Genomic DNA, 50,952 nt, shown 5'->3' on the forward strand with positions numbered 1-50,952 from the left:
GACTGGATGACGTTAAACGTTTAACGTTAAACGTGCAACGTGTATTGTTGCGGACGTGGTGGAACTGGCAGACACGCGTGCTTGTGGGGCACGTGCCGCAAGGCATGGAGGTTCAAATCCTCTCGTCCGCATCTTCTCAACGGCGATATCAGATATGAAATGGCCATTTCATATCTGATATCAAACTGGCAATCCATATCAGATATCAAAACGCCATTTCATATCTGATATCGTTTTGGGATTGACAAGTTACGTCAGACTTGTTACTGTGAGCAAAGCAGTGGTCGGGTCATACAGTTTCTCGCGCACCGCGTGACACAACATATTCGGCAGACAATTCGGATGGTCAGTGATCCCCCTCCAGATGGGTTGAGGGGGATTTTTCTTTGCAAAGGAGGGCCAGCGCCGTGAAGAGGTGGTATCGAACTGTGCTCTGGGCACTAGCGCTTGTGGCGGCAGCCGCCTTAACCGCTGAAGATCACTTTCGCCGGCTGAACGCGGAACAGTATCGCCAGGCCGTTGAACGGCGCGTGGCCCTGGAGCAGCGGGTGGCGCACATCGTCAAGACGCACGACCGATTGCAAGAGACGCTGCAGCGGGAGCAACAGCGCTCGCAGGAGCTCACCGCAGCCCTGGCCAAGACGCAAGCGCAGTTGGAGCAGGTGGTGGGGCGGTTGAATGAAGAGAACCAAAACGTCCAGACGCTGAAACTGCGGCTGTCGAATGTCCATCAACAGGTGGATAAATTGCAAGTGGAGCTAGCCATGGCGCTGCAGCTGCGCCAGGGTGCCACGGCGGGGGCAGCGGGCGCTGCGGGTCCTCTCCAGCTTCAGCGGGTGATCGTCAGCAGCGCTGAATCGCCGGGACTGCAAGGGCATATCCTGTCGGTGCATCCGGATTGGGATTTTGTCGTCGTCGATTTCGGATGGAACACGGTCAACGTGGGCGACATCATCTCCATCACCCGCGATAAGACACTCCTCGCCAAGGCCCGCGTGGAGCGCGTCCAGGAAGCGGTGTGCGCGGCCACCATCCTGCCTGAGTGGAAGACAACGGAGATTCGGGTCCATGATCTTGCGAAACTCCTCTAAGTGGTCAGTGGTTCTCGGCCTCGCCCTCCTTGGCGGGAGCGGATGGCCTCTCCTGCCGCAGGCCCTCGCGGCTCAGACGAATGATCCCTCGGCGAGCAGCACGACGGTCATTGTCTTGACGGTGGCCGCTGGCGATCAGATCCGTTGGCAGAGCAGCTTTACCGAACACCCTCCCACGATCAGCATCCGGTTTCCCAAACAGCATGTGATCAGCTCGCTTCCGGAGCGTACGGCGGTGGGCCGGGGCGTGGTGCAGAGCCTGACGGCCCGCTACGACGCCGCGGCCGGAAGCCGGGGCGCTCGATTTCTTGACGCCGTGGACATCGCGCTCAGCGGGCCCTATGCCTATCGGGTCCGCTCGCAGAACGGGCGGGTGATTGTCGAAATTGATCATCCGGCTTCGGTGGGAAGTGCGGCGATGGAAATCGGCCTGACGGACGGCGCCATCTCCAGCCCGCTCATCACGGCTCGCGTGAGCGAGCGGTTTCGGGCCATGCAGGAAGCGCTCGCGAGGGCCACGCCGACACCCTGGACGTTTCAGGTCAACCAGCCGGCTGCTCCTGGAGCCTTCGGTGTGGCTGCGCTGGCTCAGGCACGAAGCGCGAAGGCCGCGCCGCGGCCCCTCGGAGCTCCATGGACTCCCCGCTCCGCGCCGCGGACGGCGCTGGCCATGTGGATCGGCCTCATCAGCCTGGCTGGATGGTGGCTGTTGCGCCGCGCCCTGCCTGGAGGGTGGCCGCGGAAGCGCGCGGGCGATCTGGCCGCATCCTCCGGTGTAAAGATGCTCGATGAACTCGCGTGGAAAACGTTTGAGCGGCAAGGGTATGAGGTGGTCTCGAGCGCTGAGCTGACGAAACCGCTCGCCGGCTCGTTTCGCGTGATTGCGAAGCAGGGCGAGTCATCCGCGTGGTTCGTGGCCGGCCACGGCGCGTTTTATGATAAACAGACGGTGCAACGATTTCTGTCAGCGATGCAATCGGCGCGCGTGGCCCGGGGATTTTTGATCGCTCCAGGCTCCTTCACCGTCCCGGCGCAGCGCTTTGCCAGCGAACATCAGATTCAGCTGATCGGGCGGGAACAGCTGACGGAGTTGCTGAGCCTGGGGGCGCAGAGCGAAACCGCCTCGAAGCAGGTCGAGACGTTGCGCGCGCAGCTCGAGGAGATCAACGCGACGCTGGCTCGCTGCGCGCAGGAGCTCGATGACCTGCGGCGCCAGCGCAACGAGGCCAGCTGGTTTCTCGGGGAAGAGCGGACGCGCTCCGCCAGCCTTGAGGCCCAGCTGCAGGAGCTCTCCGATGCGCGGGTCCATGACGCTGCCGCGCGCCAGCAGGCCGAGACGGATGCGATGAAGTGGCACAAGCAATGGGAAGAGAGCCAGTGGTATTTAGGGGAATCGCGCACGCGCGTCGCTCACCTGGAGGATCAGCTGGCCATTCTCCAAGACCTGTCGTCGCGGCTTGAAACCGCCGAGCGCGAAGCGCGGGAAGCGAGCTGGTTTCTTGGCGAGGAGCGCGTGCGGACCGAAGCGCTGGAGGCGCAAGTCGCCACCCTGCAACGAGCGCTCGATGAGGCGCAACAGGGCCGGAGCGAATTGCAAGCGATGATGGCGCGCCTCACGAAGGAGCTGACGATCTTGCGCACCGTCGGCGAGCGGCGAGCGTCGGAGCGCGTCACGGTTCCGGCGATGGCCGTCGAGCTTCGCCTGAACGGCGGCGAGTCGATCGTCTCGGGCGCGTGCCGCAATATGAGCGGCGGCGGGATCAGCCTTGAGGCCGACCGCGCTCTGCCGACGGACACCTCGTGCCGCTTGCGGTTGTCCCTGCCGGGCCAGGAACCCTTCGACTCCACGGCCAAGATCAAATGGCAGCGGACGCTTGACACGCAGCCCGTCCGCTATCAAAGCGGCTTTCAATTCACGGGGCTGAATCCTTCGAAGCGCCAGTGGTTGAAGCAATTGCTCGCTGCCGCCAGCCAGCCGGCGTCCAAGTAGTCATTCCGGATGCAGGAACGACGCACCACCGTCCGGGTTCCTCACCGAGGACGCACCCACTACTGTCCTGCGGATGAGGCTCCCAAAGACGGGCAACTCATCAACCTCAGCGAGCGCGGGGCCGGCGTCTTAACGCGCGAACCGCGCCAGGCGGGAGAGCGGATCGCGATCCATGTCTCCCTTCCTAGCATCTCTCAACCCCTCACAGCCGGCGGTGTGGTGCGATGGTCCGATCCCGAGCCAAGAGAGCTTGGGTGGTATCCCGCCGGGATTGAGTGGCTGCCCTTGGAGGAAACCGCGCAGCAAGGCCTGCATCAGTTTCTGCGCGCGGCGGAGCATGCTCCGGCAGCATGGCTGTGGGTGCTTGCGGCGAAACGCTTCGCGTTCCTCGCAGGACTGGTGGGGCTGGCGATGCTGATGGCGCTGCTCATGGCTTGGGGGGCCCTCGCGCACCGGCGCAATCTGCGTTTGCGCGCCGTGTTCTCTGAGCAGGCGAAGGCGATGGACCAATTGGAAATTGCCAAAGCGAGCTTGGAGCAGGCCTTGACCGCGGCCACGACGAGCTTGGCCGACACGGTACAGACGGTGGAGCAGCTCGGGACGCAAGCGCAAACGCTGGAGCAGACGGTGGAGCAGCTGCGGAGCCATGTGTCAGAGGTTCGGCAGTCCTACGATCAGGTGCGAGGCGAGCGCGACCAATTTATCCAGCGCGTCGTCAATCTTGAGCGAGAGCGCGTGGATCGGATTCCGGTGCGCGAGCTGCAGCTGGCGATTCGCGAAGCCATTGAGCGCCGACAGCTGAATCTGTTCTCCAGCGTGCCTGTGCTGTCAGTGCTCAAGCGGCGGACCGAGGCGCCGCGGCCGCCGCCGACCCCCCGCCAGCCGCCGAAGCCAGCACCTCCGCTTGTCGGCAATCAGGGGTATGTGATGCTCAACGGCAAACCCACCATGCCGGCGACGCCGCAGCGCGTTCGCGTCTACGATCCGCAGCTTGCTCCCTCCGACTGAACTACGAAGGAGTTTGTCGTCGCTCTTTCACGTAGGAGCTGCCAGGGTCCCGCTTGGCCAGGGCTTTGAGTTCAGCGCCGATTTGCGCCACATGCCCGGCCGTCTTCAGCGGGCGGACTTCATTCGAGACGAGCGCAATCGAGATGGAGAGCAGGGGAATGCTCGCCTCACGCCCGTCGTGGTCCGCGTGCAGGAGGTGGCCGCGGGCGCGATCCTCGGCGTCATGGAGGGGGAGAGCCATCCCGTCGAATTCACGGACCACGGACTGGCAGATCTGTTCGGCGCGATCCGGGGTCGTGATGAGAATGAAGTCATCGCCGCCGATGTGCCCCACGAAGTCGTCCCGTCCGCCAAGCTGCTTGGAGACCCGCAAGAGGAGTTGAGCGGTCTGTTGGATGAGGCCATCGCCTCGCTGAAATCCGTAGTGGTCATTGAACGCCTTAAACCGGTTCAGATCGATATAGCACGCGGCGAATTGCCAGCCTGAGGCGATGCGGCGTTCCAGCTCCTGCTGGATGGAAAGATTGCCCGGGAGTTTCGTCAGCGGGTTCGCCTCCAGGTCCATGGAGGTGCGCCGCAGCACCATCTGCACCCGCGCGAGCAATTCCTGCGGCTCAAACGGCTTGACCAGGTAATCATCCGCGCCCGCGGAAATCCCCTGGACTTTATCCTGCACCTCGCTTTTTCCCGTCAGCATGATGATCGGCAGGTGGCGCAGGAGCACGTCCTGTTTGAGCTGCTCGCACACCTGCAGTCCGGTCAGCTCGGGCATCATGTAATCCAGGATGATCAAATCCGGCGGATGCTCGCGCACCGCCTGTAAGGCCCGCTGGCCGTTTTCCGCTTCTCCGACGATAAAGCCGGCCGACTCTAAGATCGAATGCAGGATATCCCGCAAGTCCGGATCATCATCCGCGATCAAGATGGTCTTCCGTAATTCGGTCATCGGGGCAGCTCCACGAAGAACGTGCTCCCTTTCCCTTTGACGGATTCCGCCCAGATGCGTCCATGATGGGCCTCGACAATGCGTTTCACCAGGGCCAACCCCAGGCCGGTGCCGCGGATCTGCTGGTTGACGGGATCGTTGGCGCGGTAGAATTCCTGGAACAGTTTCGGCAGCTCCTCCGAGGGGATGCCGCAGCCGGTGTCCGCCACGGACGACACCACGGCCCCGCGCTCCTGTTCCATGCTGAGCCGGATGGACCCGCCCTCCGGCGTGTATTTGATCGCGTTGGAGAGCAGGTTGACGAACACCCGCTGCAAATGCTGCGCGTCTCCGAGCAGGTGCGTAATGCCGTCCGGATCCGCCTGATACGCGATGCGCTTGGCCTCCATCTGCGGCAGCACCACATCATGGACGCTGGTGAGGAGTTCTTGAACGGGAATCTCTTTCTGATCCATCGTGACCCGGCCTGATTCGATCCGCGCGATATCCAAGAGGTTGTTGATAAATTGCGCCAGCAAATCCGCATGCTTCTCGATTTTCGCGATCCGCTCCTGTTGCGGCGGGGCCAGCGCGCCGAATTGCCCGCTGCCCAGCAGCGACGCATAGCCTTTGATGGCGGCTAACGGTGTTCGCAATTCATGCGAGACCGCCGAGACAAAGTCGCTTTTGGATTTATTCAGCTGCTTCAGCTGCGCGTTCGCCGCGGCCAGCTCCTTGGTGCGTTGCTGGACGTTGCGTTCAAGCTCTTGCTGAGAGACCCAAGATTTTTCGTACAAGGCGGAGTTTTCGATGGCCGTCGAGAGTTGATTCGTCAAAATGGAGACCAGCTCCTCATCGGCCTTTGTCGTGGAGGAGGAGCTCGCCGCCCGCCCCAGCACGATGCACCCGGAGGGGCCCTCGTGGGGGCTGATGCGGGCGATCACCGCCGAGGGCACCCCCAGCAGTTTGAGCAAGGTGGACGCGGCCTCATCGTTTAGAGCGCTGGTTTCGGACATCAGGGTCAACGGGGTCGGCTGCTTCAGGATGCGTGCGAGCAAACCGCTCTGCAGCACATGCGCGGCGACGTGTTCCGCCGCCGCCGGCGTGACACCGATCAGCGCGCCCCAACGAAGGCTCGCGGGGCTCACGCATCGCCCCAGCAGCGCGTTGGAAAATCCGAAGTTGGTGACGGTGGCGGCATCCAACTTCTGGAAGACTTCTTCAGGCCGCAGACTCACGCGCAGGTGTTGGCCCAGCTGATGGAGCGCCATCAGCGACGCCAGCCGCCGATCGAGCTCTTCCTGCGCGCGGTGCAGCTCCAAGTCGGTTCGGATGATGAGCTTGGCCTGCTGATCCAGCTGCTCATACGCGGTTTGCAGCCGCTTGAACTCGGTGAATCGCTTGAAGAATGCGAAGAGCGTGTCCATGAGCGCTTAGGTTCCGATGGCGATCACCAGCACCGATCCGGTTTGCATCGAGATGCGGTCGGCGGTCATGCGCGCGGTGACAGGGGCTTGCTCGCCGTACGTGTAGCAGCCGGCCATCGGGGTCGCCGTCCCGATGACGTCCCGGATCCGGTCGATTTCCACGGCCGCATACCGGGATCCCAGCAAGATCTGCCGGATCACGGAGTCAAACACCAGGACGCAACTGATGCGGTTCATGCCGCGCACGGCGGCTTGCGCGGCCTGCTGGGCGGCGTCAAGGGCTCGCTGGCGGCTGCCGATCATCAGCTGCAGCCACGCGCCCTCGCGGACTTCGCTGCTGCACAGGAGGCTGCCGTCGCTGCCGAACGACACCACATTGCGCAGCAGCCAAGGATCCGTGGCCTCCTGCTGGATGCCGAGCGGATACGCGATCGTCTGCCTCGTCATGCCCTCATGCCTGAGCCGTTCCATGACGTCGGCCCCGAAGTATTCTTCGTAGACCGACGCCGCCGGCCGCTGATCCAATTCATAGAGGATGTTGGCGGAGGCTTTCGTGATCCGCCGCGGTTTGCTGATCGGCGCAAACCCATGACCGCTGCCCACGCCGATCTTGACCGCGCCGGCGAAGAGGACGCCGGCCACAGCGCCCGTGGCGACGTGATCGTTGCAGTATTGATACGTCTGCGCGAATCGCCGATCATCGCCGGCAATGCCGCCGGCAATCATGGTGCCCGTCCCAAGCACCTCTTGCAATCCGCGGATGACCTCGGCGTAGCTCGTCATCAGGCCGTCGCCCAGCAGGAGAAATCCTGCTCGGGGCAGCCCATCACACCCTTGTGTTGCGGCAAACGCCAGCTGCTGGCCGGCGTCTCGCGGGGCGCGGTCGACCGAGAGGCTCATCCCGACCTGGCAGACCATCCCCTTGCCGAAGAACAGGACAAGGACGCAGCGATGGCTGGCTGGTCCCTGCGGCGTGATCTCGCCGGCGGTGCTTTCCCCGAGGAGGGGAGTCGTCGGCAAGACCGCGCGAATGCCGGCCAGGAGCTCTTCTTGCTGCAGCCATGATGAGCCGAAGACGAGGGCGAGTTTCGGCGCGAGTTTGGGGATCTGTCCCAAGGCTCGCCGAGCCGCTTCGCTGCCGGCGGTTCCGGCATCAGGGAGATCGCTCCACCCGACTGAGGAGAGGATGTCGTCAACCATTGGATTCGTCATGACAAGTATATCCGATGCCAATCATTGCCGTGATGTTGTATGCAGGCGGCGCTTCCATTCGTAGAGCGATTGGTCCGCGGCCTGCAGGCTCTCCTGCGCCGTCGCATGATCGGCCTCGGCCCGCGCCATCCCGACGCTGAGGGTGACGCTGGAGAGGCCGCGGCGCCGGCCGTTGGGCACCGCCACCGAGATCTGCCGGAGTTTTTCCGCGACGGCGGCGGCCTGCGGCTCGGTGGTTTCCGGCAGGGCGACCACGAATTCATCGCCGCCGAACCGTGCGAGCAGATCCGATTGCCGCAGCATCATGCGCAGCTCGCGAGCCACCTGCTGGAGCACGACATCGCCGGCGGCATGGCCGAGCCGGTCATTGACCTGCTTGAAGCCGTTGACGTCGATCATCAAGCACGCCAGCGGGCGGTTGTACCGTTTGGCGCGCGCATATTCCAGCTCCCATCGGTCCAGGAAGAACCGCCGGTTGTTCAATCCGGTGAGCTCATCGGTGGTGGCCATCAGCCGCAGCCGCTGGGAGGTGCGGCGCAGGGCGGCCGTGCGTCGCAGCACGGCCCGCTGCAGCACCCACGTGCGCGCCGCGAGGATCCACACCAGGGCGATCACGCCCGCGGCCACCATGACCCCGAGGCCTATGGCGGTCATCGTGAGCGTTGAGAGGGTTCGGACGGCGGGCGTGCGCTCCGGCTGCATCTGCAGCAGCCAGCGCGCGCCGGCAAACACGAACGCGTGCTCCACGGTCATCGGCGCAGCAGGCGATCCGTCAGCGATCCATTGTGGCGAGCGATACAGCACGGCCTGATCCTGCAGGAATTGCGCCGGGGCATCCGGCGAGGCCTGGGCGGCGAACACATCATCGGCCAAGGCCTTCACGTCGAAGACGCCGCAGACGGCGGCGGACCCGTGCGAGGATGCGCGCAGCGGCTCCAGGAAGATCAGCCAGGTCCGTGTTGAGCGCGCCCTCGCCACGAAGGCCGAAGGGCTCCGCCAGGTTGCGGCGTTCTGGCTGCGTGCGCGCAGAAGGCGATTCAGCTGCGCGGCATCCGCCGCGGAGAGCGACGGCGGGGTCGACCACCAGGCGATGCCGTCCGTGGCGTTCAGCAGCCCGATGCCCACGAGATACCGCGTGTGCGCCACCGCGCTGATTCCCATCGCCTTGAGGGACGCTGCGGGCAGCTGCGGCTGGCGATTCATGGTATCGCGCAGCAACGTGACGGTGCCGCGCCGGCTTTTGAGGGTGCTCAGCAGTTGGCTGCTGAGGTCGGCGATGCTGTTGCGCGCATCGCGCTGGATCGCCTGATGGCCGCGCCATTGGAGGAGGCCGATCGATACTAACAGCACCACGCTGATGGCCAACGTCACAAAGGACGCGATGAGGATTCGTCGGTAGCGACGAGCGGTCAGGCGAATGAATGCTGAACGTAGCTGCGCACCCCCCATGACGTCATTGTAACGTTGATAGCAAGGCGGGACAAGCTGGAGGAACAATCTTGGAAAATACAACGATTGCTTCAAGTTTAATGTTTCAGGTTTCAAGTTGTTACGCTAACTTGGAACTTTAAACCCGAAACTTGAAACAAGAAGTGAGATTAGAATCCCGGGGCGGAAGTACAACCGGTAGGCGGTTTACTCGTCTTGACTTTGGCGAGAAGAACTTCGGCTTCTTTCAGGGCTTTGGTTTCGGCTTCTTGCTTCGTGGTTCCTTGCGCCTTAACCACCCAAGCACCTGGATCCGTGTTGTCGATCGTGGTGTGGTAGACGGCGCCGAGTTTGTACGTCACCACATTCGCCGGCCAACCGGCCAATTGAATCTTGCGTTCGGAATACTCTTCAGGTTTCGCCATTACTCAAGGCGATATCAGATATCAAATGGCCATTTGATATCTGATATCGATCTGGGGTTAGGGTTTCTCAATCGGCGCGGCCACAAGATTGCCCCACTCGGTCCAGCTGCCGTCGTAGTTCTTGACGTTCTTGTAGCCCAGCAAGTGCTTGAGGACAAACCACGTGTGGCTTGATCGCTCGCCGATGCGGCAGTACGCGATCACCGGCTTCTCGCCGGTAATGCCGACCACTCCATAGAGCGCTTTCAATTCCTCGAGGCTCTTAAAGGTGCCGTCGTCGTTGCAGGCCCTGCTCCAGGGGATGCTCGCCGCCCCTGGGATGTGGCCGCCGCGCTGGCAGGTTTCCGGCAGTCCGGGGGGAGCCAGAATCTCTCCCTTGTATTCTTGCGGGCTGCGGACATCGATCAGGTGCGCCGATTTCTTGGCCGAGGCCTCCATCACCTCAGGCAGCAATGCGCGAATGGAGTGATCCGGCTCCTGGGCCTGGTACGAGGCCGCCGTGACCTTCGGCGCCTCCGTGGTCAATTCACGGCCTTCGGCGATCCACTTTTTGCGGCCGCCGTTCATCAGGCGGACATCATGATGGCCGTAGACCTTCAACTGCCACAGCGCCCAGGCGGCGAACCAGTTGTTGTTATCCCCGTAGAGGATGATCGTTGTGGCGTTGCCAATACCGGACTCCCCCAGCAGCCGCTCAAACTTCGCCTTCGGGATGATGTCGCGGCGCAGGGTGTCGCACAGTTGCGTATCCCACGCCCAACCCAGGGCATTAGGCACATGGCCTTCCGAGTAGGCGGTGGTGTCGACGTCCACCTCAACGAGCCGGAGGGAGCGGTCGGTGAGGTGCTGGGCGACCCACTCCGTTGAGACGAGGACGGTTGACTCCGCTGTTGCGGCTGACGCGGCGTGCACGACCATCTGAAACCTCCCTGTTATCTTACCACTTACTATGATTTATCGCATAGTTCCCGTCAAGCGAAAACCGTCGACGAGACGTTCCTTGCCAGGCACCGTCGGAATTGGGTATACTCATATGGTATATCCTTCGCGGACCTACCGCAGAATCGGCAACAGATGCAGGACCGTTGATGAAAATTGCCAGCATCGCCTACGCGCTTCCCAGCAAAAAAGTCACCAATGACATGGTGATTCGAGATATTCTCCGCCACCATCAGTGGAAGGCGGCGTTCATGTTTGCCAAGGGCATGGTGGCAAGTCGGTTGCGGCAAGGCTTCGTGCGCGCCGGAACGCTCATTCGGTACCACCGCAACCAGGGCGAGCGGGCGATTGACCTCACCCTCAAAGCCGGCACTGAAGCCCTGCGAAAAGCCGGGATCGCCCCGGAGCAGATCGACTTGCTGATTTACACCGGGGTGGGACGCGCGTGGCTTGAGCCGGCGATGGCGAATCTGTTTCAAAGCGAACTCGGCCTGACCAACGCCACCTGTTTTGATGTGACCGATGCCTGTGCCAGCTGGTTGCGCAGCCTGTTTATTGCCAAGAGCTTCGTGGATCAAGGAACGTACAAGACCGTCATGATCATTAATTCGGAATTTATGTGTTTGGAGGCGTGCGTGGAACCGCGCCTCAGACGGCTTGAAGATTTGTACCTACGGTTTGCCGGCTACACCGTCGGGGAAGTGGCGGTGGCAACGATTGTCACCGCCGGAGGCGACCCCAACAATTTTTACTTCAGTTTCAAGAACTGGAGCAATACGTACCACCTGTGCCAAATCCCGATGCCGAATGCCCACGAATACATCCCGAGCCGAGCCCTGGTCGCCGTGGGAGCATCAGGAAAGCCAGCCAACGGCCACAACATACAGTATCAAACGATGGCCCTCAACACCCTGGCGAAAGATTTGCTCTTTACGGTCGTTGAGAAGCTGACTGAGCACTACAAGAGCGACCCGGCACTCTCACGCGAGCCGCATGATATCATCTTCTGCCATGACGTCAGTGATGTCTCAACACAGATGGGTATTGCGCATATGGGGCCGGAGTACGCCTCCCGGGTGTTCCGCACGCATGCCCGATTCGGCAACACCGTCTCAGCGTCCATTCCGCTGGGTATAGCGCTCGCCCTTGAAGAGGGGAAACTCAAGCCGGGCATGAGCACGCTGATCGTCTGCGGCGCATCCGGCGTCACCACGGGGTTCTGCAAGTTCCGGTACGAATAACAGACGGAGGGAAGGCATGCCCTCCTCGCACACAGATTGCGATGTCATCATCGTCGGAGGAGGGCCGGCAGGTTCCACGGCCGCGTTCAACCTCGCCCGCCGCGGCCGAAAGGTCCTCGTCCTCGATAAGGCAGTATTTCCCCGCATTAAACCTTGCACAGGGTGGATTACCCCGCCGGTCTTTGAGCTGCTCGAATTAGCACCCGCCGACTACCCCCATACCCTCCAACGTTTCACCGCGTCGTCCTTTGTCGTGGGCACGACCTACTATGAAACGCGGGAGGCGAAAACCGCAAGTTTCTGCATCATCCGCCGCGAATTCGACCATTTCCTCCTAGAACGCGCTGCCGCCAATGGTGCTGAGATTCGAGAAGGTATTGCAATTATGGACATCGAGCGACCCGAAGAGGGCGGGGTAGTGATCACAGCGCAGGGGGGGAATGTCTGGCGCGCAAAGCTGATCATCGGTGCCGGCGGCACGAATTGTCCCGTATCGCGCCGTTTCGGCAACCACGTTGAGAAGGAGCGGATTATCGTCGCCACCGAATCTGAGACGTATTTGGGCGAGGAAGTTCTGCGGAAACTGACACCTCATTACGGGACGGCGGAGCTCTTCTTTGAGGACGATTACTTCGGCTATGGCTGGTATGTCACCAAAGGGGGGTGGCTCAACGTCGGAGTGGGACGTTTTCAGCACAAGACCCGGAATCTCAATGAGGCGCGCGAGCGGTTCATGAAACGCCTTGAGGCGCTGGGTCGTTTGGAGGGGGTTAAAGATCGGCTGACGCCGTTTCTCGGCCATCCGTACAAATATTATGATGCCACACCGCGCAGACTCGCCGGCGACCGGTTTTTGTTAGCAGGCGATGCGGGTGGGTTTGCCACGCGGTGGGCCGGCGAGGGCATCCGCCCTGCGATTCATTCGGCGAAATTAGCGGCTGAGGTTGCGGAGGAAGCGCTTTGCCGCAATGACTTCAGCGAAGCGTTCCTCTCCCGGTATGTCCGCCGCACCGAGCAGGTGTTCGGCCCTCGGTGGCTGCAGGCTCCGATGAGCTTGTTTTATTTTCATTCCCCGGGTTGGCTGAGACGTTTCATTGGCAACCAGCTCTGCCGCCGATCACTGCTTCGCAGAAAGATTCTCTTCGAGTATGTGTTCGCGTGCGTACCTGTGGATTGTTGATGAGATGAGCGGAGCCGCCAGATGACATCAGCGTATCGAGGCGCATCGCCTCGCGCGATTCAGCGTCACTATGATGTCGGCAACGACTTCTACGCCCTCTGGCTCGATACCAAGACGTTCTGCTATTCCTGCGCCATGTGGGAACCCGGAGACACGCTCGAGGCCGCCCAGCTGAGAAAATACGAGTGGCATATTGCTCAGGCCAGGGCGCATGAGGCGTCCCATGTCCTCGACATCGGCTGCGGGTGGGGCGGGTTGTCGCGGCTGCTTGTGGATGAGCACCGCGTCGGACACGTCGTCAGCTTGACCCTCAGCAACGCGCAAGTTGAGTACATTCAAGCCCTCCACCATCCGAGAATTGAGGCCCGGTTAGAGGGGTGGGCCGAGCATCGCCCCGCTGCCCCGTATGATGCGATTCTCGCGGTGGGCGTTCTGGAACACGCGGCGCGGTCCGGATTATCCAGTCGAGAGAAAATCAACGCGTATCGCACGTTCTTCCAGCACTGTCATCGGATGCTCAAGCCGGGACGGTGGATATCAGGCCAGACGATTACGTATGAAACGATTGGATGTGTGGAGCGCGTGATGGGACCGACGTTGTGGCGGTGGTGGCCGGGCGGCACCGTGTCCATCGTCTCCTTGGGCCGCCGATCGGTGGTGTTCCGTCGTGCGCTCTCGCGGCTGATGAAGTCCCTGGGGGGATTTCATGACGGTTTAGATCCCTTTGACGCGCTCTCGCTCCTGGATGTGTTTGCCGAATCCACGCTGCCTCGTCTTGCCGAGTTGTCCGAGGCGACCGAGGGGCTGTTCGAGATTGAGATGATTCGCAATGACCGCGAGGATTATCGGAAAACGACGCAGGAGTGGCACGAACGATTGCAGGCCAGGCGAACCGAGGCCATCGCTCTGGTGGGCGAGGCGGTGACGGCCTACTATGAGCGCTATTTGTCCACGTGCGTCCGCGTCTTCGAGTCGAAGGCGTGCGGCCTGGTGCGCTTTGTCCTTCGTCGGCTGTGATTCCTGTCAGCGCGACGAGCATCCATATGGCCCGGCGCAACGCCGATCGCTTCGCTCCTTGAAGCATCCGATGCGAATCAGGTACACTTATCAGGTTACCCACATCGTCATTGTGTTTTCTCTGTCCAGGGAGATGGAGGGGGCTTCATGAAAATCGCCGGCATGGCCTACGCTTTGCCCAGCAGGCAAGTCACCAATGAGATGGTGATTGAGGAGTTTCGGAGGCAAAACCGGAAGTTTTTCTTCGTGCGAAATATGCTGGCCAAGAAGCTCCGCGAGGCTTTGGAGCACTCCGGGACGCGCATTCGATATCACCGAGCCCCTGGGGAGACCGCCGTTGATTTTGCGCTCCAGGCTGGAAGAGAGGCGCTCGAGCGCGCTGAGATCGCCCCGGAGGCTGTCGACTTGGTGATCTACACCGGGGTGGGGCGGGCGTGGCTTGAGCCGGCGATGGCGCACCTCTTCAAGAGCCTCCTTGGCCTACGCGCGGCAACGTGCTTCGACGTGACCGACGCGTGCGCGAGTTGGGTGCGCAGCCTATCGGTGGCGAAAAGTTTTCTGGACCAAGGGACCTACAAAACTGCGTTGATCATCAACGCGGAATTCAATTGCCAGGAATGCGGGGGGCTCGCCCCGGGGAGGAAGGACCCGAAGGCGCTCTATTACAAAACACCCTTGCGGCGTCCCCAGGATCTCTACTATCGAGTCGCAGGCTACACGATTGGGGAGGCCGCCACGGCGACCGTGCTGGTGGCTGATGGGCAGCCGGATAATTTCCATGTGTCCTTGAAGAGCTGGGAGCAGTCGTATGACCTGTGTCAGATCACCCTTCCCAACGCCGAGCAGTTCCTCGGCCATGGCGGAAGTCGCAGCCGCCAAGGTCCGCTGGAATTCTACGCGGCACCGAAAGAATTACTCGCCTTTGTCGTGGAGAAGTTAACGGAACACTATCAGTCCGACGCGCAGCTCTCGAAGGATCCTCACGATATTATCTTTTGCCATGATGTGAGCGATGTCTCGACCTCCGCGGGGATCAAGCAGTTTGTGCCGGAGTATGCGGACCGCGTGTACCGGACGTACGCGCGGTTCGGCAATACTGTCTCCGCCTCCATCCCGCTTGGCATGGCGATGGCGCTAAAGGAAGGCAAGCTCCAGCCGGGGATGCGCGTGCTCATCGTCTGTGGAAGTGCTGGCGTGACGACAGGATTCTGCAAGTTTACCTACGTGCCGGCGCATCGGCATCGCGAGGAACCAGTGTCTGCCGCCGTCGGCATCAAATCGCAAGGATGATGAAGCTGGAAGATGACATCAACCTATCTCGGGGCGTCGCCTCGCGCCATTCAACGCCACTACGATGTCGGTAACGACTTCTACGCCCTCTGGCTCGACGCCAAGACCTTCTGCTATTCCTGCGCCATGTGGGAGCCCGGAGACACGCTCGAGGCCGCCCAGCTCAGAAAATATGAATGGCACATCGCCCAGGCCAGGGCGCACGAGGCGTCCCAGGTCCTCGACATCGGCTGCGGGTGGGGCGGCTTGTCGCGGATGCTTGTGGATGAGCATGGCGTTGGACACGTCGTCAGTTTAACTCTCAGCAAGGCGCAGGCTGATTACATTCGCGCGCTCAACCATCCGAAGATCGACGCCCGCTTGGAAGGGTGGGCCGATCATCAACCCACGGGCTCCTACGACGCCATCTTGGCCGTGGGGGTCTTAGAGCATGCGGCGCGACTAGGATTATCCAGCCATCAAAAAATCAACGCCTACCGCACGTTCTTTCAGCGATGCCATCGGATGCTGAAGCCAGGACGGTGGATGTCAGGTCAGACGATTATCTTTGAAAATGTTGGGCGAATGGAGCGCATCTTGGGGCCGACGCTGTGGCGGTGGTGGCCAGGAGGGGCCCAAGCACTCCTGTCGTTCAGTCGACGAGTTCCTTTGGTCCGCACGCAACTCGCAGGGTTGATGAGACGGGTTGGAGAACTCCAGAATGGTTTTGATCCCTATGATGTGTTTGAAATTGTCGAGGTGTTTGAGGAATCCACGCTGCCCCGCATTGCGGAGTTTTCCGAAGCGGTTGAGGGATTCTTCGAAATCGAAATCATTCGAAACGATCGTGAACAGTATCGCCAGACCACCCAGGCATGGTACGATCGCTTACAAGCGCGACGCAAAGAGGCTGTCGCCATCGTGGGAGAAGCCACCACGGCGCATTACGAGCATTATCTGCTGGCCTGCACTCGCATCTTTGAGGCAAAAGCATGTGGGCTCATGCGTTTTGTCCTGCGTCGACTCTGATTCCACTCCACCTTGCGATGGATTGATTGAACGTGCTACCATGCAAGGTGAGCATGGCAGTGCTATCCAAGAAGCTATATCCCTTCGCCTCCCACGATCTTGAGCTTCCCGGCGGATTGAAGTATCATTACCTCAACGAGGGCCAAGGTGAACCGCTCGTCATGCTCCATGGGAACCCCACCTGGTCCTTCTACTACCGGCATCTGATTACGGCGTTCCGCGACCGCTACCGAGTCATCGTGCCGGATCATATCGGCATGGGGCTCTCGGATAAACCCCAGCACTACCCCTATCGCCTCGCGCAACACATCGCCAATCTCGAGCTCCTCATCGAACACTTGCACTTAAAGCGTATCACCCTGGTCATGCATGACTGGGGCGGCATGATTGGGATGGGCTATGCGGTGCGCCATCCACAGACGGTTTCCCGTTTCGTGGTGTTTAATACGACAGCGTTCGTCGATCCATCCGTGTTGCCGTTTCGATTGCGGCTCTGTCGCATCCCACTGATCAGCGAAGTGCTCATCCGGCGCTTCAATCTCTTTGCGCGGATTGCCCTGCGGACCGCGTGCTCCCATCAGGAACGTTTGACGCCAGACGTCAAGGCAGGATATCTCGCGCCCTATGACTCGTATGCCAACCGGATCGCCACCGCGCGGTTTGTTGAGGATATCCCCATGCCGGCGACCCATCCCACCTATCCGGTCTTGCACGCCATTGATCAGCAGCTTGAGCAGTTCCAGCGCCATCCCATGCTCATCGTCTGGGGGATGCAGGATCCCGTGTTTAGCCCGGCCTTCCTCCGCGCGTGGGAACGGCGGTTTCCACACGCACAGGTGAAACGCGTTGAGGATGCGGGACACTACGTGGTGGAAGACGCCTCTGAGCGGATCATCTCCTGGATGCACGAATTTCTCGCGAGCCATCCGGAGGGCTGATGGACGCCTCAGCGAACCTGGCGTTGCTCGTGACGGAGATCGCGCGCCGCGATCCATCTCGCATCGCGCTCATCTATCCACGCGGCCGTCGCATACAAGGTACGGTAGCGTATGCCCAGGTGACGTTTCAGCGGCTCAATGAGGAGAGCGATCGATACGCGCATGGCCTCAGCGCGTTTGGGATTCGGCCCGGGGATCGCGTGCTGCTGCTGGTTCCCATCGGTGTTGAGTTGCTGACGATCGCGATAGCACTTCTAAAAATCGGGGCCACGCTCATTCTCATCGATCCTGGCATGGGCAAACGCAACCTGCTGCACTGCATTCAAGAGGTGGAGCCCCGAGGGCTCATTGCCGTGCCGCTCGTGCATCTCTTGAAGGCCATCTCGGGAAAATATTTTCGCCAAATCACCCATGCCGTCACCGTCGGGAAGAAGTGGTGGTGGAGCGGGCGGACGCATACCGAACTGCGCGACGCCACCTGGCGGCCGTTTCCCGTGGCTGCAGTCAGCCCGAATGACCTGGCCGCCGTCGCATTTACCACCGGCAGCACCGGGATCCCGAAGGGCGTGCACTATTCCCACGGCGTCTTCGCCGCTCAGATTCGTCTGATGCGCGAGCACTACCTTCAAGACGATCGCATCGGGCTCGCGGCGTTTCCGACCTTTGCGCTCTATTATCTGATGATGGGCATTCCCTGTGTCCTGCCGCCGATGAATCCCAGCAAACCAGCCCAGGCGGATCCGCGCGCGATCATCGATCTGATTCAACGATTCTCCGTGACCAGCTCCTGCGGTTCCCCCATGTTTTGGAATCGTGTCAGCCCATATGCGGCCCAGCGGAGACTTCGCTTGCCCTCGCTCACGAAGGTGGTCATGTTCGGCGCTCCCGTGGCCGCGTCGATCCTTGAACAGCTCACCCATATTCTGCCTGAAGGGGCAGAAACATACACGCCCTATGGGGCCACGGAGGCCTTACCGCTGACGTCGATGACGGGCACAGAAATTCTCCAGGACACCTGGGCATTGACTCAGCAGGGACGCGGCGTGTGTGTCGGACGCGCGTTGCCTGAGATCACACTCAACGTGATTCGGCTCACCGATGAGCGGATTGCGGCGTGGGATGAGCAGCTGGTGCTGCCCCCAGGACAGATTGGGGAAATTGTGGTGAAAGGGCCGGTCGTGACCAAGCGGTATGACCATCGAGAGCGTGAAACCGCGATGGCGAAAATTGAGGAGGGTGCGGCGATTTGGCACCGCATGGGCGATGTCGGCTATCTGGATGAGCAGCAGCGGCTATGGTTCTGCGGTCGGAAAAACCACCGCGTGGTCATGGGTGATCGCACCTTCTACCCGGTGCCTTGCGAATCGATTTTCAATCAACACCCCGATGTCTTTCGCTCAGCGCTGGTCGGCGTCGGACCGCGACCGCATCAGCGGCCGATCATTCTCATTGAGCCAAAGCCGGGGAAGATGCCACGATCCCGTCGGGCCATCGCGCGGTTCAGTCGTGAATTGCTTGAGCTCGGACGCCAGCACGAGGTGACCCGCTCCATTGCGCATGTCTTGTTTTACCCGCGCTTTCCAGTGGATTTCCGCCACAATGCGAAGATTATTCGGGAAGCACTTGCGGTCTGGGCGGAACGCCATCTTCAGCGAGAAATTCGATGAGAGCGTTGGTGACGGGAGGGGGAGGATTCGTCGGGCGCTACATTGTTGAACGGCTCTTGAGTCGCGGCGACTCAGTGCGCGTGCTCGCACGGGGTCGCTATCCGGAACTTGAGCAGCTCGGTGTTGAGATGGTCTCCGGCGACCTGCGCGATGAAGCGGCTGTGGCGCGCGCCTGTGCGGAGCAAGAGGCGGTGTTTCATACCGCAGCCCGCGTCGGCCTCTGGGGGCCGTGGGAAGAGTTTTATGACATCAACGTGCGCGGAACCCAGCATGTGCTGGCGGGTTGCCGCGCGCACGGCGTGGCCCGCCTGATCTACACGAGCACGCCCAGCGTCGTGTTCGACGGGCGCGATCAGCGCAACGCGAACGAGGCGATGCCGTATCCGTCCCGCTACAGCAGCTATTACCCGGCGACCAAAGCCATCGCCGAGCGAGCCGTCATCGCGGCCAATGGCGCCAACAGGCTGCTGACCACGGCGCTGCGCCCCCACTTGATTTGGGGGCCGCGCGATACGCACATCATTCCTCAACTGCTCGCGCGGGCGAAGACGGGAAGGCTCGTGATGGTGGGAGACGGCCGGAATCTCGTTGACATGACCTACGTGGAAAATTGCGCCGATGCCCATCTCCTCGCAGCCGATCGTCTCGTCCCAGGATCACCGGTAGCCGGGCAGGTCTATTTTCTCAGCAATGGCGAGCCGGTGCGGCTGTGGGGGTTTATCAACCAAGTACTCGCCCGGCTTGGAGTGCCCACGGCAACGAGGCGTGTCCCCGCCCGGTTGGCGCGGATGGTGGGTGCTGGGCTTGAAGTGCTCTATCGCGCGGGACACCTGCCGGGCGAACCGTTCATTACGCGGTTTCTCGCCTCGGAGCTGTCCACCTCGCATTACTACGACATCTCAAAAGCCAAGCGGGATTTCGGCTACGTGCCGAAGATTTCCATGCAGGAAGGATTGGATCGGCTCGCCGCCTCGTGTGGCTGCTAGCGCCGTTCCAAAACATGTTGGAACGGCGCTAGGAATTCTGGGGCGTGGCGCTCATGTCAAACGCGTGCCACACCGCGAGCATGAGATTGAGCTCCGCCAGGAGCATCCAGCGAAGGGGGATGGCGGTCGCCAGCCCGATCAGAAGATTGGCGGCAGCCCACATGCCGTACGCCAGTCCGAGGATCGCCAACGGCTTGCGGATCGACGGCACGGGGATCTTCCCGCCCAGCATCGCGCACGCGCTCGCCAAGCCCAAACCCACCGCGCCCTGAACCAGCATGGCCAGGGGGATCCGCCAGCACGTCACGAGATCCAGCGCGATCAGCGGCGCGCACCATCGCAGGAGTTTCTGAGGAGTCATCGCCGGATGCCGAATCAGCTGATCCATGGCGAAGATGCCGGGTAGTGTGACGCCGATCGCGCCGGTGAGGCGGACGAATGGGGCGCTCCACCGTCCCATCGGAGGAGCGACCGGATCGGGGAGTCCGAGCATGAGGTATCGGATGATCAACAGACACCCGGCGGCGACAAGCAACAGCTTCAGCCAGAGGGGGGAGAGCCGACGGAACGAGGTGATGGGCAGCAAGACAACGCCGCTGGCGAGTCCCACCAAATAGATGTCGGCCGGGTTCAACAGTGGCGTCTTTCGCTATCCTCGGATCGGAGACGGCGTGCGCGCGGTCGCCAGCGCATAGCCGCCGAAGAACGCGGCCGAGTAGAGCGCATCGCCGATGGCCATCGCGCGGAAGAAGGGAATGCCCGCCACGTAACACTGCCAGAGCCCGGCCGCACTCATCGGGTAGAGCTCGCCTTGAAGCCACACGCCGAAATTCGTGATGAGAAAAAAGAGGCATGACCCGGCGAGCGTCCCGGTGGCGATGCGCGCGATGGTCGGCGATGGCCGCACCCACCATGCCAGCGCGCCGGTCAGCGCGAAGGCGCCCCAGGTAAAGGGAATCGTGTTGTGCCAGCCGAGCCACATGTCGCTGATGATCACGGCGGCGAGGGGAATGACGAGGCTCCAGCGTCGGGAGAGATACGTGCCGCTAAAGAGCGCCAGGGTCGTGATCGGTGTGGCGTTCCACGGATGCGGCACGAGCCGCGCGATGATGCCCAGAAGAATGAACCCAAGTGCGAGGCCTGATGTGGCCTGCAGTCGTTCACGTGTGGACATGACAGCTCCTTTACGGTCTCGTCTTGCCAGTTGACAGCTATCCTATTATAATACCTTTACGCGCGCGGCTCAACGGGCTTCCCGGTCCCGAGGGTTCGCGAGGAACACATGGCGCATGGCCTATCAACCGGGAATCGCTGTCCTCGTAAGCCTCATCGCTGTCTGGTACGCCGCGCCGTCATTGTGCGCCGAACCGCCTGCCTCCTCCGATGATCGGCAGCGCGTGATCGAAGAAACCCTCAACAGCCTCACCGCCTCTTCCGCCAGCCCGCCGCCGTTTGCTCCGACACCCCATATGCGGGACCTCATGATGGAGGAGGCGATGCGGCAGGCCCCCCCGCACCGCACGGGTGCGGGGCAGGCTCAGCCGCACGTCGCTGCGCCGCCAACAACGCCACGGTCAGTTGCCGCACAGCCGCCTCCTCCGTCGACCACGCCGTCGGTTGTCTCAGCAACGAAGAAGAGCTGGTCGATGTCCGGCTATGTGAAGACGCTGAATCTGTGGACGCGGGCCACCGGCAACAATCCTGACGTCGCCGACAATCCGTTGGCGGCCACGGAAGGCGGTGAAGATCTGTTGGCCAGTGTCAATCGCACGCGACTCAAGTTCCGCTGGCGTCCTGAGGATTTCTTCACGGCAGCGGTGGATTATGATCAAGAAGTTTGGCTCGGCAGTTTTGCCGGCCGGGGCGACGCCAAGCTGCTGCGGCGGCACGCCGAGCAGCGGCAATTTTTAGATCTGAGCCAGACGTTTGTCGATGACGGCGGCGCGTTCTACGAACACTCGCTGCATCGGGCGTACGCGTCCTTGCGCTCCGAGATGGTCAATGTCGACATCGGCCGGCAGCAAATTCCTTGGGGTGTGGGGCGGTTTGCCACGCCGACCGACGTCTTTAACCCCTTCGACACCACCCGGATCGAGCTGGAGGAGCGCGACGGGGTGGATGCGGTCAATACCCGCTTCATGTTTCCTCAGGTCGGGGAGCTGAACGTCGTCTACACCCCTCGAGGGGAGCGGCTGCATCCCAATCGATGGATGGTTCGAGGCTCCAAAGATATCCTTGGCTACGAGGCCGGGCTGCTGGGCGGCCGCGTGGGACGCGCCGGAGCCCTCGGAGGAGACCTCGCCGGCAATATCCGGCAAGCGGCGCTGCGGGGCGAGTTCTTGTTTGAAAACCCGGCCGGCGAAAAGCATTTCTTCCAGTACACGCTGAATACCGACTACAACTTTTCCAACGGGATCTACGCCTTGCTCGAGTACCATTATAACGGCCGCGGGAAAACCGACGCCAAGGCCTACGAGCTGGCTCGCGCCCTGCGCGGGGATCTCCAATTGCTGGCTCGGCACTACCTTGGGCTTGAGCTGGGGTACGACGTCACACCGCTCATCCGGATTGAGAACCGCTCCCTCGTGAATCTCACCGACGGCAGCTTCCTCAGCCGGTTTGAGCTGAAAGATTCGCTGAAAGACAACCTCGTGCTGAAAGTGGTCGCCGACACCGTATGGGGCAGCACGACGGATGAGTTTGGCGCCAAAGAGAGTCTCTATTTTCTTGAGCTGCAGTACTTTTTTTAAGCTCCCCTGATCAGGTATACTTCAAAGGTATGCGGTCTCAACAACGCTTATCAACCGTTACGCAGGGCTAAGCAGGCGGCGCGTCATGAGTCGTTATGGAGCCATAGGTCTGATCGTGGGTCTGGCCGTCGTCATGGCGGCAGCGTCGAGCGCCGAGGACGCCGCGCCCATCAACGCCACCGAGTGGATCACCCGCGCCGATTCGCATTTGCGCGGCGACGCCAATCAGATGGACGCGAGCCTCGACGTTGTGACGCCGAAATGGGAGCGGACCTATCAATTGCGTTCTTGGATGTTGGGGACTGACAAGACGTTTGTCCGGGTGCTCGATCCCCCCAAGGCCAAAGGGCAAGGGTTTCTGAAGCTTGCGTCCCGTCTCTGGCAGTACCTTCCGGCGGCGGAGAGAACCGTGCTGATCCCCCCCTCGCTCATGCTCGAAGATTTTCTGGGCAGCGATTTTAGCAATGATGACTTTGTGAAGCAAAGCTACCTCCCGAGAGATTATACGCATCAATTCATCGGGCAGGAATCGGTTGACGGCGCTCCCGCCTATCTGATTGAGTTGACGCCGAAACCCGATGCCCCGGTCGTGTATGGCAAATTACGCGCCTGGCTGCGTACGACGGATGCGGCGTTTGTGAAACTCGAATTTTATAACGAGAAACTGGTGCACATACGGACACTCACCTACACCAACTTTCAACCCCTGAATGATCGCGACTACCCCATGACGTGGCACATGGTCAACCACCTCGAGGCCGGGCATGAGACCACGGTCACGGTGCGCTCCGCGCAGTTCAATCTCCCCGTGGCCGAGGCGATCTTTACGCGGGAATACCTTGAGCGCAGCGAATGAAACTGCCGACGGATATTTTTCTGAAAATGGCGTTCGTCAACATCTGGCGCAACGCCCGCCGTTCCCTCATTACGATCCTGGCGATTGAGGTGGGGCTCGGCGGCCTGATTTTTTTGTGGGGCTATAAGGATGGAGCCGCCGCCGGCATGTTGGAAAACGCCACCAGCCTCTTTACCGGGCACGTCCAAGTTCATGCGCTCGGGTTTGACAAGACGATGTCTCCGGGACTGACCATCACCGATCCGGTCCGGCTCATCCAGGACATTCAAGGGCACCCGGAGGTGATCGGCATTGCGCGTCGCGTGAAATGCGGGGTGATGATCGGCACGAGCGAGCACTCCAAAGGCGCCATGCTGCTGGGGATCGATCCGCAGCAAGAAGTCAATGTGACACGGGTCAAAAGCCTGATCACGCGAGGCGTGTTTCTTTCTGATGGCGCCAAGAAAGAGATTCTTCTCGGCGATCGATTGGCCGAGAAGCTCAATGTGGCCGTCGGGGATAAAGTGGTCGTGATGGTGCACTCGGTCGATGGGCTCCTCACAGGGTTTGCCTACCACGTCACAGGGATCTTTCACGCCGGCACGAGAATCCTGGATGAAGAAGTCGTGTACGCAGATATCGCCTCGGCCCAAGAGCTCTTAGGTATTGGCTCCGATGTGTCGGAGATTGTCGTGCGGCTCAACGATCTGAGGGCGATGTCGTCGTTTCTTCCCTTCGTGAATCACGCCGTCGATACCGCCAAGTATGAAGTGCTCACGTGGGATCAAGCCGAGCCTGAGGCCAAATCGCTGGCGGATTGGGGGGAGGGGATCGTGCGCGTGATCGTCGTGGCCATGACGATCGTGATCGCCATCGGCATCATGAATACGGTGATCATGTCGGTGCTGGAGCGGACCAAGGAGTTTGGCGTCATGCTGGCTATCGGGGTGAAGCCCCGACAGCTCATTCGTCTCGTGCTGTTGGAGTCGTTTCTCCTCCAATGCGTGGGGATCGGGGTGGGCGTCTTCTTCGGCTACAGCCTGGTGACCTACTTTGGGTACGTGGGGATTCCCCTCTGGTATGCCGCGGACACGTTTTCGGCGGGGTATGTCAGTCCGGTGATTTACACGCGCGTCTATCCAGAGCACGTGGTCTTGTCGGTGCTGATCCTGATCGTGGTGACGTCAGTCGTCTCGCTCTATCCCGCGGTGAGGGCCGGGCGGCTGAATCCCGTCGCCGCGATTTATCGCTCATGAGCGCATTGCTTGAACTTCGCCATCTCTGGAAGATTGTGAAGGACGGGCTTGAAGAGATCGCCATCCTCAAGGATGTGTCCTGCGCCATCCACCGCGGCGAATGCGTCACGCTGACCGGCCCGTCGGGATCCGGCAAGACCACCCTGTTGACCCTGCTGGGGTGTCTTGATATCCCCTCGAAAGGGAGCGTGACGATTGATGGCCGCAATACCGCCATGTTATCCCGCGTCCAGTTGGCGGATCAACGACTCCACGGGATCGGCTTCGTGTTTCAGGATTACAACCTGATTCCGACCCTCACCGCCCTTGAGAACGTGGAATACGTCCTGTGGGTCCAGGGCAAATCCAGCCGGGAGCAGCGGATCGAAGCCACCCGCGTGCTGACCCGCGTCGGTCTTGGCGACTTCCTCCATCGGCGGCCCAACCGGCTCAGCCGGGGCCAGCAGCAGCGTGTGGCGGTCTCGCGAGCCATCGTGCACCGCCCCCAGCTGATTTTGGGCGATGAAGTCACCGCCAACCTCGACCGCGCGACGGGGATGTCGCTGATGGATTTTTTGAAACAACTTAATCGAGAAGACGGGATCACGTTTGTGTACGCCACGCACGATCCGGCGATGATGGGACGGGCCGAGCGCGTGCTGCACCTGCTCGACGGCAAGCTGGTGCGGGACTCCGGCTACATCCCGCACGACCGGCGCGCCTATGGCCTGCTGAAAGATCCGGCGGCTCCGACGACGCCTCCCGCGACGGATCAACCCTAACGCCCGTCCTGCGCTTGTTTTGCCGCTCCCTCATCAGGCATACTTCTTAGTAGAACAGCTCTCGAGAAATGGCAAACTCACGGTAACGTGAGGGCGCAAAGCTACGGGTCCTCTGAGTGGATCGCCGGGCTGCCGACAGAGCGCAGCTCGACGCATGAGGATTGCCGGGCTACCGAAAGAGCGGTAGTCCGGCATGTGTCTTTTCAGGGGCCTCATGCGACAAGCGATCCTGGCACTCATCGGCAGTCTGCTGGCGGCGACGGTGTTAACCGCAAGCCTCCTCGAAGCCGAGTCTCCTGCAGCCGATCCGTCGGTCCAACAGGCCGGCGGCGGCGTGCTCTCCCCGCCGGTGGTGGGCCCGCCCGTGATCGTCAGCGCCGATCCTCCAGGCACGACGTATCCTTCCCAAAAACGCGTGTTTGCCGATCCTCAAACCGGTCAAACCGTCTGGCGTCTGACGAGCGACGGAGCGGCGAAGGGGATTGCCCATCGGCTCTCAGGGATTGGGGCTGGGCGCGGCGTGTTTTCCCCGGACTCCACGGCCATCGTCTATGCGGCGTTCGGCCAACCGACGCTCAGGCCGGATGGGGTGTATCTGATGGAGCTGGCCTCCGGCGCGGAGACCTTTTTGGCTCCCGCCCCGCCGTATGCCGCCCCGGTGTTTGCGAACGATGGCTCCGGCGAGGTCTACTATTTCGCTAACACCGGCCAGATTCGCGCCGTCAATACGGCGACGTTCGCCAGCCGGCTGATCCTCGCCGTGGCCGATGCGCAAGCCGTCTCAGTCATCGGCGTCAACGCGGATGGCCGGCGCCTGCTGGCGACGATCAAGCGCGGCGGGGATTGGCACGTGGTGGTCGTCACACCCGCAGGCGAGCTGCATCCGCAATGGACGATCGGCGTCTCCGTCTCCGCCGATGATCAAGCCTCATGGAGCCCGACGGATCCCGCGCTCATCTGCGCCGTGCGCACCGGAGCGTGGGAGGATCAGCACATCCAGCGCATCGATACGCTTGAGGTCTTGAGCCCGTGCGTGACATCCTACGGGTCATGGCATCCCAACGGCCGCTGGTTTTTTTCGCCAACCCGCCTGACCGAGATCGCTACAGGGGCTGAGGTGACTCCCGGAGCGAATGAGCCGGGGGTCCCGATCGACATCAATCCTGCGGAAGCCTCGCTCGACGTGAACGCGCATGTGGTGCATGAGGGTTCACCGGCCGCTCGCGCCTACACCGGCCCGCGCCTCTATGTGCCCAGCCTGCAGGATATGATCGCGGCGGCTCGAGGCGGCGATGGCCTCGTGCCCTCGGCGTTTGCGGCGTCGCATTACCACGCCGCCGAGGCGGACGGCCTGCCGCTGTCAGCCCGCTGGTCGCCGGATGGGCAGCGCATCGTGTGGCAAAGCAATATCAGCGATCTGCGCGACGGGGCACCCCCGGGCGGCACCCATGGGGTGGATCTCTTCGTCCTTCCCGTGACACTCAACACTCCGGTGCTGCATGTCGAGCCGACGCAACTCGCCTTCAGCACCATGCAGGGAGCTGGGGCTGTGGACACGCAAAGCCTGCTGGTGACCAACACCGGAGGCGGGAGTTTTAGCACGGTGACGGCCACGGATGATGCCGCGTGGTTGACGGTCGAGCGTCTTGCGCTGCCCGGCGGCGGTGGTGGTGATGCGCGGACGTATGTGGCCCGCATCGATCAGCGAAATCTGATGCCAGGCGCCTATACGGCGACGATCACGGTGACGGCGGCCGGCGCGTTGGGCAGTCCCTTGAAGATCCCGGTGACGCTCACGATCGCCGCGGCAGCGCCGCTCCTGAGAGTCGCGCCCGTCTCGCTTGCGTTTTCAGCGGTGATCGCTTCGCCGGAGCCGCCAGCGCAACAGATCACGGTCAGCAATAGCGGCGGCGGCGCCATGCCGTTTCAGGTCGGCGATGACGCGGATTGGCTGATGGCGCTGCCGGGTTCAGGGCTCAATCACGCGACGCTGGTCGTCAATATCAATCATCTGAATCTGCAGCCGGGGACGTATCAGGGTGTCATCACCGTGACGGCGCCGGCAGCCGCCAACAGCCCGGCGGCGATTCCTGTGACGCTGACGGTGAGGAGCCCCGCACCTGTCCTCCAGGTGCATCCTGCGAGCCTGCAGTTTAGCGCTATCCAAGGCGCAGGCGCCGCCGCCTCCCAGCCGCTGACTGTGAGCAACACCGCCCATGAGCCGATGGCCTGGAGCATCGCCGATGATGCGCTCTGGCTGTCGGTGTCGCCTGCCTCCGGCGCTGCCGATGCCCAAGTGGCGGTCAGTGTCTCGGGGTTTAATCTTCCCGTCGGGACGTTCTCCGCGACGATCACGGTCACGGCTCCAGCAGCGGTGGGCAGCCCGTTGGCGATTCCGGTCAACTTTCGAGTCGAGGCCGCAACAGATCTGACTCCGCCAACCATCTTCCTGGTGGCCCCGGAGCGAGAGACCATCATCTACGGTGGAAGCCCAGCGACCCTGACGGTTGAGGCGCGCGATCAAGTCGGAGTTGCCGGGGTGCAGTTTTATGTTGACGGGGCTCCTGTGGGTCCAGAGGTGATGCGCGGCGAGCAGCATCGTTTTTCCATCATGTGGCAGACGGCCGGTGCGGTCGAAGGATCGCACGTGGTCACGGCCGTCGCGCGCGATGCGGCGAACAATCGGCAGGCGACGGTGCTGGGCGTGCCGGTGACGGTGCGGCATCAGCCGGTGGCCACGCTGTCCATCTCACCGGCTTCCTTGTCGTTTACGATGGAGCTTGGGCTCCCGGAGCCTGCGACGCAAGCGCTTCAGGTGGCGGTGGTGGGTGCCGAGCCTTCTCGATGGCACCTCTCCGACCATCTCGGAGACTGGATGTCGCTCTCACCAATGGATGGCATACGACAGACCGCTGTTGCCGTGGATGTGATCCGAGCCAGCGGCCGCGCTCCCGGGACCTATGCCGGCTCTGTCACATTCACGCTTGCCGGCCCGATCATTCCCCAGGTCGCCTACGAGGTGCCGATGACGCTCACCGTGGCTCCTCCAACGCCGCAGCCAGGACCCCCGTCCAAGGATACGGCGCCTCCGACCATCCCGAGGCTCGTTCGCGCGATCGCGCTTGAGGCGGGCATGAAGGTCTCGTGGGAAGCGTCGCGGGATGATGGCGCCGTCGCCGGCTACCGCGTCAAGAAAAACCATGCGCCGCTCACAACGACCCAGGCGACGGAATATCTCGACCCTGAGGTGATCACGGATGCCGTGTATCGCTATCAGGTGGCTGCCATTGATGCGGCAGGGAACCAGTCAGATTTTTCGCTGCCGGAGGAAGCCAGATATCATCTCGACCTTTCAGGCTCCGGCGATTTTGACCTGCGCCAATTCGATCAGGCGGAACAGCGGGATCGATCCGTGCAGCAGCGGGGGGAAGACGAGCCGGTGATCACCACGACAAGCGATCAGAGCGCGCCGCCATCAGATCGACCCCAGCCGCAACGCGCCCCGCAGCCGACGACGACGCAACAGCCCCACCTCCTCGGCGGATCGACCGTCAGCTCCATCCGCGCAACGGGCCAGCCCGTCAGCGTGGCGATGGCGTTCTCCGCGTCCGCTGGCCGTCCTGCGGGGCAGGGCGATACGGCGGCAAGCGCCTTACGGCCGCAGGCGGCAGGAGCAGCGGCTTCGGCGAGCGAGCACGAGCCGGCACTTGCGGCTCCGGCGGCTGTCCCGGGTGCCCCGAGCGCGAGGGTCAAACAACCCGTGCTCAGTGTCAGCCCAACACGACTCGTTTTTGTCGCTGACCCGGCGACTCCGGCGGCCCCGCGCCAAATCAGTATCAGCCTCATTGGCCGTGGAAAGGGAACGTGGAATCTTCGCAGCGATGCCGCATGGCTGCGCCTACATCCGTCATCGGGCGGCGTCAGCGGTTCGGTTGAAGTCCGTGCGGAGTCCGCTGGCGTATCGCCGGGCGTCTATGAGGGCGCCCTCACCGTTGAAGCGCCCGGCGCTCGTGGCAGCCCCCAGACGATTGCCGTCACACTGATCATCGCAGCCGCTGCGGCTGAGCCGTTGCCCTCATCGTTGGATGTGACGCTTCATGATCCGGCTGAGGGGGCGACCGTCAGCGGACAGATCCCCATCGTCGTGACCCTCCAGCAGGCCATCGGATCTTCAGCCACGGCGGTCCTGGCGATCGATGAGCAGGACCTCATGACGACGACGATCAGCGCGGATGGCGGCACGATCGTGTGGGATGCCAGCGAGATGGCGCCCGGCCCCCATCGCCTGACGGTTACCGTGACCGATGAGGCCGGCCGGTCAGCGGCCATCACACGGCCCATCACGATCGAGGCGCCGGCGACGGTCCCGCCCCGCACCCCGCAGCGCCGTGCCAGCCTCTCGTAACGGCGAAAATCAGCGCGCGCCCTGGTGAACATCCTCGCAAATATGGTATGCTTATCAGGATAGAGCGATGAGGTGTCGAATGGGCGAGACGCTGATCGTGGATCGGCAGCGCAAGACGCTGTTAATCGTCGATGACGAGCCGAAGATTTGCGAGATGCTCTCCCGGTTTTTCAGCTCCCGAGGATTTCGCATCGTGACGGCGACCTCCGGCCAGCGAGCCATCGAAATACTGACCCACGAGCCGCCGGATTATCTGCTCTTGGATATCCGCATGCCCGATGTGTCCGGCCTGGACGTCTTGAAAATGGCGAAGTCCTACTGCCCGAACGTGAAGGTCGTGATGGTGACCGCCATCGATGACCAGGAAGTGGCCGACACCGCGTTTCGGCTGGGCGCGACCGACTACATCACCAAACCGTTTGAGTTGGATGAAACCTCATGGGCCCGCGCGTTTTTCGCGGACGATACCCCCGCACCGCCTCCGGTCGAACCGTGGTAACGGCTGCCATCGGTTGAAACGAGGAGTGTCCTGGTGAAGTCCGACGGTGGTACTCCCTCCCCCCCGCTGCGCCGCAAAGTGCTGCTCGGTGAATTGCTGGTGTCCCGCGGCCTGCTGACCGGCGAGCAGCTTTCCGCGGCACTTGCCAAGCAGGCCGAGACCGGCGATTACCTCGGCGCCATTCTCATCCGCATGGGGGTGGTCACCGAGGCCCAATTCATGCAAGTGCTCGCCGACCAATTGGGCATCGCCTTCATCCCGCTGGCGGCCACACCCATCCACCCCGAGGTCCTGGCGAAAGTGCCGGCCAAGGTGGCGACGCGGTATCAGCTCATCCCCGTGAAGCTCTCCAACAACGTCCTGTCGATTGCGATCGCCGATCCCTTTGATGTGCAAGCGCTGGATGAGCTGCGGCTGCTGTTGAACTGCAGCGTGACACCGCTGCTCGCCAGCCCGCGCGACATCCAGGAAGCGATCCATCGCCATTACGGCGTCGGCGCTTCGGCGGTCGAGCGGCTGCTGGATCGCGGCGGCCACGAGGCCACCGAGCGCACGCGCGTCACCGAGGATCTCACCGCCGCCTCGGAAGAGGCCTCCGTCATCTCCTTCGTCAATCAGCTCATCCTCTCGGCGGTGAACGACCGCGCCACCGACATCCATATCGAGCCCTTCGATCAGGCCCTGCGCATCCGCCAGCGGGTCGATGGCGTCATGTATGACATGCCCATCCCGGCCGATGTCGGCAAGCTCCATCAGGCCATCGTCTCCCGCATCAAAGTCATGGCGCAGCTGGATATCGCGGAGCGCCGTCTGCCGCAGGATGGGCGCATCAAGGTGCGCCTGGAGGAGCAAGAATTGGATCTGCGGATTTCCGTGCTGCCGACGAATTTCGGCGAAACGGTGGAGGTGAGGATCCTCTCCAACCAGATGCTCTTCAGCCTCAAGGAGCTTGGCCTGACGGATGAGCAGCTCGATCGGCTGCTCCAGCTCATTCAACGGCCGCACGGCATCATCTTTGTCACGGGGCCGACCGGCTCAGGAAAAAGCACGACCCTGTATGCCTGCCTCTCGAAGCTGAATGCGCCCAACGTGAAAATCCTGACGATTGAAGATCCGATCGAGTACCAGCTCACCGGGATCACCCAATTGCAAGTGCACCCGAAGATCGGCTTTACGTTCGCGCAAGGCTTGCGGTCGATGCTGCGCCATGATCCGGACATCATGATGGTGGGGGAAGTCCGCGATCCGGAGACCGCGGAAATCACCATCCGCAGCGCCTTGACGGGCCACCTGGTGTTTTCCACGCTGCACACCAACGACGCGGCCGGCGGGGTGACGCGGCTGCTCGACATGGGGGTGGAGCCGTACCTCGTGGCGTCCTCCGTGCTGTGCTTCATCGCGCAGCGGTTGGTGCGGGTGATCTGCTCCGCCTGCGCCGAGGACCGCCGGCCACCCCCCGGCCTGCGAGAAGAGTTCGGGGTCAGCGATGTTCCGGACACGCTGCGCTATGGCCGCGGCTGCGCCGTCTGCAAGGGTACCGGCTATAAGGGGCGGACGGCCATTCATGAATTTTTGGTGGTGACGGAAGACATCCAGCAAGTGATTCTGAAGCGCGCCTCATCGCATGACATCGCGCGGTTGGCCCTTCGCGGCGGCATGCGCCCCTTGCGGCAAGACGGCTGGGATAAAATCGTGCAGCGCGTGACGACCCCCGAAGAAGTCCTCCGCGTGACCTGATCGACTACCGTGGCCAAGTGGCCCAGTGGCCAAGTGAGTGTGCGGCCACCTGGCCACCCGGATAGGGTGACTGCAGAACGCTAACGGCAGCTCAGGGCGCGCTGCCGCAGGAGCAGAGCGAAGAGCGCTAAGCCCATCCACGGCAGGACCATAAAGACCAAGTACAGGTACGCCTCACCATGCCAGGCGCGCAGTCCCAGCAGCCGCCACGTACTCAACTTCATCAACACGCTTCCTCCGACCACCAAACTTCCAGCCATAAGGATGAGCGGGTCGCGAAGTTGTCTGCGGCGATCATGCCAGAGAGAGGCTAAGGCGACGCCAATCGGCACGACGAGCATCATATAGGTGGCGAGGAAGCAGCTGGGTGAGAAGATCGTCATGATGATCGTCAGAAGGGCGCTGTCATGCAGCACCCGTTGCGGGGAGACGTGATCGCGGGTTGCGGGCCCGCTGACCCAGAAGAACGCGATGCTCCCCAACACGAGGAGCACCCAGGGGAGCGCTGGTCGGGACAGCGACACGATATTTAATCCATACCCATCTGCCGTCAGGTACCTTCCCAAGAGGGCCAACACGGATTGGTTGCCGATCATAAACGCGTACGCCTGGCCGTTGCGGAACAACGCGCGTGCCCACGCCACCGGCAGCTCCCAGAAGGCGGTGGGGGCCAGCACGAGACTGCTCAAGAGAACCGCGAGGCTCATGACAAGCAGCGTCCGGACCGCAATCTTCGCGTGATGTTTCAGCGCCAGATAGGGCAGGAAGATGGCGGCTGGCAGCTTCAAGAGAATGGCAGCCGCCAGCAGACACGCCGTCGGCCAGGAACGTTTGGTGGCCAGCCCATACAGAAATCCGGTGACCAACAGGCCCCAGAGCAGATTGGATTGCCCGTTGCCCAATTCTTCCGCCAGCGGACGGACGAGCAAGAGCACCGTGACCACCGCAGTCAACGGATGCACCGAAAGCCCGCATGTGCGGCACAGCCGCATCAATAGTGCTAGGGTAAGGAGCAAGCAGCACACCTCCACCGCAATCCACAGCACCGCGGCGGCATGCTCCGGAAGCCAGCTGAATGGCAGAAACACGAACGCCCAGGGCGGGGCGTACTTGAAAATCATCATCTCGGTGACTGTCGGATCGTAAAGATGGACACCCTGGCCCGTCATCATGCGTTGCCCGATCGCGCGATAGACGTTAAAATCCATCAGAAACGGCGGGGACTTGATGTCATGAATCGGATAGCGAATCAGCAGGATCAGCCCCAGCAGGATGAAGGCCAAGCGCTCGACCGCTCTCGCCGTGGAGCCGGCGGCTGGTTTCAGTGTATGCGGCATGATCCGCAGCATTCTAACATACTCTCGAAGCCTTCATGACGACGTCATTCTTGAAAAACGTTCCGCAAGGGCGTTGACACTTGGAGCTTGGGATTTGGAATTTGGTGCTTACCTCTGTTATACTCTGACGGAGATGCCACGCTTTGCCTATCGGGCGAAAGACCACACCCTGCGCATCGTGGAGGGCACGCTCGAGGCTGAGTCTGAAACATCCGCCATCAGCCATCTTGGCCGCGACGGTATGTTTCCGATCTCCGTCGTAGAAGTCCGCGGTATTGGTCGAAGCGGGCCGGTCCCGGAGGCCCTTCGGCGCGTGTCCGCGCGCACGCTCGCCTATGTCACCCACCAGCTCGCCGATCTCCTCGGAGGGGGATTGCCGCTGCTCTCCGCCCTCACCGTTCTGGCCAGGCAAATCGAGCAGCCGGGCTTAGCCCGCGTGATTGAATCGGTCGCCAACGGGGTCCGCGACGGCCGGACCTTCAGCGAAGCGCTCGCGGACTACCCCTCGGTGTTTCCGCCGCTGTATCGCAGCATGGTGAAAGCCGGGGAGACCGGCGGCGGTCTTGAGCGCACCCTGGTGAGGCTCGCCGAGCTGGCTGAGCAAGAAGCCGAGATGCGCAGCCGCATCATCAGCGCGTCATTCTACCCGTTATTTATTTTGTGTTTTGCGATGGCGTCGACCATCTTCCTGATGGTGTATGTGATTCCAAAACTCTCCCTGGTCTTCGTCGAATCAGGACAAGTCTTGCCGCTGCCGACCCAGCTGCTCCTTTGGATCAGCCATCTGCTGATCCGCTGGGGGTGGCTCATGCTGCTGCTCGCGGGTTTGAGCATCTGGAGCTTTCGCCAATGGCGTCACAGCCCGGGCGGTCGGGCGATCATCGACCGGACGGTCATGAGGATTCCCGCCATCGGGTCGTTGGTGAGGAAAATCGAGACGGCCCGGCTCGCACGGACCCTCGGCGTGATGCTTGGGCAGGGCGTGCCGGTGCTCCAAGCGCTGCAGGTGGTGACCGCGAACCTCAGCAACGTCAGCTTGCGAGCCGCCGGGGAAGAGATGGGCCGGACCGTGCGGGATGGCTCCAGCCTCGCCGCCGCCGTGACGCGCACGCGCCAGTTTCCGGTGTTTGTCAGCAACATGGTGGCGGTGGGCGAGGAGTCAGGCACGGTGGACGCCGCCCTGATGAAAGTCGCCTCCACGTATGAGCGGGATGTGGAGCGGACGTTCAAAGCCCTGACGACCGTCTTAGAGCCGGTGCTATTGCTGGTGGTGGGCGGCATTGTCATGTTCGTGGTCTTGTCCCTCTTGTTGCCGGTTTTTCAAATCGGGTTGGTGATGCAATGATTCCACAAAGGAAAAGCGCATTCACGTTGGTGGAGATTATTATTGTGGTGATCATTATCACGATGCTGGCGGCGGCGGTCGTCCCGCGGCTCGTCGGGCGCACCGAACAGGCCCGCACGGCGCGCGCCAAATCCGACCTCCAGGCGATCGGTGTGGCCCTGGATCTCTACGAGCTGGACACCGGCCAGTATCCCAGCTCGCTGGAAGAGCTCATCGCGCGGGAAGCTCCCTCGCAGCTGTCCACCGAGGCCAGAGAACGCTGGCATGGGCCGTATCTGAAGCGGGGGTTGCCCAAAGATCCTTGGAGCCAGGCGTATGTGTATAAAAAGGATTCCCAGCATAACCAGGATTATGACCTCTATTCCCTGGGGGCCGACGGCCAGCCGGGCAAGGACGACGTGAACAACTGGGAGTGAGGCGCGGTTTTACGCTGATCGAGATTGTCTTGGTCGCGGTGGTGCTCGTGATCTTACTCGCGGCGACGATACCGAATTTTCAGGGGACGGCCAGGCGATTACACCTCGAACAGATCGCAACACAGCTCGCCCAGCAATTGCGCTACGCGCGCGAGCATGCGGTGGCGGCGGGGAATATCACCGTCTGGGCCTGGGATGCTCAGGAGATGACCAGCCGCCTGTATGCGCTCATGATCGATTCAGACCAGCAGGCCACTGTCGAACCTCTCACCGATCGCATGCTTCGTTTCCCGCCGCTTGACCATGAGATTGAGGTTCACCTCAGCCGTGAGGCTGACGGACTCGCCTGTCCTGAACAGGCTCCGGGCTGCTCGGAGTGCGCGTGTCTTCAGTTTCATCCTGATGGCACGGTCCAAAACGGCTCGACGGTTCCTGCGTATCTTCACATCACACAGGATGGACTGGCCTACACCATTCAGATTGATGCGTCCACCGGTTCCATCGCGCTCTCGTCAGGGTCTACTGCTCGTTGAGGCCATTCTTTCGGCGGTTGTCATCGCCGTCGGATTAGTGTTTATCACTCGCGCACTCGGCAGCCAGCTGACCGCCATGCATCGCGTGGAATCGTACGAAACCCTCGCCGCCCTCGCCCGAAGCCGGCTGGCCCAGCTCGAGGCCGAGCAGCTCTCAGCGCCTCCAGAGCAGCCGTTGCGCGGGGATCGCGCGGGGACGATCGGAGACGCCTACGCGTGGGACGTGACGGCGATTCACCGTGAGGACGTTAGTGAAATTCGCTTGAAGGTGTGGAGCCCTCAGGAGCAAGCCGCTCAGCGATTGACGCTCAAGGCGATCTGGCCCTCCTGGTGGGTGCCGGAGAATTGGTATACAGCTCAATGACGAACATCCAAGGTCGAAGGTCGAAGGTCGAAGGTCGAAGGGTGGTCTGCTTCCACCTTTGTCATGGATTTACGTTTGTTGAGTTATTGCTTGCGGCGACGATGATCGCCGTGATGTTCGTCGGCCTCTCGGCGCATCTCAGGGGAGGGCTCATGGTGTGGGATCGCGCGACGGCGACGGCGGAGCGGTTGCAGCGTCAACGCCTGGCCTTCGACCGCATGGAGCGCGATTTGGCGAATGCAGTGGTGTATGATGAGCAAGCCGGCTCCTATGGCAGCGACCCAGGCCAACTGCCGTCGCCGGTGTTTGAGGAGCAGACCCTGAAGTTTCTCACTCGGATCACGCGGGGCGGCGGGCCATGGCGTTTGGTGCGAGTGACCTATGCGTGTGAGACCCGCGAGCAGCAATCAGGCCTCTGGCGAACCGGCCAGGCATTAGCGCAGGCGCGCGCGCAGCAGCCGACGCCCTCGCCGGAGCTGCTGCTCGCTATTGATGACTGCGCGACGTTTTCCCTCCAGTATGCGTACACCTTCCCTGAGGGACAGCAGCCGCGCTTGGACTGGAAACGACACTGGCCTGAACCTCTCGATGATCCGGCTCGTCTGACACAGCTGCCGCGGCTCATCAACGTGTCGGCGACCATCGCCGGGCAACGGTTGGAACGCACCATCATGATTCCTCATGGATTCCTCAAACCAGCTCAACAGACGAACCCATGACGAAGGTCGAAGGGTCGTTATTGGTGATCACACTCTGGTTGGTCACGATCCTCTCGGTGCTGGCCATCGCGATCGGCCGGTATCTCTCCGTGGAAATCCGGGTCACGAAATATCATCTCGCCCATGATCAGGCCAAGGCGATGGCGCGCAGCGGCATCTACATGGCTGCGGAGCAGCTGCGGCAAGACGCCACCCAGGAGGAGACCAAGCGCGCGGATTGGCTGGGGGAATCGTGGGCGACACCATCGTCGGTGGCTCTCGAGGGCCGCTCATCTGAAGGCCGCATCACGATTGAGATTGTTGACGCCGAACGGAAACTCAACCTGAATGCGCTTGATGCTGCGCAGCTGCAGCCGCTGGTCGGGTCGGCGGATGCCGCTGCAGCGATCGTCGCGTATCGCACGGTCCGCGAGGTGCCGGGCGAGCAGCCGCCATTTTATGCGGCCAAAGGTGCGCCGATATCCGTCATGGAAGAATTGTTGGAACTGCCCCGGATGACGCCGGACATCTTCGAGGCGCTGCAGCGCGCGGCGTTTCCATTTCCGCCATCGGTGCCGGTGAAAGTCAACATCAACACGGCGGATGAAGATGTCTTGCAAGCGGCCGGCCTGGATTCAGCGCAGATCGCCCAGCTGCGTATCCTTCGCCAGGGCAGCCATTATCTCGTCCAGATCGGCGGCATGCCTCAGACAGAGCTCGGGGATGCGCAGGTGCCGCCGTTCTTGACGGAACCGGCGTTTGCCGCCATCGCAGACCGCTTCGGGGTCGCCTCCAGCGTCTTTGCGGTGACATCGGTGGGACGCGTGGATGCGCCGCGCGTTTCGTATCATGTGGAGGCGGTCGTGCAGCGCGCCGCGGATGCCAGGATGACGATTGTGTCGTGGAAAGAATGGTAACTCGCCATGAGCTCTCGACTCGTCGTTGAAATCACGCGGTCCGCAGTGCGGGTTGCGGTGGCCTCCGGGGTTGGTTTGCGGCTGAAGGTGCAGGCGATGCGCAGCCAGCCCCTAGCACTGGAGCGCTCTCCGAGCGACGTCTTGCGCGCGCTGCTCAACGACGTGAAGCCCGCCTTCGATCAGGTGATTGCGGTGATCGCCCGCGAGCACGCGATGACCCGCGTCGTCAAATTCCCGACCGTCAGCGCGGCGGAGCTCGCCCCCATGGTGGAGCTGTATACAAAAGCGCAGTTGCCGTATCCTCGCGATCAGGCCGTGCTGGACGTGGCCGTGCTGCGTCAAGCGCAAGGGTTCAGCGAGGTGATGATCGTGGCCTGTCTGCGCGACGCGATTGATCGGCAGTGGGCCATCCTGCGCGAGGCCGGGGTGGCCCCGACCCTCATGACCCTCAGCTCCTGGGGAGTGCTGGAGTGGTCGCGGCGGGTGGGGCGGCTTCCCGCCGCCTCGGGTGCCACGCTCATCATGAATCTTGATGACACACGGACCGATCTTGTCGTCGTGGAATCAGGGCGCTTGCTTTCCAGCCGCAGCCTCGGTCAGGGCAGGGCGGACTGGCCGATGGCCGATGAGGCGATCGCCTTATTGCTGGTGGAGGCGGAGCGCAGCCAGATGGCCGTGCGGAAAGAATCGCCGTGGACCGAGGTGGGGGGCATCCTGCTCGCCGGAGCGGATGTGCCGGATCAGTGGCGCGAGGCGCTTGCGCAGCGATTCAGCGTCCCTGTGGAGATGGCGGCGGCGGATTCCTTGCTGAAGGCGCGCGCGCTGCCGACGGATTTTTCCGGCTCCGCCGTCGTCATCGCCGGAGTCGCCGGCAGCGATCCGCGGCGGCTGGCCAATCTCAGCCCGCCCCAGCTGCGCTCGCAGCTGCAGCATCGCCATCATGTCCGGCGGCTGGTGAGTGTGAGTTCGCTCACCGTCTGCGTGCTGCTCGCGGGGGCCGGGCTCTTAGCGCTGCAAGATGTCCGGCAGGGCCAACGGGTCGCGCAGTTGCAGCACTTGACGCGCGGCATGAAGCCCACGGCGAAACAGCTCCAAGAAAAACGCCGCAGGCTGCAGGTCGTCTCCGAGGTCATGAGCCATCGGCGCGAGGTGGCCGGCCTCTTGTCCAACGTGTTCCGCCAGACCGCCGGCGGCACGGTGTTGGAGCATGTGAGCTATGAGTACGGCCGCCGTGAGCTGATCGTGCGGGGGACCGCGGCGTCGAATCAAGCCGTGCTGGACTACCTGCGAGCGCTCAAAGGGGTCGAGGGCATCGGCGATGTCGAGCTGAAATATGCGACCGTACGCGCGACGCCGGCCGGAGAACGCACAGGGTTTGAGCTTGTGATCCATACGAACGCGTCCTCATGAAACTCTTTCCGAGGCTTCGCCCAAGAGAACGGCGGTTGGCCCTCGTCGGGCTGGTCATCTTCGCCTGCTGGATGCTCGTGCTTGGCGTGGTGGATCCGCTCTGGCGCCATGTCGCAGCACTTCGAACGAGCGCTGAGACAGAGCTCAACCTCGCGCGGGAGCTCAGCGCCTTGCTGGCCCAAGCGCCGGAAATCGGGCGGCAGTACGAGCAATTCGGGCGATATCTCGAAGCCGCGAGTCCCGAGGCCGACCGCAGCGCGCTCTTTTCTGCGCTGGAGACCCTCGCGCGCTCCGCAAACGTCCAGTTGAATTTAAAGCCGCTCCCCGTCAAAGAGGAAGAGCGGCTGATGCGGTTTCCCGTCGAGCTGGATCTCGAGGGTGGTTCGCACGACGTATTGGCTTTTACGGATGCGCTGCTCCGGTTGCCGCGGCTCATTGCCGTCGACCGATTGCGCATCTCCGTTGTTCCTGCCAGAGAGAGCCGGCTCCGCGCCAACCTCGTCCTGCAGCAGCTGGTCCTCAGATAAATCGATTGACAACCAGTGTCTAACGCCGTACACTCTCTACCTAGAGAGTAGATGGATAATATCTATCTGATCAAAGACTTAGCGCGACTGAGCGGCCATTCGATTTACACGATTAAGTACTACCTGAAACTCGGCTTGATGACTGAAGCCGGACGAAGCCCGCAAACCCGCTTCCGCTATTTCACCGACGAAACGCTTGAGCGCCTTTCCTCTATACGCGCCCTCCGCAAGCAGCACAAGAGTCTTTCCGAAATTTCCAAAATGCTTTCAGCCCCCAGCCCCCAACCCTCAACAGCGGTTCAATGAGTTATTACACCTCGTTGGGCTTGCGGGCAGAGCCCTTCTCCACCAGCCCGGATCCCGCCTTCTTCTTCCGCTCCAGCTCCCATTATCAAGCCCTGGCCCGCCTGGAGATTGCCATTCGCCTTCGCCGGGGCCTGTCGCTGATTTTAGGCGATGTGGGCACCGGCAAGACCACCCTCGCGCGCACGCTGCTGGCGAATTTTGCGTCAGAGGACAGCTTCGCCTTCCACATGGTGCTTGACCCGTCGTTTGAATCCGAGTATCAATTCCTGCTGCAGCTGTGCCGCCTCTTCGGGATCCGCTCCGGGTGCAAGTCGAGCCTGGATTGCCGCGAGGCGATTGAGCATTATCTGTTTCAAAGCGGAGTGATGGAAGGCCGCACCACCGTCTTGATTGTCGATGAGGGGCAGCAATTGTCCATGGACATGCTGGAGCACCTGCGGATGCTGCTGAACTATGAAACGAGCGAGTTTAAATTGCTGCAGGTGGTCATTTTCGCCCAGATGGAGCTGCTGCCGCGCGTGCGGCGCATCAGAAACTTCATCGACCGGGCCGCCCTCAAATATATCGTCAATCCCCTCAGCGAGGAGGAAACGGCGGCCATGATCCGTTTTCGGCTGCAGTCCGCCGGCCTGCCGGCCGAGCAGAGCGTGTTTGCGCCGGAGGCGGTCCGCGCCATTTTTCGATGGACGTCCGGCTATCCCCGGCAGATCGCGCTGCTGTGCCACAATGCGCTGGAAGCGCTGGTGATGCATGACAAATCCATGGTGGATGGCGCCATGATTGAGGAGATCATTTCGCATGAGTCCCGATGGGCCTACGAGCCCGCCGCCTGAAGAAAAGCTGCTGCATTTGATTCGCCGGCAGGTCCGCCCCGGCCCCCGGAGCGGGGCCGCCGCAGCGGAGGGCGAGTCCGCCGCCCCAAGCCGCCCGGCAACGGTGTTCATGCCGCAGGTCATCGTGCAGCGGCTCGCTCTGTCCTGGTCGAGCGTTGCGGTGTGGGCGCTAGGGGCCATCTTGATCAGCGAGGTGATCTGGCTGGTGGCGCAAGCCATCCGGCCGGCACCGCCCATTACGCTGCCGCCGAGCCCGTCGCCGTCAGCGAGCGCGCCGCAAGCGGCCGCAGCCGACGATATGCCCTCGATCGCGGCCAGCGCTTCGCCTGCGCTGTTCCAAGCGCCGTCGGCCGCCCCGGCATCAGGGGCCGCCTCGAAAGGCTTGCCCAGCGGTGCCGCGCGGCAACTGGCCTCGCGACTGAGCCTCATGGGATTGGTGGCCGGCAATCCGCCGCAGGCCATCATCGAGGACGGGCAGACGAAGAAAACGTATTTTGTCACGACAGGGCAAGCCGTGGTCGATGGCGCGGTGCTGGAAAGCGTCTCGGAGAATCACGTCACCCTCGATCTTGACGGAGAGAAAATTGAACTCAACTTGTAAGCACATAGCAGACAGCACACAGCAGACAGCACACAGCACACCAAGAGGAACCATGCTGGCGATGGCGGTGGCTGCAACACTCATGAGCGTTGTCGCTCATGCGGAGGCGCAAGAACCGAAGATCCCGGTGAGCATTGACGCCCCAGCACCCACCGGGCAGCGCATCTCGCTGGATCTGAAAGGCGTGGACATTCTGGATGTCCTGAAACTGTTGTCGCAGAAAAGCGGGCTGAACTTTGTGGCGGGGCGGAATGTCAGCGGCCGCGTGACCATTTTTGTCAATGACGTGGATGTCTGGGATGCGTTTGAGCTGATCGTCAGCGCCAATGACCTGGCCTATGAACGGCGAGGCGCGATTATCACCGTGATGATGGCGCGGGATTACGAGCTGCTCTACGGCCAAAAGTTTGATGAGCGCACCCGCACCGCCATGACGCCGCTCAAATACGCCAAGGTGGTGCAAGTCTCCGCCGTGCTCAACCAAATCAAGTCGGCCATCGGCCGCGTGGTGGCGGATGAAGCCACCAACACGCTGATCCTCAGCGATACCCCGGATCGGCTTGAGCACATGCAGGACATCCTCACGCAGATCGACCGCCCCACCCAGTCGCGCGTCTATGTCCTGAGCTATACGGAGGCGGATAAGCTCAAGGAGAAGGTGCAAGAGCTGCTCTCGCCCATCGGCACCTTCACCTTCGATGCCCGATCGAACACCGTGGTGATCACCGACTTACGGGAAGTCCTCGAGAAAACCGACCGCGTCATCGAGGCCTTTGACGTGCCGGATGCCCAAGTGCTGATTGAGGCGAAAATCGTGAAAGTCGACCTCACCAATGCCATGAGCCTTGGGATCGATTGGACCCAGGTGTTTAGCAACGAGTTCGCCTATCGCAATAACTTCCGCGTGCTCAGTGATATTGTCGGCACGGCGGTGGCGGGCACCACCGCAACTCCAGGGACCGGCACGGCGGCGACTGGAGCGGCCTTGCGCATCATCACCGGCCCGAAAAATCAAACGCAATCGGTCATTGAAGCCCTCAATAAGCTGACGCGCACGGAAACGCTCTCCAGCCCGCGGATCATGGTCTCCAATAAGCAGGAAGCCAAGATTCTTGTGGGGACCAAAGAAGCCATTGTGTCGACGACGACCACCGTTCCGGCGACCGGATCGACGGTGTCGTCCCCGGAAATCCAGTTCGTCGATGTCGGCACCAAGCTGTATGTGACGCCGAACATCAAGCGCGATGGCTTGGTCCAAATGAAAATCCGCCCGGAAGTCAGCACTGCAACACCGAGCACCCCAGTGACCGGTGTCAGCGTGCCGATTGTCAGTTCCACGGAGGCGGAAACCAATGTCCTGGTCAAAAGCGGGGTCACCATCATCATCGGCGGCTTGATGCAAAATAAAGTGGACCGCACCGAGAACCGGGTGCCCTTCATCGGCGAGCTGCCGATTCTCGGCAAGCTCTTCCAAGGCTCGACGGACACGAAGACCAAGACAGAGCTCGTCGTTTTTTTAACACCCGAGATTATGATGCCGGACGGTTCGCCCTATATCCCCCCCACCGCCGGATCCGCCTCGCCGTCGGGGGAGATCCCGACGCTGATCCTGGAAGCGCCGGTGCCGGCCGCCTACCGCGCCATCATCCGCCAGCGGTTCGAAACGCAATTAGCGTCTCAATTGCGCGCGGCCTCGCTGCCGCAGGGTGCTGTGGCCGTGTCGTTTATTTTAAGCCGGGACGGCCGCGTCGTGGGCGATCCGGACATTACCAGCCAGCAGGGCGAGGCGTTTGTGCGCGCCGCCCGCATGGCCCTGCAATCGGCAGCACCCTTTCCGCCGTTTCCGCAAGAGGCCGAAGCAGAAAAAATACGATTTCGCGTGGCGATCGACTATAATCCTTGAACTGCAGGAGGAGATCATGAGCGCGCAGACCTTATCAGGCACATGGGCGATCATCCTGGGCGCTTCCAGCGGGTTTGGCGCAGCGACGGCGCTGGAATTGGCCCGGCACGGGGTGAACATCATCGGCGTCCACTTGGATCGGCGCGCGACGCTGGCCAACGTCGAGCAACTCAAAGCCTCAATCCAACAGCTCGGGACGGAAGCGCTCTTTTTTAATGTCAACGCCGCAGATCCGCTCAAGCGGCAGGATGTGCTGAATGCGGTGCAGCCGAAACTCGGCGGATCACCCGTGACGGTGCTGCTGCATTCGCTTGCCTTCGGCACGCTCAAGCCCTATGTCGGGCCGGATCCGAAAGAGCGCCTCACCAAAGATCAGATGGAGATGACGCTCGACGTCATGGCGAACAGCCTCGTGTACTGGGTGCAGGATCTCATCGACCGCAAGATGCTAGGTCGCGGCTCCCGCGTCTTTGCGATGACCAGCTCCGGCGGCACGCGCGTCTGGCCGACCTATGGCGCGGTCTCCGCGGCGAAGGCGGCCCTGGAGTCGCATGTCCGGCAGCTCGCACTCGAACTCGCCCCGTATGGGGCGACGGCGAACTGCATCCGGGCGGGCGTGACGGACACGCCAGCGCTGCGGAAGATCCCCGGCAATGAGCAGATGATGGAGTTCTCAAAGCTGCGCAATCCCTACCATCGGCTCACGAGACCTGAGGATGTGGCGAAGGCGATTGCGATCCTCTCCAATTCGGGGGCGGAGTGGGTGACGGGCAACACGATCGGCGTCGACGGCGGCGAAGATATCGTCGGCTGAGTCTCATGCGCGTTAAAAAACTCGACATTTTCGGCTTCAAGTCATTCTGCAAGAAAACGACGATCCACTTTGAGCCCGGCGTCACCGCCATCGTCGGTCCGAATGGGAGCGGGAAGAGTAATATTGTCGATAGCATCCGGTGGGTGCTAGGCGAGCATAATCCGCGCGACGTCCGGGCGCCCCGCCTTGAAGATGTGATCTTTAACGGCACCGACGCGGTGGCGCCCCTCTCGATGGCCGACGTCACCCTGACCATCGATAACTCCCAAGGGCTCATGCCGATTGCCTTCACCGAAGTGGCCATCACCCGGCGCGTCTACCGCTCCGGCGAAAGCGAATGCTTCATCAACCAAAGCCCCTGCCGCTTGAAAGACATCCAAGAGCTCTTCCTCGGCACCGGCCTTGGCGGCGGCAACTACGCCATCATCGAGCAGGGCCACATCGACATGATTCTCTCCTCGAAACCGGAGGAGCGGCGCAAGGTCTTCGAAGAAGCCAGCGGGGTCGCCAAATACCTGGCCAAAAAACACGAGACGATGCGCCGGCTGGATGAAGTCGAGGAGCACCTGATTCGCATCGCGGATATCATCGGGGAGGTGCGGCGCCAGGTCGCGGCGCTTGAGCGGGCGGCCAATAAGGCCCGGCAGTATCAAGCGCAATGGGAGCAGCTCAAGCAATCGGAGCTGCGGTTGGCCGTTGACGAAATATCCTCGGGGGCTACGCGCGCGGCCCAGGCCGAAGCGCAACTCAAAACCCTGCAGGAGCAGCGGCAGCAGCTTGAGCAGGAAAAGCAAACCCACATGGCCTCGCTCGAAACGCTCAATGCCTCGGTCTCGGCGATGCAGCAGCAGGCCCAGGCGGCCCGCGCCAAGGTGGCGGAGTGTGTGAGCCAGATGGAGCAGCATGAGAGCCAGTCGGCGCTGAAGACGCGCTGGATTGACGAGGTGGCCGCATCACACCGGCAGATGGCGCTCGAGGAGCAGCGTCTGCAGGAGCGCCTCGGCCATCTGGAGCAGGAGGCCGCGCGGGTGGACGGCGCCCTCGCGGAGTTGCGCGCGCAACAGGAGACCATCCGCGGCCAGTTGGCGCAGCACGATCAGGAACGCGCCGGCCTTGAGGCGGCGATCGCCCAAGCCCTTCAGGCGGTCACGGCGGCCAAAGCCCGGCTCTTTGAAGTGGCGAGCAATGCGACCGCGCAACGCAATCAGGTGACCGAGTTGACCTCAAGGCTTCAGGGGATCAGCGCGCACATCGCGCGCCTTGAGACGCACGATCAGCACGACCACGCGAAGCGCGAGGACCTCCTTGCGCGGCACCACCAGCTCACACAGGAGCGCGACACGCTGCGCGCCGCCTATGAGGAGGTCCAGGGCCGAGCGGGAACGGCGCAACAAGCATTAGAGGTGGCTGGGGTGCGGCGGCACGAGCTCTCCGGAGAGCTGCATCAGCTGCGGGATCATCTCGCGCGCGCGCGCGCTCAAGCCGGACTCTTCGAAGAAGTCTGGCGGCGCCATGAAGGGTTTTCCGAGACGATCAAAGTGTTGCTGCAGCAGTCGATTGACGGCGTCATCGGGCCGCTGGTGGATGTGGTGCAGCCCGTGGCGGGCTATGAAGCCGTCGTCGAATCCGCCCTCGGGCCATTAGCCGATGCCTTGGTGGTGAAAGATCGTGAGGTCTTATCACGGTGCCGCGAGATTATCACCGCGCAACAGCTTGAAGGTTGCCGATTTCTCGTCTTGTCCGATTGCCCATCATCGGTCTCAGCGATGGAGCCGCGCTCCGCCCAGGCGGCCGCCTCGGGGGCGGTGAAACAGTACCTGCGCACCGAGCCGCAGTATCAGCCCTTGATGGACTGGGTGCTCAATGATTCCTGGATGGTGGATGATCTAGCCCGCCTGATGGGGCTGCCGGCAGCGCCGCAGGGCCGGTTTATCAGCCGCAAGGGCGATCGGTGGGATCGGCGCTCATGGCGGTTTCGCGGAACGCCTGCGGCTGCCCAGAGCCGCTTAGGCCGCAAGCAGCGATGGGAGCAAACACAAGCGCAGCGCGCCGCCCTGGAGCAGGAGTTTCAGGAGGTCGACACGCAAGCTAAAGCGGCGGAGACGGCATGGCAGCAGCGGCTCAGCGAATGCGAAGCCGCCAAAGGGGAGCTCTCGCATGTGGCACCGGCCCTGCACGCACTTGACGCGCAGGCCGCGCAGCTCGCGCTCGAGCAGCAGCGTCTTGAGGCCGAGCAGGCGGCGCGGCACCTTGAGCAGCAGGAGCTGCAACGCTTGCGCGATGAACTGGCGGCGGCCCTGCAGATGGCTGAGGCCGCATCACGATTGGCCGCCGAGCAGCAGCGCGCCATCGAGCAATCTTTAGCGCAGGCTCAGGCCTCGCGCGAAGACGCCGAGCAGCGGCATCAACACGCCGTGATGGCGCGCGCGCAAGTCGACGCGTCATGGCAGTCGCTGATCGAGCGGGTGAGCACGCTGACCGCCCGCCAGCGCGAGCTGGCCGCGGATCGCCAGCAAGCACTCCAGCAGCAGTCGGAGAAATCCGCTCAACGGCAAGAGGCCCAGCAGCGTTCGCAGGACCTTGCGGCCCAAGTGCAGGAACATCGCGAGAGCAGCCGGCGTCTTGGCGAGGAACGGCATGAGCGTGAGCGCGATGCGGAAACGCTTGGCCAGTCGTTAGCCGGGGAAGAAGCGAAGCGCAACGACATCCTGCCGCGTCTGTTGGCGGTTGAGCAGCAGCTCTCCAGCCTCGCCCAGCAGATCCAAGAGCAGAGCCAGCAACTCTCCGAGCGCGCGTTTCGGCGCACGCGCCTTATCGAACGGCTCAAGGAGCTCTACCGTATTGACGATGCGACCCTGCAGGCGGAGCAGCTCTCCGAGGCGGCGCCGCTCACTGACGAACAGCGCGCCGCCATGGCCGAGCAGGTCCAGAAGCTGCGCGCCAAATTGGAGAGTCTTGGGCCCGTCAGCTTAGGGTCAGCCGAGGAATATGATGAGCTCAAGCGCCGCCTGGACTTTCTGCAAACGCAGCAGCAGGATTTGGCTCACGCGCGCGATGACTTGAAAGCCTCCATCACGCAGATCAACCGCACCGCGCGCAGCCAGTTCCGCGAAACCTTCGAGCGGATCAGGCAGGAGTTCCAAGGCTACTACGCGCGGCTGTTCCAGGGCGGAGAAGCGAATCTGATCCTGATGGACGAAGAGGATGTGCTGGAGTCCGGCATCGACATCATTGCCCGCCCGCCCGGCAAGCGGCTGCAGAGTATCAGCCTGCTCTCGGGCGGTGAGCGGGCCCTCACGGCGGTCGCCCTCTTGTTTGCGCTCTTTAAGGTCCGGCCATCGCCGTTATGCATCCTGGATGAAATCGACGCGCCCCTGGATGAGGCCAACGTGGATCGGTTTACCCGCGTGCTGGAAGAGTTCCTGACCCTCTCACAATTCATCCTCATCACGCACAACAAGAAAACCATCACCAAGGCCGATTGCCTCTACGGCGTCACCATGGAGGAAGCCGGCATCTCCAAAATCCTCTCCGCCAAGCTCTCCCAGTCCGACCGTCCCGCCCCAGCCGCCGTTGCCGCCGCGTCCTAAGCGAAGTTGACCCTTGTGGCGCAAGGGGATATACTAATTTACTTTCATGGCCGACGCTCCATTTCACCCTATTTCAGAGATTCTCGACGAAGTTCGACAGGGGCGCCTCGTGATCGTGGTCGATGACGGCGACCGCGAAAACGAAGGCGACCTCGTGCTGGCGGCTTCGTTTGCGACACCGGAGCACATCAGTTTTATGGCCACGCATGGGCGCGGCATCATCTGCGCGCCGATGGACGGCCGCGTCTTGGATCGGCTCAGCCTGCATCCAATGGTCAGCCCGTCGGAAGATCCGATGAAAACCGCCTGGACCGTCTCCGTCGATGCGCGGCGCGGCGTGACCACCGGCATTTCGGCCCATGACCGGGCGCGGACGATTGCCGTGTTGACCGATCCGGCGAGCGCGCCGAGCGATCTGGCTCGGCCCGGCCACGTCTTTCCCCTCCGAGCCAAAGAGGGCGGGGTGCTGCGGCGCGCAGGACACACCGAGGCGGCCGTGGATCTGGCACGGCTTGCCGGGCTGCCGCCGGGAGGCGTCATCTGCGAGATCATGAAGGATGACGGCACGATGGCGCGCCGGGAAGATCTGCTGGCCTTTGCGCAGCAGCACGGGCTGAAGATCTGCACGATTGCAAGCCTGATTGAATACCGCCGGCGATTTGAGAAGCTGGTCCACCGCGTCGCCGAAACAAAGCTGCCGACCGAGGCCGGAGAGTTTCAGCTCGTGCTGTATGAGACCACGATCGATGATCGCCAGCACCTTGCCCTCGTCAAAGGCGATGTGGCCGATGGACAGCCCGCCTTGGTGCGCGTGCACTCCCAATGCCTGACCGGCGATGTGTTCAGCAGCCTGCGGTGCGACTGCGGCCCACAGCTTTCGCGCGCCATGGAGCAGATCGCCGAGGCCGGGCGCGGTGTGGTCCTCTATATCAACCAGGAAGGCCGCGGGATCGGCTTGGCGAATAAACTCAAGGCCTACGCGCTGCAGGATCAGGGCCTGGATACCGTCGAGGCGAATGCAGCACTTGGCTTCGGACCGGATCTGCGCGATTACGGCATCGGCGCGCAAATCCTCGTCGATCTCGGGCTGAAAGATCTGCGATTGCTCACCAATAATCCTCGCAAGATCGTCGGGCTGGAAGGCTACGGGCTGCGGGTCATTGAGCGCGTGCCCATTGAAATCGCCCCGCGACCGGAGAACGCGCGCTACCTGGACACCAAGCGCGAGAAGCTTGGCCACTGGCTCTCCGGCAACTCGGGGTGAGCGATGCCTCGCCAGCCGTGGGCCGAGACCCGGGTGGTGATCGTGGCCGCCCGGTTTCATGCCGCACTCACGCAAGCGCTCGTGCGCGGCGCGCGGCGGACCTTGCGGCGCGCCGGCATCCTTCCGCAGCATCTCGACATCATCTGGGTCCCGGGGGCTTTTGAGCTGCCCGTGGTGGCCTCGCACGTGGCCCACAGCCATCGAGCACCCGATGCCATCGTGGCCGTCGGAGTCTTGATCCGCGGCGAGACGGTGCAGCACGAAGTGATCGCCCATGCGGTGGCTCAAGGGCTCGGAGCGGTGAGTGTCGCGACCGGCCTGCCGGTGACATTCGGCGTGATCGTGGCCGACACCCTCGAGCAAGCCAAGGCGCGCGCGGGGGGCAGGGTCGGTAATCGCGGCGCTGAGGCGGCCATGGCGGCTCTCGCCGTCCTCAACGTATTCAAGAAATGCAATGTGTGAACTGCGACACATGACCCATGACACAAGACACACGATGCATGACACACGACGCATGACACATGGCGCACGACAAAGACCGTTTTTGGTCATGTGTCATGTGTCTTGTGTCGTGTGTCGCAGTTGAGAACTATGCGAGGCCGAAGCCAGGCCAGGGAATTTGCGCTCCAAATGTTGTATCAGCTGGATCTGCGCCGCGGCGCCGACGCCCGGCAGATTCTCGACGAGTTTTGGCAGGAGCAGCGAGCCCCCGAGGAGATCAAGGCGTACGCGAACCAGCTGTTTTCCGGCACCGCGGAGGCGTTGCCGAGCATCGATCCGATGATCGCCGGTTTTGCGAATAATTGGGACATGAAACGCATGGCGGTGATTGACCGCAACATTCTGCGCCTCGGCGCCTATGAGCTGCTGCATGTGGCGGAAGTGCCCCCCAAAGTCTGCCTCAATGAGGCGATTGAGCTGGCGAAGCGCTACGGCGATGCGGAATCCAGCAAATTCATCAACGGCATCCTCGACACCATCCATAAAACCCATGCCCGCCCTGCCGTCTCCTAAATCCTCCGGTTCGACGGCCATTGCGCAGGGGCTTGTCGACTTGCATCTGCATACGAACTTCTCCGACGGCACGGACACGCCGCAGCGGGTCGTGGAGTTGGCGAGCCAGGCCGGGCTCTCCGCCATGGCGATCACCGACCATGACAATGTGGAGGCGATGCCCATCGCCGCTCCCATCGCCCAGCGGCTCGGGATTGAATTGATCCAAGGCATTGAGATGTCTTCCAGCACGGAGGGCTTAGAGGTCCATGTCCTCGGGTATCTCTTTGATCCGCAGCATCCGCCGCTGGTACGGCACCTGGCCGAGCAGCATGCGCGGCGCGTGCAGCGGATTCATGAGATGGTCGCGCGCCTTCGGCGCGTCGGTGTGATGATTGACGCGGAGGAGATCTTCCGCGTCGCGGGCCAAGGCACGGTGGGGCGGCCGCACGTGGCCCGCGTGCTGCTGAGCCGCGGCTACATCTCGACGATGGCCGAGGCGTTTGCCAAGTATATCGGCCCTGACAACCCCGGATTTGTGCCGGGCTCGCCGGTGTCTCCCGCCGCCGTCATTCAACTGTTGCGGGCGGCCGGCGGGGTTCCTGTGCTAGCACACCCGGTGTATCTCAAGCGCGATGCGCTCATTGAGGCGTTTGTGGGCGACGGCTTGGCTGGGCTGGAGGCGTATCATTCGGGCCATACGCCGGAGATGGTGCGCCATTACGAGCAGTTGGCGGACCGGCTCGGCTTGCTGAAAACCGGCGGCAGCGATTCTCACGGCGATGCGAAAGAAGGATTGCCGATCGGCACGATCAAAGTGCCATGCGCTCTCGTTGAGGCGCTGAAGCAGTGGAAGTTGCAACACGTCCGCTAACTGCAATTACCAATTACCAAATTCCAATCACCAAACAATTATCAATCACCGAATGACCAATGACCAAACCGTTTGGGTATTTGGTGCTTGGTCATTGGTTATGGGTAAAGTCGTACTTTAGCCACCTGGATGATGAGTATGTTGCTCAAGCAAGTACATGAGCTGTTGAACTTGTTGATCGATGGAGAGTCGGCGATGATTGTAGCGCCAGA

The 50,952-nt window shown here is 62.1% G+C and carries 45 protein-coding genes, 1 tRNA gene and 1 riboswitch; of the genes, 37 read left to right on the forward strand and 9 right to left on the reverse strand.

Annotated features, from left to right (window positions below):
- Nucleotides 1–49: 49 nt before the first annotated feature.
- The 4 genes from HY737_04555 to HY737_04570 all read left to right on the forward strand — a co-directional run bounded on the left by HY737_04555 (nucleotide 50) and on the right by HY737_04570 (nucleotide 4,089).
- Nucleotides 50–131: transfer RNA gene (locus tag HY737_04555), tRNA-His, on the forward strand.
- A 276-nt stretch (nucleotides 132–407) separates the two neighbouring features.
- A complete protein-coding gene (locus HY737_04560) occupies nucleotides 408–1,091 on the forward strand; it encodes a hypothetical protein (protein MBI4597658.1) in 684 nt (227 codons plus the stop codon).
- A gap of 7 nt (nucleotides 1,092–1,098) precedes the next feature.
- Nucleotides 1,099–3,081, forward strand: a complete 1,983-nt coding sequence (locus tag HY737_04565) for a PilZ domain-containing protein (GenBank protein MBI4597659.1) — start codon at nucleotides 1,099–1,101, stop codon at nucleotides 3,079–3,081.
- Between the two features lie 9 nt (nucleotides 3,082–3,090).
- Nucleotides 3,091–4,089, forward strand: a complete 999-nt coding sequence (locus tag HY737_04570; protein ID MBI4597660.1) for a PilZ domain-containing protein — start codon at nucleotides 3,091–3,093, stop codon at nucleotides 4,087–4,089.
- Nucleotide 4,090: 1 nt separating this feature from the next.
- Here HY737_04570 and HY737_04575 read toward each other — a convergent pair whose 3' ends face one another.
- The 6 genes from HY737_04575 to HY737_04600 all read right to left on the reverse strand — a co-directional run bounded on the left by HY737_04575 (nucleotide 4,091) and on the right by HY737_04600 (nucleotide 10,424).
- A complete protein-coding gene (locus tag HY737_04575; protein MBI4597661.1) occupies nucleotides 4,091–5,035 on the reverse strand; it encodes a response regulator in 945 nt (314 codons plus the stop codon).
- Nucleotides 5,032–6,441: a HAMP domain-containing histidine kinase gene (locus HY737_04580; protein MBI4597662.1), complete on the reverse strand. Its 1,410-nt coding sequence runs from the start codon at nucleotides 6,439–6,441 to the stop codon at nucleotides 5,032–5,034. The genes HY737_04575 and HY737_04580 overlap by 4 nt, the downstream gene beginning before the upstream one ends.
- Nucleotides 6,442–6,447: 6 nt before the next feature.
- Nucleotides 6,448–7,653 carry an FIST C-terminal domain-containing protein gene (locus HY737_04585; protein MBI4597663.1) on the reverse strand — a complete coding sequence of 402 codons (1,206 nt, stop codon included), beginning with the start codon at nucleotides 7,651–7,653 and terminating at the stop codon, nucleotides 6,448–6,450.
- Between the two features lie 21 nt (nucleotides 7,654–7,674).
- On the reverse strand, nucleotides 7,675–9,102 hold the full coding sequence (locus HY737_04590; protein MBI4597664.1) for a GGDEF domain-containing protein: 1,428 nt from the start codon (nucleotides 9,100–9,102) through the stop codon (nucleotides 7,675–7,677).
- 149 nt (nucleotides 9,103–9,251) lie between these two features.
- On the reverse strand, nucleotides 9,252–9,506 hold the full coding sequence (locus HY737_04595; GenBank protein MBI4597665.1) for a hypothetical protein: 255 nt from the start codon (nucleotides 9,504–9,506) through the stop codon (nucleotides 9,252–9,254).
- Between the two features lie 57 nt (nucleotides 9,507–9,563).
- Nucleotides 9,564–10,424, reverse strand: coding sequence for a sulfurtransferase (locus tag HY737_04600; protein ID MBI4597666.1), 861 nt, complete (start codon nucleotides 10,422–10,424; stop codon nucleotides 9,564–9,566).
- Nucleotides 10,425–10,594: 170 nt separating this feature from the next.
- On the opposite strand from HY737_04600, the gene HY737_04605 reads away from it, so the two are divergent.
- From HY737_04605 to HY737_04640, 8 genes are all read left to right on the forward strand, one after another.
- On the forward strand, nucleotides 10,595–11,686 hold the full coding sequence (locus HY737_04605) for a hypothetical protein (protein MBI4597667.1): 1,092 nt from the start codon (nucleotides 10,595–10,597) through the stop codon (nucleotides 11,684–11,686).
- A 16-nt stretch (nucleotides 11,687–11,702) separates the two neighbouring features.
- Nucleotides 11,703–12,866 (forward strand): NAD(P)/FAD-dependent oxidoreductase, encoded by a 1,164-nt coding sequence (locus HY737_04610; protein MBI4597668.1) that lies wholly within the window; start codon nucleotides 11,703–11,705, stop codon nucleotides 12,864–12,866.
- A gap of 21 nt (nucleotides 12,867–12,887) precedes the next feature.
- A complete protein-coding gene (locus HY737_04615; GenBank protein ID MBI4597669.1) occupies nucleotides 12,888–13,883 on the forward strand; it encodes a class I SAM-dependent methyltransferase in 996 nt (331 codons plus the stop codon).
- 147 nt (nucleotides 13,884–14,030) lie between these two features.
- A complete protein-coding gene (locus tag HY737_04620; GenBank protein ID MBI4597670.1) occupies nucleotides 14,031–15,173 on the forward strand; it encodes a hypothetical protein in 1,143 nt (380 codons plus the stop codon).
- 12 nt (nucleotides 15,174–15,185) lie between these two features.
- On the forward strand, nucleotides 15,186–16,181 hold the full coding sequence (locus HY737_04625; protein MBI4597671.1) for a class I SAM-dependent methyltransferase: 996 nt from the start codon (nucleotides 15,186–15,188) through the stop codon (nucleotides 16,179–16,181).
- A 53-nt stretch (nucleotides 16,182–16,234) separates the two neighbouring features.
- On the forward strand, nucleotides 16,235–17,119 hold the full coding sequence (locus HY737_04630) for an alpha/beta fold hydrolase (protein MBI4597672.1): 885 nt from the start codon (nucleotides 16,235–16,237) through the stop codon (nucleotides 17,117–17,119).
- A complete protein-coding gene (locus HY737_04635) occupies nucleotides 17,119–18,786 on the forward strand; it encodes an AMP-binding protein (GenBank protein ID MBI4597673.1) in 1,668 nt (555 codons plus the stop codon). The genes HY737_04630 and HY737_04635 overlap by 1 nt, the downstream gene beginning before the upstream one ends.
- The gene (locus tag HY737_04640) at nucleotides 18,783–19,772 is read left to right on the forward strand and encodes an NAD-dependent epimerase/dehydratase family protein (protein ID MBI4597674.1); all 990 of its coding nucleotides are present in this window, start codon (nucleotides 18,783–18,785) and stop codon (nucleotides 19,770–19,772) included. Before HY737_04635 ends, HY737_04640 begins: the two co-directional genes overlap by 4 nt.
- Before the next feature lie 28 nt (nucleotides 19,773–19,800).
- On the opposite strand, the gene HY737_04645 is transcribed toward HY737_04640, so the two are convergent.
- Nucleotides 19,801–20,406: a hypothetical protein gene (locus tag HY737_04645; GenBank protein ID MBI4597675.1), complete on the reverse strand. Its 606-nt coding sequence runs from the start codon at nucleotides 20,404–20,406 to the stop codon at nucleotides 19,801–19,803.
- A 15-nt stretch (nucleotides 20,407–20,421) separates the two neighbouring features.
- Entirely contained in the window at nucleotides 20,422–20,946 is a 525-nt protein-coding gene (locus HY737_04650) for a hypothetical protein (GenBank protein ID MBI4597676.1), read from the reverse strand.
- A gap of 115 nt (nucleotides 20,947–21,061) precedes the next feature.
- Between HY737_04650 and HY737_04655 the strand changes: the two genes are divergently transcribed.
- From HY737_04655 to tadA, 7 genes are all read left to right on the forward strand, one after another.
- Nucleotides 21,062–22,522 (forward strand): hypothetical protein, encoded by a 1,461-nt coding sequence (locus HY737_04655; protein MBI4597677.1) that lies wholly within the window; start codon nucleotides 21,062–21,064, stop codon nucleotides 22,520–22,522.
- An 85-nt stretch (nucleotides 22,523–22,607) separates the two neighbouring features.
- Nucleotides 22,608–23,378, forward strand: coding sequence for an outer membrane lipoprotein-sorting protein (locus HY737_04660; GenBank protein ID MBI4597678.1), 771 nt, complete (start codon nucleotides 22,608–22,610; stop codon nucleotides 23,376–23,378).
- Nucleotides 23,375–24,613 carry an ABC transporter permease gene (locus HY737_04665; GenBank protein ID MBI4597679.1) on the forward strand — a complete coding sequence of 413 codons (1,239 nt, stop codon included), beginning with the start codon at nucleotides 23,375–23,377 and terminating at the stop codon, nucleotides 24,611–24,613. Before HY737_04660 ends, HY737_04665 begins: the two co-directional genes overlap by 4 nt.
- A complete protein-coding gene (locus tag HY737_04670; protein MBI4597680.1) occupies nucleotides 24,610–25,374 on the forward strand; it encodes an ABC transporter ATP-binding protein in 765 nt (254 codons plus the stop codon). The genes HY737_04665 and HY737_04670 overlap by 4 nt, the downstream gene beginning before the upstream one ends.
- 60 nt (nucleotides 25,375–25,434) lie before the next feature.
- A riboswitch (cyclic di-GMP riboswitch) is annotated at nucleotides 25,435–25,511 on the forward strand.
- Between the two features lie 77 nt (nucleotides 25,512–25,588).
- Complete coding sequence (locus HY737_04675) at nucleotides 25,589–29,779, forward strand: PD40 domain-containing protein (protein MBI4597681.1); 4,191 nt, start codon at nucleotides 25,589–25,591, stop codon at nucleotides 29,777–29,779.
- A 67-nt stretch (nucleotides 29,780–29,846) separates the two neighbouring features.
- Nucleotides 29,847–30,278: a response regulator gene (locus HY737_04680; GenBank protein ID MBI4597682.1), complete on the forward strand. Its 432-nt coding sequence runs from the start codon at nucleotides 29,847–29,849 to the stop codon at nucleotides 30,276–30,278.
- Nucleotides 30,279–30,311: 33 nt separating this feature from the next.
- A complete protein-coding gene (tadA, locus tag HY737_04685; GenBank protein ID MBI4597683.1) occupies nucleotides 30,312–32,015 on the forward strand; it encodes a Flp pilus assembly complex ATPase component TadA in 1,704 nt (567 codons plus the stop codon).
- Between the two features lie 80 nt (nucleotides 32,016–32,095).
- Here the strand turns inward: tadA and HY737_04690 are convergent, their stop codons facing one another.
- The gene (locus HY737_04690; GenBank protein ID MBI4597684.1) at nucleotides 32,096–33,352 is read right to left on the reverse strand and encodes a DUF2029 domain-containing protein; all 1,257 of its coding nucleotides are present in this window, start codon (nucleotides 33,350–33,352) and stop codon (nucleotides 32,096–32,098) included.
- A gap of 133 nt (nucleotides 33,353–33,485) precedes the next feature.
- Here HY737_04690 and HY737_04695 point away from each other — a divergent pair, with 133 nt between their 5' ends.
- The 18 genes from HY737_04695 (at nucleotide 33,486) to HY737_04780 (ending at nucleotide 50,740) form a co-directional block, all read left to right on the forward strand.
- Nucleotides 33,486–34,697: a type II secretion system F family protein gene (locus HY737_04695; protein MBI4597685.1), complete on the forward strand. Its 1,212-nt coding sequence runs from the start codon at nucleotides 33,486–33,488 to the stop codon at nucleotides 34,695–34,697.
- A complete protein-coding gene (gene gspG / locus HY737_04700) occupies nucleotides 34,694–35,113 on the forward strand; it encodes a type II secretion system major pseudopilin GspG (GenBank protein ID MBI4597686.1) in 420 nt (139 codons plus the stop codon). The genes HY737_04695 and gspG overlap by 4 nt, the downstream gene beginning before the upstream one ends.
- Nucleotides 35,110–35,646, forward strand: a complete 537-nt coding sequence (locus HY737_04705) for a prepilin-type N-terminal cleavage/methylation domain-containing protein (protein MBI4597687.1) — start codon at nucleotides 35,110–35,112, stop codon at nucleotides 35,644–35,646. Before gspG ends, HY737_04705 begins: the two co-directional genes overlap by 4 nt.
- Before the next feature lie 76 nt (nucleotides 35,647–35,722).
- Entirely contained in the window at nucleotides 35,723–36,010 is a 288-nt protein-coding gene (locus HY737_04710; protein ID MBI4597688.1) for a hypothetical protein, read from the forward strand.
- 101 nt (nucleotides 36,011–36,111) lie between these two features.
- Nucleotides 36,112–36,729 carry a hypothetical protein gene (locus HY737_04715; protein ID MBI4597689.1) on the forward strand — a complete coding sequence of 206 codons (618 nt, stop codon included), beginning with the start codon at nucleotides 36,112–36,114 and terminating at the stop codon, nucleotides 36,727–36,729.
- A complete protein-coding gene (locus HY737_04720; protein MBI4597690.1) occupies nucleotides 36,726–37,625 on the forward strand; it encodes a general secretion pathway protein GspK in 900 nt (299 codons plus the stop codon). Before HY737_04715 ends, HY737_04720 begins: the two co-directional genes overlap by 4 nt.
- 6 nt (nucleotides 37,626–37,631) lie before the next feature.
- On the forward strand, nucleotides 37,632–39,035 hold the full coding sequence (gene pilM, locus HY737_04725) for a pilus assembly protein PilM (protein ID MBI4597691.1): 1,404 nt from the start codon (nucleotides 37,632–37,634) through the stop codon (nucleotides 39,033–39,035).
- Nucleotides 39,032–39,562, forward strand: a complete 531-nt coding sequence (gene pilO, locus HY737_04730; GenBank protein MBI4597692.1) for a type 4a pilus biogenesis protein PilO — start codon at nucleotides 39,032–39,034, stop codon at nucleotides 39,560–39,562. The genes pilM and pilO overlap by 4 nt, the downstream gene beginning before the upstream one ends.
- Nucleotides 39,563–39,613: 51 nt before the next feature.
- On the forward strand, nucleotides 39,614–39,868 hold the full coding sequence (locus HY737_04735) for a MerR family transcriptional regulator (GenBank protein ID MBI4597693.1): 255 nt from the start codon (nucleotides 39,614–39,616) through the stop codon (nucleotides 39,866–39,868).
- Entirely contained in the window at nucleotides 39,865–40,701 is an 837-nt protein-coding gene (locus tag HY737_04740) for an AAA family ATPase (GenBank protein MBI4597694.1), read from the forward strand. Before HY737_04735 ends, HY737_04740 begins: the two co-directional genes overlap by 4 nt.
- The gene (locus tag HY737_04745; protein ID MBI4597695.1) at nucleotides 40,667–41,302 is read left to right on the forward strand and encodes a hypothetical protein; all 636 of its coding nucleotides are present in this window, start codon (nucleotides 40,667–40,669) and stop codon (nucleotides 41,300–41,302) included. Before HY737_04740 ends, HY737_04745 begins: the two co-directional genes overlap by 35 nt.
- Nucleotides 41,303–41,354: 52 nt before the next feature.
- Entirely contained in the window at nucleotides 41,355–43,205 is a 1,851-nt protein-coding gene (locus tag HY737_04750) for an energy transducer TonB (protein ID MBI4597696.1), read from the forward strand.
- Between the two features lie 16 nt (nucleotides 43,206–43,221).
- On the forward strand, nucleotides 43,222–44,019 hold the full coding sequence (locus HY737_04755) for an SDR family oxidoreductase (GenBank protein ID MBI4597697.1): 798 nt from the start codon (nucleotides 43,222–43,224) through the stop codon (nucleotides 44,017–44,019).
- 5 nt (nucleotides 44,020–44,024) lie between these two features.
- Nucleotides 44,025–47,609 carry a chromosome segregation protein SMC gene (gene smc / locus HY737_04760; GenBank protein ID MBI4597698.1) on the forward strand — a complete coding sequence of 1,195 codons (3,585 nt, stop codon included), beginning with the start codon at nucleotides 44,025–44,027 and terminating at the stop codon, nucleotides 47,607–47,609.
- Nucleotides 47,610–47,655: 46 nt separating this feature from the next.
- Nucleotides 47,656–48,873 (forward strand): bifunctional 3,4-dihydroxy-2-butanone-4-phosphate synthase/GTP cyclohydrolase II, encoded by a 1,218-nt coding sequence (locus HY737_04765; protein ID MBI4597699.1) that lies wholly within the window; start codon nucleotides 47,656–47,658, stop codon nucleotides 48,871–48,873.
- 3 nt (nucleotides 48,874–48,876) lie between these two features.
- Nucleotides 48,877–49,335 carry a 6,7-dimethyl-8-ribityllumazine synthase gene (locus HY737_04770; GenBank protein ID MBI4597700.1) on the forward strand — a complete coding sequence of 153 codons (459 nt, stop codon included), beginning with the start codon at nucleotides 48,877–48,879 and terminating at the stop codon, nucleotides 49,333–49,335.
- Between the two features lie 129 nt (nucleotides 49,336–49,464).
- Complete coding sequence (gene nusB, locus HY737_04775) at nucleotides 49,465–49,887, forward strand: transcription antitermination factor NusB (protein MBI4597701.1); 423 nt, start codon at nucleotides 49,465–49,467, stop codon at nucleotides 49,885–49,887.
- Nucleotides 49,865–50,740, forward strand: a complete 876-nt coding sequence (locus tag HY737_04780; GenBank protein MBI4597702.1) for a PHP domain-containing protein — start codon at nucleotides 49,865–49,867, stop codon at nucleotides 50,738–50,740. Before nusB ends, HY737_04780 begins: the two co-directional genes overlap by 23 nt.
- The last annotated feature ends 212 nt before the right edge of the window (nucleotides 50,741–50,952 follow it).

The organism is Candidatus Omnitrophota bacterium (assembly GCA_016209275.1).
Taxonomy (GTDB): domain Bacteria; phylum Omnitrophota; class Gorgyraeia; order Aquiviventales; family Aquiviventaceae; genus JACQWM01.

Coding starts and splice junctions, on each gene's coding strand:
- HY737_04580 (MBI4597662.1), bottom strand. CDS start 6,441: ATGGACACGCTCTTCGCATTCTTCAAGCGATTCACCGAGTTCAAGCGG.
- HY737_04590 (MBI4597664.1), bottom strand. CDS start 9,102: ATGGGGGGTGCGCAGCTACGTTCAGCATTCATTCGCCTGACCGCTCGT.
- HY737_04690 (MBI4597684.1), bottom strand. CDS start 33,352: ATGCCGCATACACTGAAACCAGCCGCCGGCTCCACGGCGAGAGCGGTC.
- HY737_04630 (MBI4597672.1), top strand. CDS start 16,235: ATGGCAGTGCTATCCAAGAAGCTATATCCCTTCGCCTCCCACGATCTT.
- smc (MBI4597698.1), top strand. CDS start 44,025: ATGCGCGTTAAAAAACTCGACATTTTCGGCTTCAAGTCATTCTGCAAG.
- HY737_04695 (MBI4597685.1), top strand. CDS start 33,486: ATGCCACGCTTTGCCTATCGGGCGAAAGACCACACCCTGCGCATCGTG.
- HY737_04585 (MBI4597663.1), bottom strand. CDS start 7,653: ATGACGAATCCAATGGTTGACGACATCCTCTCCTCAGTCGGGTGGAGC.
- HY737_04635 (MBI4597673.1), top strand. CDS start 17,119: ATGGACGCCTCAGCGAACCTGGCGTTGCTCGTGACGGAGATCGCGCGC.
- pilO (MBI4597692.1), top strand. CDS start 39,032: ATGAAACTCTTTCCGAGGCTTCGCCCAAGAGAACGGCGGTTGGCCCTC.
- HY737_04670 (MBI4597680.1), top strand. CDS start 24,610: ATGAGCGCATTGCTTGAACTTCGCCATCTCTGGAAGATTGTGAAGGAC.
- HY737_04620 (MBI4597670.1), top strand. CDS start 14,031: ATGAAAATCGCCGGCATGGCCTACGCTTTGCCCAGCAGGCAAGTCACC.
- HY737_04615 (MBI4597669.1), top strand. CDS start 12,888: ATGACATCAGCGTATCGAGGCGCATCGCCTCGCGCGATTCAGCGTCAC.
- HY737_04750 (MBI4597696.1), top strand. CDS start 41,355: ATGCTGGCGATGGCGGTGGCTGCAACACTCATGAGCGTTGTCGCTCAT.
- HY737_04650 (MBI4597676.1), bottom strand. CDS start 20,946: ATGTCCACACGTGAACGACTGCAGGCCACATCAGGCCTCGCACTTGGG.
- HY737_04680 (MBI4597682.1), top strand. CDS start 29,847: ATGAGGTGTCGAATGGGCGAGACGCTGATCGTGGATCGGCAGCGCAAG.
- HY737_04665 (MBI4597679.1), top strand. CDS start 23,375: ATGAAACTGCCGACGGATATTTTTCTGAAAATGGCGTTCGTCAACATC.
- HY737_04770 (MBI4597700.1), top strand. CDS start 48,877: ATGCCTCGCCAGCCGTGGGCCGAGACCCGGGTGGTGATCGTGGCCGCC.
- HY737_04740 (MBI4597694.1), top strand. CDS start 39,865: ATGAGTTATTACACCTCGTTGGGCTTGCGGGCAGAGCCCTTCTCCACC.
- HY737_04575 (MBI4597661.1), bottom strand. CDS start 5,035: ATGACCGAATTACGGAAGACCATCTTGATCGCGGATGATGATCCGGAC.
- HY737_04720 (MBI4597690.1), top strand. CDS start 36,726: ATGACGAAGGTCGAAGGGTCGTTATTGGTGATCACACTCTGGTTGGTC.
- HY737_04710 (MBI4597688.1), top strand. CDS start 35,723: ATGCATCGCGTGGAATCGTACGAAACCCTCGCCGCCCTCGCCCGAAGC.
- HY737_04595 (MBI4597665.1), bottom strand. CDS start 9,506: ATGGCGAAACCTGAAGAGTATTCCGAACGCAAGATTCAATTGGCCGGT.
- HY737_04625 (MBI4597671.1), top strand. CDS start 15,186: ATGACATCAACCTATCTCGGGGCGTCGCCTCGCGCCATTCAACGCCAC.
- HY737_04605 (MBI4597667.1), top strand. CDS start 10,595: ATGAAAATTGCCAGCATCGCCTACGCGCTTCCCAGCAAAAAAGTCACC.
- HY737_04600 (MBI4597666.1), bottom strand. CDS start 10,424: ATGGTCGTGCACGCCGCGTCAGCCGCAACAGCGGAGTCAACCGTCCTC.
- HY737_04745 (MBI4597695.1), top strand. CDS start 40,667: ATGAGTCCCGATGGGCCTACGAGCCCGCCGCCTGAAGAAAAGCTGCTG.
- gspG (MBI4597686.1), top strand. CDS start 34,694: ATGATTCCACAAAGGAAAAGCGCATTCACGTTGGTGGAGATTATTATT.
- HY737_04780 (MBI4597702.1), top strand. CDS start 49,865: ATGCCCGCCCTGCCGTCTCCTAAATCCTCCGGTTCGACGGCCATTGCG.
- HY737_04755 (MBI4597697.1), top strand. CDS start 43,222: ATGAGCGCGCAGACCTTATCAGGCACATGGGCGATCATCCTGGGCGCT.
- HY737_04655 (MBI4597677.1), top strand. CDS start 21,062: ATGGCCTATCAACCGGGAATCGCTGTCCTCGTAAGCCTCATCGCTGTC.
- pilM (MBI4597691.1), top strand. CDS start 37,632: ATGAGCTCTCGACTCGTCGTTGAAATCACGCGGTCCGCAGTGCGGGTT.
- HY737_04765 (MBI4597699.1), top strand. CDS start 47,656: ATGGCCGACGCTCCATTTCACCCTATTTCAGAGATTCTCGACGAAGTT.
- HY737_04660 (MBI4597678.1), top strand. CDS start 22,608: ATGAGTCGTTATGGAGCCATAGGTCTGATCGTGGGTCTGGCCGTCGTC.
- HY737_04570 (MBI4597660.1), top strand. CDS start 3,091: ATGCAGGAACGACGCACCACCGTCCGGGTTCCTCACCGAGGACGCACC.
- HY737_04735 (MBI4597693.1), top strand. CDS start 39,614: ATGGATAATATCTATCTGATCAAAGACTTAGCGCGACTGAGCGGCCAT.
- HY737_04610 (MBI4597668.1), top strand. CDS start 11,703: ATGCCCTCCTCGCACACAGATTGCGATGTCATCATCGTCGGAGGAGGG.
- HY737_04675 (MBI4597681.1), top strand. CDS start 25,589: ATGCGACAAGCGATCCTGGCACTCATCGGCAGTCTGCTGGCGGCGACG.
- HY737_04640 (MBI4597674.1), top strand. CDS start 18,783: ATGAGAGCGTTGGTGACGGGAGGGGGAGGATTCGTCGGGCGCTACATT.
- HY737_04715 (MBI4597689.1), top strand. CDS start 36,112: ATGATCGCCGTGATGTTCGTCGGCCTCTCGGCGCATCTCAGGGGAGGG.
- nusB (MBI4597701.1), top strand. CDS start 49,465: ATGCGAGGCCGAAGCCAGGCCAGGGAATTTGCGCTCCAAATGTTGTAT.